General features: G+C 44.3%; 62 protein-coding genes and 2 pseudogenes (1 of these 64 only partly in view). 48 read left to right on the forward strand and 16 right to left on the reverse strand.

The features are described from left to right. A partial coding sequence (locus FFM78_RS09125) for a helix-turn-helix domain-containing protein (protein WP_171001868.1) occupies positions 1 to 153 on the reverse strand: 153 nt, incomplete at its 3' end. A gap of 199 nt (positions 154 to 352) precedes the next feature. Next, positions 353 to 775, reverse strand: coding sequence for a MerR family transcriptional regulator (locus FFM78_RS09130; RefSeq protein WP_137638134.1), 423 nt, complete (start codon positions 773 to 775; stop codon positions 353 to 355). Between the two features lie 167 nt (positions 776 to 942). Between FFM78_RS09130 and FFM78_RS09135 the strand changes: the two genes are divergently transcribed. The 14 genes from FFM78_RS09135 to FFM78_RS09200 all read left to right on the forward strand — a co-directional run bounded on the left by FFM78_RS09135 (position 943) and on the right by FFM78_RS09200 (position 12112). Then, positions 943 to 1311, forward strand: a complete 369-nt coding sequence (locus FFM78_RS09135; RefSeq protein ID WP_137638135.1) for a nuclear transport factor 2 family protein — start codon at positions 943 to 945, stop codon at positions 1309 to 1311. Positions 1312 to 1330: 19 nt separating this feature from the next. Further along, positions 1331 to 1888: a DapH/DapD/GlmU-related protein gene (locus tag FFM78_RS09140; protein ID WP_223877049.1), complete on the forward strand. Its 558-nt coding sequence runs from the start codon at positions 1331 to 1333 to the stop codon at positions 1886 to 1888. Positions 1889 to 1980: 92 nt separating this feature from the next. Further along, positions 1981 to 2247: a cyclophilin-like fold protein gene (locus FFM78_RS09145; protein ID WP_137638137.1), complete on the forward strand. Its 267-nt coding sequence runs from the start codon at positions 1981 to 1983 to the stop codon at positions 2245 to 2247. 63 nt (positions 2248 to 2310) lie between these two features. Beyond that, on the forward strand, positions 2311 to 2916 hold the full coding sequence (locus FFM78_RS09150; RefSeq protein ID WP_137638138.1) for an NAD(P)H-binding protein: 606 nt from the start codon (positions 2311 to 2313) through the stop codon (positions 2914 to 2916). Between the two features lie 156 nt (positions 2917 to 3072). Then, positions 3073 to 4119 (forward strand): zinc-binding dehydrogenase, encoded by a 1047-nt coding sequence (locus tag FFM78_RS09155; protein ID WP_137638139.1) that lies wholly within the window; start codon positions 3073 to 3075, stop codon positions 4117 to 4119. A gap of 252 nt (positions 4120 to 4371) precedes the next feature. Beyond that, positions 4372 to 5385, forward strand: a complete 1014-nt coding sequence (locus FFM78_RS09160) for an alpha/beta hydrolase (RefSeq protein ID WP_137638140.1) — start codon at positions 4372 to 4374, stop codon at positions 5383 to 5385. A 213-nt stretch (positions 5386 to 5598) separates the two neighbouring features. Beyond that, the gene (locus FFM78_RS09165) at positions 5599 to 6237 is read left to right on the forward strand and encodes an NAD(P)H-binding protein (protein ID WP_137638141.1); all 639 of its coding nucleotides are present in this window, start codon (positions 5599 to 5601) and stop codon (positions 6235 to 6237) included. A gap of 12 nt (positions 6238 to 6249) precedes the next feature. After that, positions 6250 to 6681, forward strand: a complete 432-nt coding sequence (locus FFM78_RS09170) for a MerR family transcriptional regulator (protein WP_137638142.1) — start codon at positions 6250 to 6252, stop codon at positions 6679 to 6681. An 88-nt stretch (positions 6682 to 6769) separates the two neighbouring features. Next, the gene (locus FFM78_RS09175; protein ID WP_137638143.1) at positions 6770 to 7621 is read left to right on the forward strand and encodes an aldo/keto reductase; all 852 of its coding nucleotides are present in this window, start codon (positions 6770 to 6772) and stop codon (positions 7619 to 7621) included. Between the two features lie 134 nt (positions 7622 to 7755). Further along, entirely contained in the window at positions 7756 to 9339 is a 1584-nt protein-coding gene (locus FFM78_RS09180; protein ID WP_137638144.1) for a cation:proton antiporter, read from the forward strand. Positions 9340 to 9529: 190 nt separating this feature from the next. Continuing rightward, on the forward strand, positions 9530 to 10222 hold the full coding sequence (locus FFM78_RS09185) for a flavodoxin family protein (protein WP_223877050.1): 693 nt from the start codon (positions 9530 to 9532) through the stop codon (positions 10220 to 10222). Positions 10223 to 10376: 154 nt separating this feature from the next. Continuing rightward, complete coding sequence (locus FFM78_RS09190) at positions 10377 to 10793, forward strand: flavodoxin (RefSeq protein ID WP_137638145.1); 417 nt, start codon at positions 10377 to 10379, stop codon at positions 10791 to 10793. Between the two features lie 249 nt (positions 10794 to 11042). Continuing rightward, positions 11043 to 11696: an NAD(P)H-binding protein gene (locus FFM78_RS09195; RefSeq protein WP_137638146.1), complete on the forward strand. Its 654-nt coding sequence runs from the start codon at positions 11043 to 11045 to the stop codon at positions 11694 to 11696. A 20-nt stretch (positions 11697 to 11716) separates the two neighbouring features. Further along, positions 11717 to 12112, forward strand: coding sequence for a MerR family transcriptional regulator (locus FFM78_RS09200; protein ID WP_137638147.1), 396 nt, complete (start codon positions 11717 to 11719; stop codon positions 12110 to 12112). 246 nt (positions 12113 to 12358) lie between these two features. On the opposite strand, the gene FFM78_RS09205 is transcribed toward FFM78_RS09200, so the two are convergent. Further along, positions 12359 to 13234 carry a LysR family transcriptional regulator gene (locus tag FFM78_RS09205; RefSeq protein ID WP_137638148.1) on the reverse strand — a complete coding sequence of 292 codons (876 nt, stop codon included), beginning with the start codon at positions 13232 to 13234 and terminating at the stop codon, positions 12359 to 12361. A gap of 123 nt (positions 13235 to 13357) precedes the next feature. Here FFM78_RS09205 and FFM78_RS09210 point away from each other — a divergent pair. The 4 genes and pseudogenes from FFM78_RS09210 to FFM78_RS09225 form a co-directional block, all read left to right on the forward strand. Then, positions 13358 to 14224, forward strand: a pseudogene (locus FFM78_RS09210) (aldo/keto reductase). 149 nt (positions 14225 to 14373) lie between these two features. Further along, positions 14374 to 15108, forward strand: coding sequence for an SDR family oxidoreductase (locus FFM78_RS09215; RefSeq protein ID WP_137638149.1), 735 nt, complete (start codon positions 14374 to 14376; stop codon positions 15106 to 15108). Between the two features lie 86 nt (positions 15109 to 15194). Next, the gene (locus FFM78_RS09220; RefSeq protein WP_137638150.1) at positions 15195 to 15767 is read left to right on the forward strand and encodes a TMEM175 family protein; all 573 of its coding nucleotides are present in this window, start codon (positions 15195 to 15197) and stop codon (positions 15765 to 15767) included. A 79-nt stretch (positions 15768 to 15846) separates the two neighbouring features. Next, positions 15847 to 16140 (forward strand): annotated as a pseudogene (locus FFM78_RS09225) (Gfo/Idh/MocA family protein); the annotation flags it as partial. A 36-nt stretch (positions 16141 to 16176) separates the two neighbouring features. On the opposite strand, the gene FFM78_RS09230 reads toward FFM78_RS09225, so the two are convergent. Both FFM78_RS09230 and FFM78_RS09235 read right to left on the reverse strand, forming a co-directional pair. Further along, positions 16177 to 16950 carry an ElyC/SanA/YdcF family protein gene (locus FFM78_RS09230; RefSeq protein WP_137638151.1) on the reverse strand — a complete coding sequence of 258 codons (774 nt, stop codon included), beginning with the start codon at positions 16948 to 16950 and terminating at the stop codon, positions 16177 to 16179. Between the two features lie 16 nt (positions 16951 to 16966). Then, positions 16967 to 17662: an HAD family hydrolase gene (locus tag FFM78_RS09235; RefSeq protein WP_137638152.1), complete on the reverse strand. Its 696-nt coding sequence runs from the start codon at positions 17660 to 17662 to the stop codon at positions 16967 to 16969. Between the two features lie 164 nt (positions 17663 to 17826). On the opposite strand from FFM78_RS09235, the gene FFM78_RS09240 reads away from it, so the two are divergent. Then, a complete protein-coding gene (locus FFM78_RS09240; protein ID WP_137638153.1) occupies positions 17827 to 18306 on the forward strand; it encodes a PTS sugar transporter subunit IIA in 480 nt (159 codons plus the stop codon). A 127-nt stretch (positions 18307 to 18433) separates the two neighbouring features. Here the strand turns inward: FFM78_RS09240 and FFM78_RS09245 are convergent, their stop codons facing one another. The 3 genes from FFM78_RS09245 to FFM78_RS09255 form a co-directional block, all read right to left on the reverse strand. Then, positions 18434 to 19414 carry a LacI family DNA-binding transcriptional regulator gene (locus FFM78_RS09245; RefSeq protein WP_137638154.1) on the reverse strand — a complete coding sequence of 327 codons (981 nt, stop codon included), beginning with the start codon at positions 19412 to 19414 and terminating at the stop codon, positions 18434 to 18436. Between the two features lie 145 nt (positions 19415 to 19559). After that, on the reverse strand, positions 19560 to 19709 hold the full coding sequence (locus FFM78_RS14095) for an HAD hydrolase family protein (RefSeq protein ID WP_137638155.1): 150 nt from the start codon (positions 19707 to 19709) through the stop codon (positions 19560 to 19562). Then, a complete protein-coding gene (locus tag FFM78_RS09255) occupies positions 19703 to 20356 on the reverse strand; it encodes an HAD-IIB family hydrolase (RefSeq protein WP_171001869.1) in 654 nt (217 codons plus the stop codon). Before FFM78_RS09255 ends, FFM78_RS14095 begins: the two co-directional genes overlap by 7 nt. A gap of 525 nt (positions 20357 to 20881) precedes the next feature. Between FFM78_RS09255 and spx the strand changes: the two genes are divergently transcribed. The 5 genes from spx (at position 20882) to FFM78_RS09280 (ending at position 24450) form a co-directional block, all read left to right on the forward strand. Further along, positions 20882 to 21283, forward strand: coding sequence for a transcriptional regulator Spx (gene spx, locus FFM78_RS09260; RefSeq protein ID WP_137638157.1), 402 nt, complete (start codon positions 20882 to 20884; stop codon positions 21281 to 21283). Positions 21284 to 21439: 156 nt separating this feature from the next. Continuing rightward, positions 21440 to 22327 (forward strand): helix-turn-helix domain-containing protein, encoded by an 888-nt coding sequence (locus tag FFM78_RS09265; RefSeq protein ID WP_137638158.1) that lies wholly within the window; start codon positions 21440 to 21442, stop codon positions 22325 to 22327. Between the two features lie 87 nt (positions 22328 to 22414). Continuing rightward, a complete protein-coding gene (locus tag FFM78_RS09270) occupies positions 22415 to 23203 on the forward strand; it encodes a Cof-type HAD-IIB family hydrolase (protein WP_137638159.1) in 789 nt (262 codons plus the stop codon). Positions 23204 to 23328: 125 nt separating this feature from the next. Further along, positions 23329 to 23616: a hypothetical protein gene (locus tag FFM78_RS09275; RefSeq protein ID WP_137638160.1), complete on the forward strand. Its 288-nt coding sequence runs from the start codon at positions 23329 to 23331 to the stop codon at positions 23614 to 23616. A gap of 252 nt (positions 23617 to 23868) precedes the next feature. Then, on the forward strand, positions 23869 to 24450 hold the full coding sequence (locus FFM78_RS09280) for a homing endonuclease associated repeat-containing protein (RefSeq protein ID WP_137638161.1): 582 nt from the start codon (positions 23869 to 23871) through the stop codon (positions 24448 to 24450). Between the two features lie 81 nt (positions 24451 to 24531). On the opposite strand, the gene FFM78_RS09285 is transcribed toward FFM78_RS09280, so the two are convergent. Genes FFM78_RS09285 through FFM78_RS09295 form a run of 3 tightly spaced genes read right to left on the reverse strand, consistent with a single transcriptional unit; the run spans position 24532 to position 26357 of the window. Further along, positions 24532 to 25284, reverse strand: a complete 753-nt coding sequence (locus FFM78_RS09285; protein WP_137638162.1) for an ABC transporter permease — start codon at positions 25282 to 25284, stop codon at positions 24532 to 24534. Continuing rightward, complete coding sequence (locus FFM78_RS09290) at positions 25277 to 25987, reverse strand: ATP-binding cassette domain-containing protein (RefSeq protein ID WP_137638163.1); 711 nt, start codon at positions 25985 to 25987, stop codon at positions 25277 to 25279. The genes FFM78_RS09285 and FFM78_RS09290 overlap by 8 nt, the downstream gene beginning before the upstream one ends. A gap of 1 nt (position 25988) precedes the next feature. Continuing rightward, on the reverse strand, positions 25989 to 26357 hold the full coding sequence (locus FFM78_RS09295; RefSeq protein WP_137638164.1) for a GntR family transcriptional regulator: 369 nt from the start codon (positions 26355 to 26357) through the stop codon (positions 25989 to 25991). Between the two features lie 187 nt (positions 26358 to 26544). Here FFM78_RS09295 and FFM78_RS09300 point away from each other — a divergent pair, with 187 nt between their 5' ends. The 4 genes from FFM78_RS09300 (at position 26545) to FFM78_RS09315 (ending at position 29516) form a co-directional block, all read left to right on the forward strand. Then, on the forward strand, positions 26545 to 26850 hold the full coding sequence (locus FFM78_RS09300) for a bacteriocin immunity protein (protein ID WP_137638165.1): 306 nt from the start codon (positions 26545 to 26547) through the stop codon (positions 26848 to 26850). 201 nt (positions 26851 to 27051) lie between these two features. Beyond that, entirely contained in the window at positions 27052 to 28416 is a 1365-nt protein-coding gene (gene leuC / locus FFM78_RS09305) for a 3-isopropylmalate dehydratase large subunit (protein WP_373280665.1), read from the forward strand. 32 nt (positions 28417 to 28448) lie between these two features. Beyond that, complete coding sequence (gene leuD / locus FFM78_RS09310) at positions 28449 to 29027, forward strand: 3-isopropylmalate dehydratase small subunit (protein WP_137638167.1); 579 nt, start codon at positions 28449 to 28451, stop codon at positions 29025 to 29027. Positions 29028 to 29216: 189 nt separating this feature from the next. Next, positions 29217 to 29516, forward strand: a complete 300-nt coding sequence (locus FFM78_RS09315; protein WP_137638168.1) for an adhesin — start codon at positions 29217 to 29219, stop codon at positions 29514 to 29516. Positions 29517 to 29647: 131 nt separating this feature from the next. Here FFM78_RS09315 and FFM78_RS09320 read toward each other — a convergent pair whose 3' ends face one another. After that, the gene (locus tag FFM78_RS09320) at positions 29648 to 30190 is read right to left on the reverse strand and encodes a hypothetical protein (protein WP_137638169.1); all 543 of its coding nucleotides are present in this window, start codon (positions 30188 to 30190) and stop codon (positions 29648 to 29650) included. Between the two features lie 357 nt (positions 30191 to 30547). On the opposite strand from FFM78_RS09320, the gene FFM78_RS09325 reads away from it, so the two are divergent. Together FFM78_RS09325 and FFM78_RS09330 are read left to right on the forward strand one after the other, a co-directional pair. Beyond that, entirely contained in the window at positions 30548 to 31369 is an 822-nt protein-coding gene (locus FFM78_RS09325; protein WP_137638170.1) for a hypothetical protein, read from the forward strand. After that, positions 31366 to 32373: a diguanylate cyclase gene (locus FFM78_RS09330; RefSeq protein ID WP_263390751.1), complete on the forward strand. Its 1008-nt coding sequence runs from the start codon at positions 31366 to 31368 to the stop codon at positions 32371 to 32373. Before FFM78_RS09325 ends, FFM78_RS09330 begins: the two co-directional genes overlap by 4 nt. A 271-nt stretch (positions 32374 to 32644) precedes the next feature. On the opposite strand, the gene FFM78_RS09335 is transcribed toward FFM78_RS09330, so the two are convergent. Beyond that, positions 32645 to 33256, reverse strand: coding sequence for a hypothetical protein (locus FFM78_RS09335; RefSeq protein WP_137638172.1), 612 nt, complete (start codon positions 33254 to 33256; stop codon positions 32645 to 32647). Positions 33257 to 33986: 730 nt separating this feature from the next. Between FFM78_RS09335 and FFM78_RS09340 the strand changes: the two genes are divergently transcribed. The 5 genes from FFM78_RS09340 (at position 33987) to FFM78_RS09360 (ending at position 39272) form a co-directional block, all read left to right on the forward strand. Further along, positions 33987 to 34484 (forward strand): thioredoxin domain-containing protein, encoded by a 498-nt coding sequence (locus tag FFM78_RS09340; protein WP_137638173.1) that lies wholly within the window; start codon positions 33987 to 33989, stop codon positions 34482 to 34484. A gap of 146 nt (positions 34485 to 34630) precedes the next feature. Continuing rightward, positions 34631 to 35869, forward strand: coding sequence for a dicarboxylate/amino acid:cation symporter (locus tag FFM78_RS09345; protein ID WP_137638174.1), 1239 nt, complete (start codon positions 34631 to 34633; stop codon positions 35867 to 35869). A gap of 21 nt (positions 35870 to 35890) precedes the next feature. Then, a complete protein-coding gene (locus tag FFM78_RS09350; RefSeq protein ID WP_137638175.1) occupies positions 35891 to 36829 on the forward strand; it encodes an ATP-grasp domain-containing protein in 939 nt (312 codons plus the stop codon). 83 nt (positions 36830 to 36912) lie between these two features. Further along, on the forward strand, positions 36913 to 38346 hold the full coding sequence (locus tag FFM78_RS09355; RefSeq protein WP_137638176.1) for an APC family permease: 1434 nt from the start codon (positions 36913 to 36915) through the stop codon (positions 38344 to 38346). 521 nt (positions 38347 to 38867) lie between these two features. After that, positions 38868 to 39272, forward strand: coding sequence for an iron-sulfur cluster biosynthesis family protein (locus tag FFM78_RS09360; protein WP_137638177.1), 405 nt, complete (start codon positions 38868 to 38870; stop codon positions 39270 to 39272). Between the two features lie 45 nt (positions 39273 to 39317). Here FFM78_RS09360 and FFM78_RS09365 read toward each other — a convergent pair whose 3' ends face one another. Next, positions 39318 to 39935, reverse strand: a complete 618-nt coding sequence (locus tag FFM78_RS09365) for a sugar O-acetyltransferase (RefSeq protein WP_137638178.1) — start codon at positions 39933 to 39935, stop codon at positions 39318 to 39320. 263 nt (positions 39936 to 40198) lie between these two features. Between FFM78_RS09365 and FFM78_RS09370 the strand changes: the two genes are divergently transcribed. The 6 genes from FFM78_RS09370 (at position 40199) to FFM78_RS09395 (ending at position 47434) form a co-directional block, all read left to right on the forward strand. Further along, positions 40199 to 41389: an MFS transporter gene (locus FFM78_RS09370; RefSeq protein ID WP_137638179.1), complete on the forward strand. Its 1191-nt coding sequence runs from the start codon at positions 40199 to 40201 to the stop codon at positions 41387 to 41389. A gap of 96 nt (positions 41390 to 41485) precedes the next feature. Next, positions 41486 to 41911 (forward strand): methylglyoxal synthase, encoded by a 426-nt coding sequence (locus tag FFM78_RS09375; RefSeq protein WP_137638180.1) that lies wholly within the window; start codon positions 41486 to 41488, stop codon positions 41909 to 41911. A 123-nt stretch (positions 41912 to 42034) separates the two neighbouring features. Beyond that, on the forward strand, positions 42035 to 42949 hold the full coding sequence (locus FFM78_RS09380; protein ID WP_137638181.1) for an HNH endonuclease: 915 nt from the start codon (positions 42035 to 42037) through the stop codon (positions 42947 to 42949). A 188-nt stretch (positions 42950 to 43137) separates the two neighbouring features. Further along, positions 43138 to 44634, forward strand: a complete 1497-nt coding sequence (yjeM, locus tag FFM78_RS09385) for a glutamate/gamma-aminobutyrate family transporter YjeM (RefSeq protein ID WP_137638182.1) — start codon at positions 43138 to 43140, stop codon at positions 44632 to 44634. Between the two features lie 235 nt (positions 44635 to 44869). After that, entirely contained in the window at positions 44870 to 46855 is a 1986-nt protein-coding gene (gene pbp4, locus FFM78_RS09390; RefSeq protein ID WP_137638183.1) for a penicillin-binding protein PBP4(5), read from the forward strand. 15 nt (positions 46856 to 46870) lie between these two features. Beyond that, positions 46871 to 47434: a sugar O-acetyltransferase gene (locus FFM78_RS09395; protein ID WP_137638184.1), complete on the forward strand. Its 564-nt coding sequence runs from the start codon at positions 46871 to 46873 to the stop codon at positions 47432 to 47434. A gap of 126 nt (positions 47435 to 47560) precedes the next feature. Here the strand turns inward: FFM78_RS09395 and yjeM (FFM78_RS09400) are convergent, their stop codons facing one another. Together yjeM (FFM78_RS09400) and FFM78_RS09405 are read right to left on the reverse strand one after the other, a co-directional pair. After that, the gene (gene yjeM, locus FFM78_RS09400) at positions 47561 to 49060 is read right to left on the reverse strand and encodes a glutamate/gamma-aminobutyrate family transporter YjeM (RefSeq protein WP_137638185.1); all 1500 of its coding nucleotides are present in this window, start codon (positions 49058 to 49060) and stop codon (positions 47561 to 47563) included. Positions 49061 to 49212: 152 nt separating this feature from the next. Beyond that, positions 49213 to 50646: a C69 family dipeptidase gene (locus FFM78_RS09405; RefSeq protein WP_137638186.1), complete on the reverse strand. Its 1434-nt coding sequence runs from the start codon at positions 50644 to 50646 to the stop codon at positions 49213 to 49215. Between the two features lie 210 nt (positions 50647 to 50856). On the opposite strand from FFM78_RS09405, the gene FFM78_RS09410 reads away from it, so the two are divergent. The 7 genes from FFM78_RS09410 to FFM78_RS09440 all read left to right on the forward strand — a co-directional run. After that, on the forward strand, positions 50857 to 51744 hold the full coding sequence (locus FFM78_RS09410; RefSeq protein WP_137638187.1) for a YitT family protein: 888 nt from the start codon (positions 50857 to 50859) through the stop codon (positions 51742 to 51744). Between the two features lie 39 nt (positions 51745 to 51783). Further along, positions 51784 to 51969: a 2-hydroxymuconate tautomerase gene (thmT, locus tag FFM78_RS09415; protein WP_137638188.1), complete on the forward strand. Its 186-nt coding sequence runs from the start codon at positions 51784 to 51786 to the stop codon at positions 51967 to 51969. Positions 51970 to 52110: 141 nt separating this feature from the next. Beyond that, positions 52111 to 53448, forward strand: coding sequence for a diaminopimelate decarboxylase (lysA, locus tag FFM78_RS09420; protein ID WP_137638189.1), 1338 nt, complete (start codon positions 52111 to 52113; stop codon positions 53446 to 53448). Positions 53449 to 53502: 54 nt separating this feature from the next. After that, positions 53503 to 53856, forward strand: a complete 354-nt coding sequence (locus FFM78_RS09425; protein ID WP_137638190.1) for a metal-sulfur cluster assembly factor — start codon at positions 53503 to 53505, stop codon at positions 53854 to 53856. Between the two features lie 65 nt (positions 53857 to 53921). Continuing rightward, complete coding sequence (locus tag FFM78_RS09430) at positions 53922 to 54695, forward strand: SAM-dependent methyltransferase (protein ID WP_137638191.1); 774 nt, start codon at positions 53922 to 53924, stop codon at positions 54693 to 54695. A gap of 63 nt (positions 54696 to 54758) precedes the next feature. Further along, on the forward strand, positions 54759 to 55733 hold the full coding sequence (locus FFM78_RS09435) for an ABC transporter permease (protein ID WP_137638192.1): 975 nt from the start codon (positions 54759 to 54761) through the stop codon (positions 55731 to 55733). 23 nt (positions 55734 to 55756) lie between these two features. Then, a protein-coding gene (locus FFM78_RS09440; RefSeq protein WP_137638193.1) for an RsmF rRNA methyltransferase first C-terminal domain-containing protein crosses the window boundary here: on the forward strand, positions 55757 to 56352 show its start. The gene runs 778 nt beyond the window's last position; only the first 596 of its 1374 coding nucleotides appear in the window; it begins with the start codon at positions 55757 to 55759; the stop codon falls past the right edge of the window.

A 56352-nucleotide genomic window follows, 5' to 3' on the forward strand; every position in this document is an offset into this window, starting at 1 on the left:
GGGACTGCTATGCTCAATTGTGTGTAAGTCGTACATGTCGTTCCAAGTTGCTAGACCTTGATTCCAACAATAACGGCGATAATCGCAAAGACTATCGAGGACTTTCGCCATCTGCCGGTTAGGATAAAGTCTAACCTTTTGTGCCCGCAGCATTCGTTGCACCACCAATCAAATCAGCGTTGTTTTTTGTTTCTTCCTTATACACAGCATATCATCAGATTAAATAATAGTCATGCCGTTCAGCTTCATATTTACTTTTTATGAATAGCGGCTTACTTTTCTATTTATTTCTGCTTTATTACATATTTTTTCTAATGATTGTTTCCTCCTGAGCAATTGCTCAGGGGCCTTTTTAAAATTTGTCTTCCGCTGCGTTTTGTGCAGCATGTTGCTTTTCCAGTTCGCGTAATTCGTTTTCGGAAGCGACTACGTGATCGTAATAATGATCAAGTTTGTAATGCAAATGGTCAATGGCCGACTGGATGTCATCGCGGCGCTCTTCCATTTCCGTTAATTGTTCTTTTAATAAGGCAATTTGTTCTTGATCGTTATCGGCCTGCGAATCGAACAATTCGATGTAGCGGCGGAGATTTTCAATCGTCATGCCGGCCGCGCGCATTTGTTTGACAAAGTTGATGCGGCGAATAATGCGGGCGTCGATCTCCCGATTACCGGATTCACTGCGATCGATGGCGGGGATCAATAATTCTTTTTCATAATAACGAATCGCAGCGGATGAAACGCCGGTTTGTCTGCTAGCTTCTTTAATGTTCATCTAAACACTTCATTTAAAGTATAACGCGTTTAGCCGTAATTGGCTGTTTTCAGAATACCACTATGCAGTAACTGTAAGGTAAGTTTTAAAAAATATTAACTAGAGCTTGCCTTGCACTTACTGCAAGGGTCTATGCTAACACTATTCAATTGAAAGGTGGTCAGAAAATGACTGAAAAACAAGCGCTGTTGACAATGTATCGCAAGCATAATGAATATATGGTCGCCGGTGATATTGATCAATTAGGCGCCTTACTGGCGGATGACTTTCATTTAGTTCATATGACCGGGATGGTGCAAAGTAAGCAAAAATGGCTCAGTGAGATCAAAAGCGGGCAAATGCATTATTTTTCGTCAACCGAAGAACAGGTGACCGTCACTGAATTAACTGCGACTCACGCCATTTTAGTTGGCCAAAGTCAAGTTGATGCTCGTATCCACGGTTCACGCAATACGTGGCCGCTCCAGTTAACGCTACAGCTCAGTATGCTTGATGGTCACTGGCTGATTAGGCATATTGATGCCAGTATGTATTGATAAAAAAGGAGACTTGAATTTGAGTGTTTTTGCAGATTTACAAAATGGTAAAACTTATGATATTCGTGATGAAAATTATCAAAAAGAAGTTCACGGCGAAATTGATCGTTGTGATCATATCTGCTTTGAGATCAATAATACCGATCCGGCCAATAAAGCACAGTTGGTCGATCTAGAAAATGAATTATTAGCCGGGCAAATGCAAGCCGGCACCTATTTTACGCCACCCATGCAGATCGATTGTGCTAATAGTGTTCATTTAGGCAAAAATGTTTACGCCAATCACAGTCTGACCATGATGTCATTAGGTGGAATCACCATTGATGACGGAGTTATGCTCGGCCCCGGGGTAGGCTTATTTACCGTCAATCACGAGCCCAAAAATATTCGCGTCGTTAAAACTAGCGCGATCCATATTAAAAAGAATGCTTGGCTCGGCGCGCGGGTCAGTGTACTACCTGGTGTGACCATTGGTGAGAATGCCATCATTGGGACCGGTGCTGTTGTGACCAAAGATATTCCGGCCAACAGTCTTGCGGTGGGCACGCCGGCTAAGGTGATCAAGCAGCTTGATTGAAAGGGTGTTTTTAAATGAAACTTACATTTAATGAACAAGAATATCCGCTGCGGTTGACAGATAATCGGACTAGTACGGCGCTATAAACCCCGTTGCCCCAAACCTTAACGTTGCAACGCCGCGGTGACATTGAATATTACGCAAAATTATCACAGCAATCGGAAACTGCCGGTATCGCGACAACCGCGCAGATCCATGCCGGTGGTTTATATTATTATCAAGCTTGGAATGTGTTGTCTTTTCAGTTACAGGACGCGGACATTACACCGTTTAAAATGATTTATCTAGGCGAATTGAATGCAGCGTTAATCAAAGCGTTACAGGTCACAAAACCAGAATTCACGGCTAAATTAATTTAAAGCTTGCCTTGCAGTTACTGCAAGGGTCTATAGTGAAGTTAAATATTTTTAGGGGGTTACAACATGACAAATGTATTGATCATCGGTGCCACTGGTACAGTAGGTAGCACGACGCGGCGTTATTTCTTAGATCACACCACCGACCAATTAACTTTAATGGCGCGCAATACACGCCGTTTAGGCAGTTTAGATGCTGAGCGTGAACGGGCGATCACTGGCAGTGTCACGGATCAAGCCGCATTACGGACAGCGCTAAAGGGCCAGGATGTTGTTTTCGCTGCTTTGAGCGGCAACTTGAAGGCCATGGCCCAATCATTGGTTGCCGCAATGACTGCAGCCGAAGTTAAACGGCTCTTATTTATCACGTCGATGGGGATCTATAATGAAATTCCCGCAACAATTGGGGCCGCCGGTAATTTGGCTTCTAATCCCGTTTTGCAAACTTATCGTGATGCCGCCGACGTGATCGAAGCTTCGGATTTAAATTACACGATCATTCGGCCGGGTTGGTTCGATCAGGGCAACGATACGGACTATCAAGTGACCCATAAAGGTGAACCCTTCGGCGGCCATGATGTTTCTGTGATCAGTATTGCTGATCTCGTCACCCGGTTGGCGCACGATCCGCAGTTAGCTGCACGTGATAGTTTAGGCATCAATCGTAAATAAGGTCAATAACAAACAACTTTAGTTATTTTTGTGCTAAATTAAAAGTGTGGTAACTTGTTTTTGCGTGGCTTTTGGTCCGCTGCGCCAAATTATTAGTAAATTGGAAAGGAATTGAACGCCGCGTATGGCTATGCGGTCGTTCTAGGTATATTATTTATGAAATCTGCAATTTTTGAAAAAGCCGGTTTGGTCACCGTCCAAGAGGCGGCTAAACCAAGTTTACAAGCGGCTGATGATGTGATCATAAAAGTCGTGCGTGCCTGTGTCTGTGGGTCTGATCTGTGGGCGTATGCGCACGGTGACAATAAGAAACCACATTCAATTAATGACGGTCATGAGGCCATCGGGATCGTTGAAGAAATCGGTTCCGCCATTACCACGGTGAAACCAGGCGACTTTGTGATCGCGCCATTTACTCACGGTTGTGGCGAATGTGCTGCCTGTCTGGCCGGCTTTGATGGCACTTGTGATCGTCATCAAGGCGCGACTAACTGGTCGAATGGTTTCCAATCAGAATATATTCGCTTCCAGTATGCCAACTGGGCGCTGGTCAAAGTGCCTGGTCAACCCGGTGATTACACCGAAGGCATGATCAAATCATTGACCACTTTAGCTGACGTGATGCCAACTGGTTACCATGCGGCGCGGTGTGCTGATGTGCAAAAAGGCGATAAAGTCGTGGTCATCGGTGACGGTGCCGTTGGTCAGTGTGCGGTGATCGCGGCGAAAATGCGTGGTGCCGCGCAAATCGTTTTGATGAGTCGGCATGAAGATCGCCAACAAATGGCGTTACAGTCCGGCGCGACCGCGGTCGTCGCTGAACGTGGGGCCGAAGGAATCGCTAAAGTACGAGAAATTCTTGGTGGCGGCGCCGATGCTGCGCTGGAATGTGTCGGCACGGAGGCTGCGATTGACCAAGCGCTGGGCGTACTGCACAATGGCGGTCGCATCGGTTATGTCGGTGTGCCCCATTATAATAATCATGCCCTAGGTTCAACCTTTGCCCAGAATATTTCCGTCGCCGGCGGTTCCGCTTCGGTGACAACTTACGACAAACAATTTTTGCTTAAAGCGGTTCTGGAGGGCAACATTAACCCGGGTCGTGTCTTTACCGCAACCTATAACTTGAGTGATATCAACCAAGCTTACCAAGACATGCAAGCGCGGAAAACGATTAAATCGATGGTGGTTGTCGCTGACTAGGTTTATGTTATGGCTTAACTAAAGCAGCGCAACAATTAAAGTTAAAAATAGGCATTGAAATAACCCCCTGGTGTTGGACTGAAATCTAACGCCGGGGGTTTTACTATGACCAAATATACGAAGCAATTTAAATTTTAGGTTATTCAAGATTGTCTACCTCTGCTTGCCAAGGCGAATTTAAAAAAGACTTGCCTTGGTCTGAACTTCATAGTTTATGCTGAGCAAGAATTAAAAATTCTGGAGGTGGATCAGATGAGCAAAAAACTTGGGCTACTGGTGCTCAGCCTTATTGTTGGCATTGGGTTAACCAGTAGTGGGTTACTTTTTGCAATGCAACCCACACAGCCTGTCACTGCTGCCAGTACCAAACTTGATCGGAGACTTAAAATGAAAAAAATGCCTAAACATTATCGGCAATTAGCGGCTGATTCGCAACGTGGCCGAGTTGAACAAATCACTTACCAGACGACTTACCGTAATAAAACTTATCAAAAAAAGGCCTTAGTCTATTTGCCAGCGGGTTATGCAACTAATGCAACCAAGCGTTACGATATTTTGTATTTGTTACACGGGGCGACGATGAGTGAAACTAGTTTTCTCGGTCATACTGGAACTGATTCAACCAGTCGCTTTAAAACATTATTGGACCATGAAATTGCGGCGTGCAAAATGAAGCCAACCATCGTGGTGACGCCAACTTATTATCCTGACGATCGTTTTGTTACCAGTGACTATGAACGCGATGATCCGTTGAACTTGGCGTTTGCCCGCAATGAGTTGCCTAATGATCTACTGCCAGTCGTTGAAAAGCAATATCGAACTTATGCCCGCGCAACTGATAAAAAAGGGTTAGCAGCAGCCCGGCGCCATCGTGCTTTTGGTGGTTTTTCCATGGGCGCGATCACGACTTGGTACGTTTTTGAACATGATTTGAACTTGTTTAAATATTATGTACCGATGGCTGGTGACAGTTGGACGGTGGCAGCCAATGGTGGGGGAATTGCGCCTAGCAAAACGGCGACTAAATTGGCGCGTCAAATGCAACGTCGTGATTATCAGACCACTGATTTTCGCATCTTAGCCTCTGTTGGCGGCGCTGATGGCACCAGTGGCTCAATGGCACCGCAGATCAGGCAAATGCGCCAGCACCCACAACAATTTACTGATCAGAATTTACTTTATAGTATCGATGCCGGTGGTGGTCATGATCTGACCTCGGCGGCTAACCAAGCGTATAACGCCTTTACCCAGCTTTTCAGAAAATAATTAAAAAAGTGCTGGAACCGGGTACCCTATTTTATAATAAGGCGCGTCAAGCGGGGATGCTTACTTATGAAAACAAGAAATATCGTCCTTATCGTTGCCTTTATCGCCGGCTACGGAAAAATTTACTAAATCTAAGCCAAAATACTTGCCCTGGTGTGCACTTCATGGTTTATGCTAAGAATGATCAATTAGTTAATACAGGGAGGCAATAAAATGCGGGTAATGATTTTAGGTGCTGCCGGACAGATCGGCCGCATGGTGACCGCTGATTTACTGGCGCAGACTGATTTTGATTTAACTTTGTATGGCCGAAATGTGCGTTCGCGGTTGGCGGATACGGCTAGTTCACGGGTAAAATTGGTTGATGGCACTTTTGAAGATGTGGCGACGATCAAAGCCAATTTAGCTGACGTTGATGCGGTTTATCTCAGCTTTGTTGCCGGTGACGATATTATTGTGCCATTATTAAAAGTGCTGAAAGAAGCAGGGATCAAGCGGTTTATTGCTGCTAATATTCCTGATCTATACCAAGAAGTGACCGGTAAATTTCAGAAATGGTATCGGGCTAATACTGGTTTGATCTGGCAGACTAATTTACGGACGGCTGCCGATCTGATCGAGGCCAGTGATCTGGACTACATTATTTTGCGGATCACTTGGTTATATAATCAAGCGAATAATACCGCCGTGCATGTCACCCGCAAAGGTGAACCATTTACTGAAGCACAAGTGACTCGGCAAGCGGTGGCGCAATTTGTGACCGACCTATTGACTGGTAAAGCCGATTATCATCGTGAAAATCTTGGCTTAGGTGAACCGGGCACCGCTTATACGAAACCAAGTTTCTATTAAGGAGTAAATTCAATGAACAGTAAAAAAGTCGCTGAAATTTTAGATGTTTCCGTGGATACGTTGCGTTATTACGAACGAGTAGGGGTGATCCCGCCAGTCACGCGTGATAAAAATGGTTACCGCAATTATCAGAATAATGATCTCAATTGGATCTTCTTGGCTAAAAGTTTGCGCAATGCTGGGATGTCAGTTGAATCGATGATCGAATTTGCTACGCTGGCCCAATCTAGTGGTGATGTGTCCGCTGCGCAAAAAGAAGTTTTGCACGAACAACTGGCTCAGTTGGATCAGAAATTTGCCGAATTAGAGAAAACCCGTAATTTATTGGAATACAAAATTGAAACTTATGATGATCATTTAGCAAAGTTTAAGGCTGGTGAAATGACCGCGGACAACGCAGATAAATTATGGCAAATGCCGAAATTTAATCCCAGTGCAAAATAAATTAAAAAAAGCCTTGCTCTGGAGCCCACTCCATGGTTTAGACTGTGTCTGGTAATCAAATCAATCAATGAAATGGAGATCTTAAAATATGACAGTCCCAACATTTAAATTAAGTAATGGCGTTGCAATACCGGCCGTTGGCTTCGGGGTTTTCCAAATTGAAAATGGGGGCACTAAACAGGCCGTCCTCGATGCCATCGATGCTGGTTATCGCTTGATCGATACCGCCCAGGCTTACGGCAATGAAGCCGAAGTCGGTGCGGCCATCAAGGAATCTAGTGTTGACCGCAAAGAATTATTTGTGACGACTAAAGTTTGGATCAGCTCCACGGGTTATGAGGCGACTAAACAAGCCTTCCAAGACTCATTAGCTAAATTACAATTGGATTATCTTGATCTATATTTGATCCATCAGCCTTATGGGGATGTTTATGGATCATGGCGGGCCATGGAAGAATTACAGAAGGCCGGTAAGGTCCGCGCCATTGGTATCTCCAACTTTAACGCTGATCGCTTTGTTGACTTAGCCCAACATAACGACGTGATCCCAGCATTGAATCAAGTCGAGCTCAACCCGTGGAACCAGCAAGAAGACGAAATTGCCTGGATGAAGAAATTAAACATCCAACCAGAAGCGTGGGCCCCATTCGCGGAAGGCCGCCATGATTTGTTCACTAATGAAGTGTTAAGTAAAATTGCCGCCGCACATGATAAAGGCGTCGGTCAAGTTGTTTTGCGCTGGTTATATCAACGGGGTGTCGTTAGTTTGGCCAAATCAGTGCATAAAAAACGAATGGCAGAGAATATCAATATCTTTGATTTCGAATTAAGTGCTGCAGAAATGCAACAGATCATGGTTTTAGATAAAAAGGAATCTGCCTTCTTTGATCATCGTGATCCAGTTATGGTCGAACGCCTAGGTGGATCGTGGGAAAAATAAGTTTTACCATCTGACTGCACTGTGTATAAAATCATGGTGCAGTTTTTTGTGGTCAAAGTTCACTGTGCTGTTTTTCTGCCGGCCCGCCGTATATACTAGAGTTACTGAAAATCATGTTATAGGAGTTGGCCATCATGGGACTTATGATCTCATCATTTATTATTTTGGTTGCCGTTGCTTTGAGCAATATTGTGGCGCGCTACGTGCCCGGAATCTCTAGCACGTATATTAATTTAGCGGTCGGTATTTTAGTCGGCTTAGTCCCACTGACCAATCACTTAGTGTTGGCCTTTAACAACGATATTTTCATGATCTTTGTGTTAGCGCCGTTGTTGTTCTTTGAAGGCCAAGCGACACCGTTATTGATCGTCCGTAAAAAGGTTAAAAATATTGTTGGGACTGCGGTTTTGTTGGCGGTGGCTTCAGCGGCACTGGTGGCACTGGCAATCAATCAGTTGGTTAGCTTGCTGATTCCAGTGGATTTGATCATTGTTGCCATTAGCACGCCCACCGATGCCACCGCATTTGATTCGGTGATTGAAGGCCGCAAGATCTCGCGGCCGCTGCAAAAAACACTTAAGATGGAGTCGTTGTTTAACGATGCCACCGGGATCATTTTATTGCAGGCCGGAATCTTATGGTTGAGTACTGGTCATTTATCATTTTGGACCAACGCGCGGGAATTTCTGCTTGCCGCGGTGGGTGGCTTAGTTATCGGGGCTGGTTTAGCGATTTTATTAGTCGCTTTTCGCCAGTATTTTGTCCGCTCTAGCAATAACGTGATCTCTTCGCAAACTTTGCTTTATATTTTGACCCCGTTTTGTATTTATTTTGTGGCCGAAGAACTCGGTGTTTCGGGAATTATCGCTGTAGTTGCGGCTGGGTTAGTCCATAATAGTGAGGCCAATCGTAGTCGGTTTTCCTCGCCGCGGCAAATGCATCTGGGCATTCAGATCAATAATTTTGCCGGCGAAGTGCTCAATAGTTTTGTCTTTGTAGTGTTGGGGATCAGCTTGGAGCGGATCTTCTTTGCTCGTTATAGTGCAATGATGACTTCATTGCAGTGGCTGGCGGTTGGTGTGCTGGTTTATTTATTATTATTACTTTGTCGTTATGTCTATGCCCGTTTCTTTGTGACCGATAAACAACGGCGCACCGCTAGTTTATTTGCCCTTGGTGGTGTTCACGGTACAGTGACCTTAGCCATGACCTTTTCGATCGGTAGTCAGATCGCTAGTGCCACGTTTAATTTTATTTTGATCGTGGAAACAGTGGTGATCATTTTAAGTATGTTGGTGCCAACGATCGTGTTCAAAATTATTTTGCCCCGTGATCTAGATGCCGAAAATCGCCTAGCTGAGTTAGCTCGTTTACGCCATGAAATGGTTAAGGTGGGGATCCAGCGGGTCAAACAGATGAAATTAAGTCCAGCGGTGCAGGCCAGCGTGATCTATGACCTGCGCGACCAAGTGCAAAAAAATAGTTTGCCGGCCTTTTTCCGCCAGTGGCAAGCGGTGACTGCGAATAAAACGGTGTTGACCGGGCTACAAAGTGTCGCTCAGCGGCGAGCGCTGATGCACGCCTTCAACGCTGAACGGCAATATTTATATGAGCTGGCCAAGCAACACGTCGTCAGTTCGGATTACGTTTACGAAATTTATAGTGAAATTTTGTTGTCGGAATCCTTAGTTTTGGATCCGCGCAATCAATTGATTTAGAAACTGCAACCAGCGTAGATTATACGCTGGTTTTTATATTGCTTAAAAAGCAAAGGTTGTTGGCTTTTTTGTTCAAAAAATTTGCACAAAAGGCTTGCGCTGGAGTGCAGACCAGGGTTTAACCTATAGATATTGAGCAAGTAACAGTAACATCAAAGGCCGTACGTTCAAAATTGGAGGCAAGATTATTATGAAATTTACAACACAGAAAACGTATTTTCCAGTCAGTGACCAAATTGCTGGTCAACCAATTCAGGCACCACAACTTGGTAAAAGTGAGCCGCAATGGCGTAATGGTTACGGCACGGTTTCGGATGGGCAAGATACCAATAGCCAGAATCAACCGACCCGTAAGTTGACTAAAACGGCCACAAGTATCATCATTTATTTTTCGCGCTCCGGTAGTACTGAGCTGCTAGCTAGTAAAATTGCGCAACAGACTGGCGCTGATATATTGGAGCTTGTGGTTCAAGCCCCTTATGCAGGCAATTATCAACGGACCTTGGCGCGGGCGAATTCCGAGCGGGAAAATCAAGTTTATCCCGAACTGAAGCTGCAGGTGCCTGATTTGAGTCAGTACAAAATGGTTTATCTTGGCTATCCAATTTGGGCAATGACTTTGGCGCACCCAATGACGGCATTTTTAGACACTTATGGTAGCCGCTTAACCAATAAGCAGATCGCACCATTTATGACTGAAGGCGGTTATGGGCCAGGTGATAGTGTGCAGCGCATCCAACAACTTTTACGCGGACAAGGTGCTACCAACAATCCGTTCACCCAGGCGTTAGTTGTTGATGGTAATAAAGTTAGCGGGCTAATGAGCGCGTTGGCCAGTGGCTTAAGCAGGTCAATCAATGAAGGATATATATACAATAGGTAGAAAAAACTAGAATACTGATTTGAGCGGCCTAACGATAGTAGCAAATGCAGAATAGATTTGCTGGATTTTTTTCAGAACAAAGTGATTCTGACTATATTGAACAAGAATTAAATAAATTACGCGAATTTTTAATAAGCGGAAAAAGGGGAATGACATGAATAACGAAAAAATATTGATTATTTACTTCTCTTTATCGGGCAACACTGCGCGCGTAGCCAAAAAATTACAAAAACAATTGCACGCCGATATTTATCGTCTCCAACCAACAACGCCATATCCTGATGATTATGAAGGGCTTGTTGCGGTTGGTGAACGCGAAAAAGATCAGGCGATTCACCCGCAAATTGCTGGTCAATTACCAGATTTAGCGCAGTATACTGAAGTTTATATTGGCTACCCGATTTGGTGGTCACGGCCACCAATGATCATTCATAGTTTGTTTGATCAATATGATCTGACCGGTAAAAAGATTATTCCGTTCGCAACTAGTGCATCGACGCCATTAGCCGATACATTAGCGGAGATGAGTGCTCTGGCAAAATCGGCCAGGGCAACGTTGATCACAAAATAATGGCTTAACGTTGAATTCCATTTTCGAAATTCAACGTTATTTTTTGTAAAAAAATTGATCAAATAGCTTGCTATGGAGTTCAGACCAGGGTTTACACTAGGTTTTGTTGAGATCAGTCTGTTTATGCGGGGGTAGGAATTAAAAGACGATCGGATAGCAATCTAATATTAAGCGCAAACTTGGACCAACAAAGTGGCGTTGGACCAAACAAGTTAATACAGATGAATAATGATAATGGAGGCACTAAAAATGACCAAAAATGTTCTAATTATGGCCGCTAATGGTCGGATTTCCCGATTAGTTGAAGAGCGCGTGTTAAATGAAGCGCAATTCGCAGATGTTCATTTAACTTTATTTTTACGTAATAAAACGCGCCTAGCCAATTTAGCCAATAATTCACGAGTGACTTTGATTGAAGGGAGTTTAGACAGCGTTGCGGATATCAAAGCAGCCGTTGCCGATCAAGCTATTGTTTTCGTTGGCGTTGTTGATCATACTGCCGATAACCATCAAACGCAAAGTATTGTGGACGCGATGAAAACGGCTGGTGTGCAACGTTTAATTTATACTAATGTATTAGGCATTTACGACGAAGTTCCTGGGGCTTACGGTGAATGGAATAAACAGATGATCGGCAGTGGCCTGCCATCGGCTTTACGCTCGGACCAAATTATGGCCGAATCCGGTTTGGACTACACTACCTTGCGTTTGCCATGGTTAAACGACCGTGAAGTTAAATATCAAATCACCCACAAAAATGACCCCTATTTAGGCGTTTCCGGTTCACGTAAAAGCATCGCTGATGTGGTTTTGCGGATCATTGCCGAACCGAGCTTTTTGAAGAATGACAGTGTTGGTATTGCTGATCCAGATACGCAAGGGGAAACGCGGCCAGTTTATTAGGCGAAAAAGGATGTGACAACTTGAATATTGATGCAGTGAGTAAAAAATTTGAGTTAACTAAGGATACGTTGCGTTACTGGGAGCGCATCGGTTTATTACCAGCAATCGAACGCAATCAAAGTGGTTATCGTGAATATAGCGAACGTGATATGAACTGGGTGTTCTACATTAAAGTTTTGCGCAATGCCGGCATGACCATCGAAGCGTTGATCGAATTTGTTAAATTATACCGTGAAGGCGATCAAACCACGACCGCCCGCAAATCGCTTTTGCGCGATCAACGGCAAGAACTATTAGATAAAATTGCGGCGATTCAAAAAACCGTTAAGTATTTAAACTTTAAAATCGACCATTTTGAAGATCATACTTTGAATTATGAAAAAGAAAAGCTAGCCTACGAGGCTGTGAAAAAGTAATCGTTAACGTTCCAATTTGAATAGGAGACGATTATTTGAATTAGGTGGTTTGCCTGTGATACACCCTGACCAATACAAATGGCCAAATTGGTGCTGGCCATGATTGAAAGTGGCGTCATTTTTTTGCTACTGCTAAAGTTTGGCACGCGCTAAGATTATGCTTGCGCCTAAAAAACTCAGCGAAGTTAAGCCCCACAATAATGGTGTTAACGCCATTATTGTGGGGCTATTTTTGTAATTCAAAGGTTAGTCTTGCGGCCAATTTTGAACGATTTCTGTGAGAATAACTTTTAGGGCCGGCTTTTGTGATTTCAAATAGCTGCCGTAAATTGGCATGTGGGCGGCATCGTCGGTGATCGGCAGCTCAATGCGACTATCTTCGCTGTTATTGCGCTGGTCAAATTGGGGATCAAATTTAGACAGATTGGTACTGAAAAATGGAAAATCAGAGTATTTAGTGATTTCAGAAAAGGTGGCGCTTTGTTGCTGATACAGGAATTTTGTTTCTGGAATATTCTGATTGATCACGTTATTCCACGCGCCAATATCGGCCAGAACAAGAAAACTAAGGCCTTTTAGCTCCTTAAAGGTAATTGCGGATTGGTTAGCCTGGTACATAAATTGATTTAAGTTAACCGCTAGCCGTTCAGTGCCGAGAAAGCGTGATTCGATCTGATCAGTAAAAATTTCTTGATCGGATAATAGTAACGTAAATTTGCGCCGATTGAGTAAGTCAGGAATATTTGTCTGTTGCAGTTGAGCCGTGAGCTGAACTTGTTTAGGGAGTTGTGCTTGCAGCGATTTGAGTAAAATTAACGGGCCGGGAATCGTTGCCCCGATCGTGATCACTTGCTGACTTTGCGCAAAGTTCTGAATTTTTTCAACCGCTTGCTCATTAGCCGCAACAATTGCTTGGGCTTCTTGGACGGCCAATTCACCAGTTTTAGTGAGGCTGATCCGATTAGGTTGGCGCTTAAATAATTGCACGCCTAAGTCGTCTTCCAACTTTTTCATCCCGCGCGTAATAGTTGGTTGGGTGACATGGAGCTTTGCTGCCGTCTGCGCCAGCGTTTTGTATTGGGCAAAAGCCACCAGCTCTGTCCATAAATAGTTATCGATCATATTTTGACCTCCTAGCATACGCTAACTGTATACTAGCATGCTTAGGTAGTAATTTTCAAACCTAAACTTTCGTTGCATAATGAAGCCATCAACAAATGAACTAAATCAAAGGAGCGATTTTTTATGGTAAATATGCCAACGATCAAATTAAACAATGGGGTCACAATGCCGCAATTAGGGTTTGGTGTTTTTCAAGTTCCGGACTTAACTGAATGTGAACAGGCTGTTTCAGATGCATTAGCAACAGGTTACCGCCTGATCGATACGGCCGCCGCCTATTAAAATGAAGCCGCTGTTGGTCGCGCGATTAACAAAAGCAACGTCAAGCGGGAAGATATTTTTGTGACTTCAAAGTTGTGGGTTTCCGATTTTTCTTATGCTCGGGCTAAAGCCGGCATTGATGCTTCTCTGCAACGGTTGGGCCTAGATTACATTGATCTTTATTTGTTACACCAGCCATTCGGCGACGTGATCGGTGCCTGGCGTGCTTTGACCGAAGCTTATCAAGCCGGCAAAATTCGTGCCATCGGCGTTTCCAACTTTTATCCCGATCAATTAAAAAATTTAGAATTAACCACCGGCATCAAGCCCGCCGTTAACCAAATTGAGGTCAACCCGTGGAACCAGCAGCTTAATGACGTTGCCTTTACGCAAAGTGAGGACATTCGCGTTGAAGCCTGGGCGCCCTTTGCGGAAGGCAAGCGCCAAATTTTTAAAAATGCTGTTTTGGCTGCGATCGGTGAAAAGTATGGTAAATCAACTGGTCAAGTTATTTTACGCTGGTTATTACAGCGGGGGATCACGGTGATTCCCAAGTCGGTTCATCGTGAACGCATGGCCGAAAATCTGGCTGTTTTTGACTTTACATTAACTGCTGAAGACATGCAAGCCATTGCCAAACTAGATAAACGCGAAAGCCAATTCTTTGATCATCGTGATCCGGTGGCGATCGAGCAAATCTTCGGTTCTAGTTTGAAACAATTGCAATAAATCTGGTAAAGGAGCACCGATGATGGTTACAGTTAGTAATGAATTTAGGTTAACCACCTACAGGACGCGTTATGCCGGGCAAATACCATGATTAGAGTGACTTGCGAAACTTAGATAATGAATTTAGCAAATAAATGGAGGCAATCTAAATGAGTAAAGTAATTGTAATTACCGGCGCTTCAAGCGGTATTGGTGAAGCAACCGCCAAGCTGTTGGCAAAACGTGGTGATAAATTAGTTCTGGGTGCACGCCGTGAAACCAAGTTGCAACAAATTGTCAGTGACATTGAAGCAGCAGGCGGCACTGCCGCTTATGCGCTTACTGATGTGACTGATTTAGCCAGCGTTAAGGCATTAGCACAAACTGCGTTAGATCGATTTGGCCGCATTGATGTCTGGATGAACAATGCTGGTTTTATGCCAGCCTCTGAATTTATCAAGGGTAAGGTTACTGATTGGAACCGGATGATCGATGTCAATCTACGTGGCGTTTTGTATGGTATTGATGCCGCATTAGCAACAATGCGTCAACAAAAAAGTGGTCACTTTATTAATATCGCTTCAGTTGCCGCCCATACCGTTTCGCCTGGTGGCGGTGTTTATAGTGCCACTAAAGCTGGTGTTTGGATGATCAGCGAAGCATTACGTCAAGAAGAAGCCGCCGCAAAAAGTAATGTGCGGGTGACCGTGGTTTCTCCTGGCGCGGTGGCAACTGAGTTTGTTGATCATGTCACTGATGAAGGGGCCAAACAAGCGTTGGCGAATTATTATGCACAAACAGCAATTTCACCAAAGCGCATTGCGACTTCGATCGCGGCCACGATTGACTTACCAGCAGATGCGGCAATTAATGAAATTGTGATCCGCCCAACGAGTCAAGATTAAGCATTTTATAACTAAGTCAGTCACAAAACAATCTCATTATCGTATGATTGTTTTGTGCTATACTGAGAAAAAAGGAGGGATGTACCGTGAACAAGGAACGTTTGGCCGCCTTTACTGATGCGGTTTTGGCCATCATTATGACGATCTTAGTTTTGGAATTAGAAAAGCCGGCGCAGGTCACCTTGGCCGGCTTGTGGGCGTTGCGGGCGAACTTTTTTGCCTACACGCTGTCATTTTTCTGGTTAGGTTTGATGTGGACGACCCACCACAGCAATTGGCACTTGGTCAAGAAAGTTACTAATCATACTGTGATGTACTCGCTGTTGATGCTGTTTATTGCATCATTATTCCCGTATACCACCAGTTTAGTCGCGACTAATTTCTATAATCCAACCGCCCAGGTCTTCTACGGCATCGTGGTACTAGGGGTGTCGTTTAGCAATATGGCGATCTCGCATTCGCTAAAGGCCGTCAACCCGACGGTGCATTTTGGTTGGTTATACGGTTTACCGAATCGCTCGGTACTACTTGATATTGTGGTGAAATTAATCGGCCTGCTGTTGGCGTTGACCGTTTATCCGCCGGCGATGGTCTACGCGATTTTAGTGGCAACCTTTATCGTAGGCTTTGCATCGTGGCAAAATAAAAGTAAGGCCTAGATTTAGTGTTGGCTGGTTACTGGTCTAAAAAGGCGTGCTCGTTTTTTAAGGTGACTAAGTTTTGGTGATAGCCGTTGCTTCATCCCGCTATGACACCTTTAAAAAAGGGGCGATTTTACCGGCGTTTGATCCCCGTAAAGGTGGTGGCGCATTGCTGGACCTGAATATTTATAATAGTCATTTTGTGGTCGGTCTGTTAGGTCGGCCAATGCAAGTTCATTATTATGCTAATATTGTGCACGCTATCGATACTTCTGGTATTTTAGTGCTGGAATATCCGCAGACAAAAGTGGTCTGCATTGGCGCCAAGGACACCACGGCCACGATTCGTTCGACCATTGAAGGCACAGCGGGGGCGATCATTGTTAATGGCTCCGCTGCGGACGCTGGGTTGCAGCTAGGCTAAACGCTATTTACCGGCAAAGCGCGGATCGGCCTGACGGGTGGCAAAGTGTTGCCGTAACTCAGCGGCGGCGGTTTGTAGCGCTGCTGGGACCGCAATGTGAACGATGAAGTTCTTGCCGGCAGGGCCGTAGCCAGTTTGGTCGTCGGTCAAGCGGCCGAGCTCGCCTAATAGCAGGGAAACGTATTTGTCCAGTGTCCACATCCCTGGTAGTGGCTGGGTAAAGGCTAATTGATCGTCAACGGTAACTGCGTAAGCGGCGTAGTTGATCACAGGCACGCTGGGAGCCACGTATTTGCGTAACGCGGCGGCCATCCGCAGCTGCATCGTGGCGTCCTGGCACAAAATTAGCGAATTGAAGTCGATCTGGTTGGCCGCTAATAACGCCAATAAATTAGTAATATTGTTACCGCAGTTGGTCGATTTCGTTTCTAGTAAATCGACTTGCAGGCCGTATTGCGCCTGTAAAATTTGGGCGAAGATCTGGGCTTCACTACTGGTGTCAAAATCAAGGGTCGGATAAAGGGTCCGCGCACTTTTGATCAAGGCGGCGGTGGTGTGACCGTAACCACCGACAATGACGTAGTGGCGGGCGACTTGGGCGCGGATCGCTTGGGCCAAGGTTGCCACGCCACCGACGATACTGCCGCCAAAAAAGGCGAAAACGTCGGCTTGCTCGATCTGGTAGGCTTGGCGTAATGCGGTTTGGCTTAATTCAGGTAAGTCGCGGCGGCCGCAAAATTGGCCGAGAGCGTTGATTTGATTTGCAAGTTGGGACATTGTTACTAACCTCCGATTAAAGGGTTTTGATCACCGCAGTCAGGGTGTGCGCGGCGGGCACGATATAGTCGGCCACCTTACTGGCGTCAGAAATCTGGTGCTGGCGGCGGTTGAGCCAGATCGTGTGCCAACCGGCTTGCTTGGCGCCGACAATGTCATTGGCAAAGGAGTCACCGACAAAATAAGTCGTTGCCGGCGTTAAATGTAGGCGCGCCGCCGTCAGTTGGAAAATTTGGGGCGCCGGTTTGGCCACCCTGACAGCGCCTGAGATTATGATCTGGCTTGGCTTGATCCAGCGCTGTAAGCCCAGTTGCGCGATTTTAGCTTCCTGATGGGCGGTGGGGCCGTTGGTGATGATGCCCAGACCGAATTGGTGCGCCTGACAATAGTTCAACGTTGCGATCACATCCGGTAATAGCTGGATCTGCTGCTGGTAATGTTGATAATTTTGTTGAAAAGTTTGCGCTTGTTGGGCGGAAATTGGGTGATCAAAGTGGGCCAAAGCCTTTTGAATGCGGTAGATGTACATGGCCGTCATACTCATGGCACCAGTTGTGCTGGCGGTAAAAACTTGGTCACTTAATTGGCGGCTAAGCCGATATAATTTTTCCAGCGGGACGTTTTTAAAGGCAAACGTCGCAGTAAACGCTTGGCGAAAGGGTTGTAATTGATCATATAATGTATCGTCTAGGTCAAAGAGAATGGCTTTCATCGAGAACACCGGCTTTCATTTTTAGTTTAAGCTTATCAGTGCGATCAAGCCAGCACGTGCGCTAATTTTTTATAAAAAAGTTGGGGTAACCCCTTGACCTGAAACGCGTTCCATCCGTTATGGTGAACTTGTGGTAAAAAATAACGGATAGGAAGGCGAATATAATGAGTTTATTTTTATTGACTAAGAAAACCAAGTTTTTTGCACCAGTTAGTGGCGAATTGGAAGCGCTAAGTGAAGTGGCTGATCCGACGATCGCCAGTGGCAACATGGGCGTCGGTTATGCGGTTGAACCAACTGCTGGTGCCGTTTATAGTCCAGTGGCTGGCACGGTGACCTCGCTGTTTCCCACTCACCATGCGATCGGCCTGAAAGTTGGCGCGTTAGAGATCCTGCTGTACTTAGGCATCGATACGGCTGAATTGAACGGCTTACCGTTTACAATACAGGTCGCAGTTGGTGATCAGGTCACACCGGAAACCCAATTGGCGACGATGGACTTGCAACAGATCAAAGCCGCTGGCAAGGCTACTACAGTCACGGTTTTAATTTTTAATGCTACTGATAAGTTGGACAGTTTTAAGTGCAGCGCCGCTAAACCGGTGACTGCTGGAACGTTGGTTGGCAAAGGCGCGGAACGGTAGCGCGTAGCTGAAAAAGTTTAGCATAACTGTTTTTCCAACGTGCTCTAATTTTTGCAGGGTTGATCTTAGCGGATCAACTCTTTTTTTTACTGCAACAAAAAGCCTGATCCGCATTGCCAGATCAAGCTTATTTAATGAACGTGTTCGGCGTAAGGTCGATTTTGTTGTTGATAATGAAATCAGAGTGGACCTTTATTTTACGGACGCCATCGGTTGGTTCGAGCACTAACTGTAGCGCTTGACCGCCGATCGTATAGAAATGCGGATCGATGGTGGGGATGCCAATGGCAACGCCGGAAATTTGGTGGCCTTGGCCGATCAGTCCCGGCAGTGGTAATTGGTGGTCAACATAATATTGGCGGACGCCACTGATGATGTCATCACCGTTGCCGAAAATATACTGTAGGTCGGTGGCCTGCTTGTTTAATGTTTTGGCGGCGAAATAACCTTCGGCCGGGGTGCTAACGCCGGTGATCACCAAGTTATCCGGTGGCAGATCACCGTAAACCTGGGCGAAAGTTTTCAACGTGATGCTGCTGGTGGCACTAACACCAGCACGGCGGCTGAATAAAAAAGCGATCCGCTTGATCTGTTTTTGTTTAAGCCAATTGAATGCGGTTGTGTAGGCGGATTCACGATCAGAAAATACGGCGTTTAACTGTTTAGCACCGGTATCCTCGCAACAGACGATCGGGCCGTATTGATTATACTTTTCTAAGCGTTCTAGCGGAATGCCGTGGGAAGTGACGATCAGGCCATCGTATTCCTTGCGTTTTAACTGCTCTAAGTAGTGCATTTCTTGGGCCTCGTCGTATTCTGATGGCAAAAGGATCACACTATAGTTGTTGGCAAAAGCGGCGTCCATAATGCCATTAAGGATCTTCGAAAAATAAGGGTCACGAATATGCGGCAAAATAGCGCCGATCTTGTGCGTTTTACCAGTGCTAAGATCGCGAGCAATTGCGTTGGGCACGTAATCCAGCTGATGGATCACGCGATTTATTTGTAATTGTGCGGTTTTAGAAACATAACCGCTTTGATTGATCGTTCGGGAGACCGTGGAAATTGAATAACCACTGATCCGCGCGACGTCACGAATAGTTGCCATTTAATTACCTCATTTTAAAACTTGTAAAAGAAAATATTCAGATTTTGAGCCCAAAAGCAACTACTTGATGAAAGTGATAACGTAGTAAAAGTTGCTTTTGGCTGCACTTACAAAAGAATTCACATTGTATTCACGCACACGGTTTTTAAACTGCAACTAAATTATGTTTGACCAAATGATCCAGCGCGTAACTGACGCCGTTTTCATCGTTGGTTTTGGTGACAAAAACCTGCGGCGTTTTGAGCTCAGCAAAGGCGTTGCCCATCACGATCGGATAACCGACCATTGCTAACATCGGTAGGTCATTATAGCCGTCAGATGTTCTTGCTGTAGAACGTACTTGAGGCCACGAGATTTTTTGGCCTGCGCACTGGTGATCTCCAAGCAATAGCTAGCTGACTGCTGAACGCTGATGCCGGCGATAGCTAATTTAGCCAGAAAATCGTTGACGGCCGCCATTTGATTTAAGTCAAAGGTCAACAACATGATCTTGAAAACTTCGTGGTGGCGCTGACTGAAAAACGTCGCCGGCTGCAGTTGTGTGATCGGTTGCTGATTTAATTTTTGCGCATAGCGAATTTCTTTGTCGATACGTTCAGTATACCAGTTATGCAGATCGTAGAAACTGAGGCTGATCTGCGGGAAATAAAGTTTCAGCACCGTTAGCAGGCGTCCAGCTAAAGTGAAGTCGATGGTGCTTTTGCTAAGCACCGCCGGTTTGTCGGCTTGCGGTTGGAAAACTAAGCCGCCATTAAAAGCAATTTGCGGCGTGGTTAAATTTAATTTAGTGATCACACTTTGCATTTCTTGTGGTGCCCGCGCGGAAACCAGCGTTAACGGTAGTTTGCAGGCGGCGAGCGCTTTTTGGTTAGCCACAGAAACTTGGCCGGCACTGTTTAAAAGGGTGCCGTCCAAGTCAGAAAAAATATAGTGAATCGTCATATTGATCACTCCCTTAGGTTGCATTCAGTATAAATTGTGGAACGCGTTCCATGTCAAAATAAATTTCAAAAAAGGCTTGCTATGGAGTGCGGACGAGGGTTTAAGCTTAGTGTAGCTAAAAAGCTGGTTGCAGTGCATTTCTAAACCTAACGTTAAAATTCAGTAGCGATTCTGCCTAAAAAGCATAGATAATGTAAAAATAAGCATTATGCGCATGCCTAAATAACGGTTAAGCTTGGCTTATAGTTAAACCCGTATTTTATAAAGCAGGTTTACTTAGTGAATAGCAAGTTTTGTGCGCCGATTATTCTTGGGCGGTCAGCACTGCCCGATTGACACGGTTATTACCGCAGATAACTGCGGTGATTATGCGGCTGAATTTACGCAAGTAGCGGTCTAAAAAGAAACGATTCATTAGCGCAGGCACAAGCTTGGTAGCCGGTTAATTTCAACTACTAAAGGGGCCTGGTCGACTTTTTAGGCATAATAATTGTTTCAGAACATAAGTTAATGAGGAGGGTCACAATGACCGTAAAATTATATGTTGCTTCAAGTAATGGTTCTAGTCGCAATGCGCGGGCGTGGTTTCAGCGGCACCATATTCCGTTTACAGAACGCAATATGATGGCACAACCATTACAGCCCAACGAAATCAAACGCTTATTGCGGATGACGGAAAACGGCACCGAAGATTTGATCTCGACGCGAGCTAAAATTTTTAGTCAGCTTAAACTTGATTTGGAGACAATTTCGACTGGTGAATTGATCAAGTTGATCGCACAGCATCCCGATCTATTAAAGCGCCCGATCATGTTTGATGAAAAACGGCTACAAATCGGTTACAACGAAGAGGATATTCGCCGCTTTTTACCACGAAAAACGCGCCAATTAGAACTGGCCCGGATCCGGGCAAAATTAGTTGTATAATTAAATGATCAAGGCTGGCTGATACTTGCTTAAAACAGGAACGGTTAATTTTTAACGCAGCTATTGGTTTGTTTGTAGCCGGCCTTAGTGGCAGTTTAAGCTTGGTAGCGGCTGATTTTTAGCAGCGGTAGCGATTATTTTTTGAGGTGAAGCATAATGCAAATTCAACATGAAAATGTTCAATTAATGCCTGGATTACCATTTAAATATTTTCAACACGATCGCTTAACAACGGTTAATGTGGCACCGCATTGGCATCAAGGCATCGAGCTTAATTGTTTGACCGCTGGTGCGATGTTAAAATTCGTTACCGCTGGGCAAACAACAGAATATTGGCCAGGCGCGATCTGGGCCGTTGATCGGCGTTGCGTTCACAGTGCGGTGGGCAACACTACTGCAGATTGGGCCGAATTTGGTCTGATCATTGATGATGACTTTTTGCTAGCACAGCTGCCAGAAAGTATTAACTGGCGGTTGACTTTAACTGGCACCGAGGCGGCCAAACAGCACCCAGTTGCTTATGCCGCAGTACGCACTCATTTGTTGGCGATCCGTGATCTATTGGCTCAGGGCAACACTGATTTGGTGCGTTTAGCGGTGCTAAGCCATTTTTACGCATTGTTGGTCCAACTGGGGCAGTCGTTTACTGTGCCGGTAGCACCGCAGAAGGTTAACGCTAATCCAACGCTGGTGGACACCGTTATGACCTATATTGACCAGGCCTATGCGGAACCGTTAAGCGGGGCTGCCTTGGCCCAACAGTTTCACGTGTCATTGACCACATTGAACCAGCAATTTAATGTTAGTCTCCAGATGTCAGTTAACCGTTATCTGCGTTTAGTTCGGCTCCTTCATGCGCGCTTATTGTTGCTGGAAACTGATAAAACAGTTGATTATATTGCCGCCGCCTGTGGTTTTGATAATTGTAAAACGTTAAATCGTAATTTCAAGGCCTGGAAGAAGCGAACGCCAACAGCTTACCGCCAGGCCTATACTCAGTTCAACAAAATTGATACCAGTTGCTTTCAAGATTGTCCTTTGTAAGCCAATTTTCACTGTTAAACTACCTTCTGTACTTGATTATTGACGTTGCGCAACGTTGATTTAATTAAACTTGAAGGAGCAGATAACATGATCAAATTAATTGCTACTGATATGGATGGAACTTTTTTACGTGACGATCTAACCTACGATGAGGCTCGTTTTGCTAAATTACAGCCACAATTGCGGCGGCACGGGATGCGCTTTGTGGTAGCCAGCGGAAATCAATATTTTCAATTGCGGTCCTTTTTCAAGGCTTATCCGGACACGATTTATTTAGCGGAAAACGGCGCCTATATTCGTGATCAAAAGCAGATCTACGCGTTACATTCTTTTACATCAATTGCCGTTCACCAAATTCTGGCTAAATTAGTGACGCTTCCTGACTTAAATATTATTGTTTGTGGCCAGCGCAGTGCTTATATTTTGGCTAGCGTTGCACCAACTTATATCACCAAAATGCGCCAATATTATTATGAACTAGCAGTGGTCCCTAATTTTGATCAGTTAAATGATCATATTGTGAAATTTGCTTTAGGCTGTCCGCCAGCTAAGACGGCAGCTTTAGTCGCTGAGCTGCAGCAACTTTTAGCCGGTTTAGCCGAACCAACAAGTAGTGGTCATGGGGATATTGATTTGATTCAACCCGGAATGAATAAAGCTGCTGGGTTGCGAGAATTAGGCCAAATCCTAGGTATCGAGCTAGCGGAAATGGTTGCCTTTGGTGATGGTGGGAATGATCTGGAAATGTTGCGTGAAGTTGGTTTAGGGGTCGCGATGCAAAATGCCCAGCCGGAAGTAGCAGCAGTGGCAGCAGCGCGGACAACGACTAATCAAACCCAAGGCGTGTTAGCCTATCTGGAAACATTATTGGCTTAGCTTGATAAAAGTTCACTTTAGGGAATAATTTCGCTTTATTTTTATTAAAAAACTTAAGCTGGATCAAGTTTTTTAACAACGTTTCCCGTTACACTAGGGTCATTAAAGGAAAGAAGGAATCGACAATGACCACAAAACAAGAATTTATTGCGACTGAATTCCCTAAACTAAACTTCTACACCAGCCAAATTCTCAAGGTCCATGGCGCACATCATCCTGAATTGGCCAACGTGCGCGAATTGTTCGTGGATATGGCCACGAAAATTGACGCGGATCCAGCAGCAGATGTAAATCCCGACTTGGATAAATTAGCTAGTGTAACGAATAATTATTTGATTCCAGAAGATGGTTGTGAAGCTTACCAGGCCACTTATGTGCTCCTACATGAATTTCAACAGTTGGCGCGCGCCTAATGCCTAAAAATGTTGGTCACAGCTAAAGCGGTTGGCATTCTTTAAAGCCAGGCTAGGGTGATCAGAGATGGTAAGTACTTGGGCTGAAGTTAGCATTACCTTAATTGGTAATGTTATTTTTTTGGACTAAATAACTGCTTCGATCAAGTTTAAATCAATTTTTTCGTTTTTTATGCGCAGTTACATGGCATTAAGCATGACATTATGCCATAATAGTGGTACGCGAAATCAACATTAGATGGAGATATGCTTGTGAGTGATCGAATGATAAATATTACTAAAATGACCCAGCTATTATTTGATGGGTCAATTCAGATACAGGCTGTGGCTAGCCTGGCCGGCGTGCGCGCCGGAACTTTGGCTAGCTACCGCCGCAAAAGTAAGGCTTTAGGCGATATGCCGCTAGCCATGGCTATAGCGGTCAGTAAAGTGGCCAGCGATGACGACGTTTTGGCGGAAGCCCGGGCGCTATCCAAATTAGCGCCGAAGCGGATCGAAACACAGGTTAAACAAGCCGTATTGGTCAAAGAGTTACAGCAGCAGATCGCAACGGAACAACAGGTACCCAATTCAACTGAATTTGTTCACTATCACCAAGTTGTACAGTATTTTGGTTCTTGGCATAATTTTTTGGCTGCTCAGGGAATTGCTGATACGGTGATCAAACAGCCGCGGCAATCCAAATTAGATAAACAGCAGTTAATTGCGGATTTTATCCAGCAAGCAGCCGATCTCGGACATTTACCGAAATCTTACGAATACCGGCACTATGCGGCGGCTAAGCGCTTATTTGGTTCGTGGGCGGATTTTATGACGGCGATCAAAATTGAATAGGTCATAAATAAAAAGCAATCTGTTCTCATGACAGATTGCTTTTTAGCTAGAGTTGCGCTAACGACCAATACAATAGGGTGATTATGCCGTTTGCTTCGTTTCTACGCGGTGTTTAAGTAAATAAATATTGATGGCGGAAAAAATGATGATCAACAGGACCATTACGCCACTAAAGCTTAGTAAGCCAGGTAAAACATTGGCATCAAGCTGACCACCGATCAAGATCACAGATAGTTTATTGAACAAGTTACTGGCCAGTGATAATAGTTTGACTAAAATGAAAACCACGATCACATATAATAGAAAGTAAATAAATTTAGAGCGCATTTCTGGCAGCCAAGTACTGATCGTGCGACCGATTAAGTGGACTAAACTGATGAATACCCAACCGTACAAAGCTAAGGCCACGATGACCAACAAACCAGTGGCTGTGTAACGGTAACTTCCTGCAGGAATACTGATATTATTCAGTGGTAAGAATAAGCTACATAACCCTAGTACAACTAATTCCAGAACAATAAAGTAAATAAAATTCAGCAGGGTGGATAGCAGATTAGCCACGTATAGGCGGGTATCGGTTGTAGGCAATAACCGATAGAGATTGCTGGTCCAAACTCGTTCAGTACGACGTGCTAATAAAATAAATAAGATGAAGGCGGCGACAAAACCATAAGTCAAGGCACTACCAACCGGTGCAGTGCGCTCAAAACTTTGTTTGACTACCAAGGTGAGCATGCTGATAATGACCGCGATCAATTGCAAACCGACCACCAGATGTACGCTGGCGCTTTTCTTTTTAAATAGATTCAGGCAGAGATTCCAGTTTTTAGTCATTTTTTGTGCCTCCGGTGTAAATATTTTCGTAATAGTCCTCAATGCTTTGGCCTTGCGCACGAATTGTGTCGGCTTGTTCAGTGGCCGCAACCTGTTTGTCTTTAAGTACGATCACTGAATCTAGTAGGTTAGCAATGTCATCCACATGATGGTCACTGATCAGGATCGTGGCTGTATCTGGCTTCCACTGCAAGATACTAGCAATGATCGTTTTACGGCTCATCCCATCGATGCCATCAAAGGGTTCATCAAGTAAATACAACGGCACCTGCCGCGCCAAAGTCATCGCGATAATAAATTTTTTACGATTGCCTTTGGATAATTGCCCTAATCGTTTTTGCTGATCCAATTTGAGAAATTCAGCTAATTGTTGAAATTGATCGTTATCAAAGTCGGGATATAGCGCCTGATAGTCTTGAACGATTTGACTTAAACGGGCGCGATCATTATTACCATCTAATTGATGACTAAAACTAACTTGTTGTTTGCGTTGCGCGGCATTGGCTTGACCTGCAATGGTGATCTGACCGCCATAGCCTTTAGCCACACCACTGATCAAACGCATTAAAGTTGTTTTGCCGGCGCCATTAATACCTAGCAAACCGACGATCTTACCGGCAGCTACAGTGCAGGTCACACCATCCAGAATACTATTCAGGTTAAGTTTATAGGTTAAATCTTGAATGTTTAATAATTCAGTCATGTTACGCTTCCTTTCGTTGGTCAAGATAGCTTTGAAAGGCGGTGACCATTTCCGCCGGGGCAATGTTCATGGCCGCTAAGTGATCGTATAGCTCACTAAATTCAGCGGTGAGAACCTGCTGTTTTAAATGCCCTAAGATAACATCATCAGTTGTGACAAAATTGCCTTTACCGCGTTGGGATACCAATACCTTGGCGGTGATCAATTCACTTAGTGCGCGCTGGATCGTGTTGACGTTGACGGTTAAAGTCACCGCTAATTGACGCAACGGGGGGATCTTTTGACCGGCCTTAAAATGACCGCTAATAATTTCGTGATAAATGTACTGCTTGATCTGATAATAAATTGGCACTTTAGCATCGAATTGCATCTCGTTCCTCCTTGCCTAATTGAGTAGTGTATTAGATCTCTATTACACTATAAAGCAAAACGTAGCGGATCGCAAGTCAAAATAACGGCTAGCTGACAAAAATAAAAAGGAACAACCTGAATTTGCTTTAAATCCTTGGCCAACTAGCCCTAATATTGTACAGTTAAGCTAAAAGGGGGATTTGAACATGACAAAGAATCTGCAAAAAATTACCCAAATGATGGATCAGATCAGTGCAGCATATGGCGACCCAGCCGTTAAAATGCAACCTGAGCTGCAGGCGCTATTACTGCAAGCGGCAAAACAATTGGATAAGGAAGGCACTTATCAGTTAGTAGCTACTAAACTGTGTAAGGCCTTGGCGCTTTATTACTGGGGCCATCAACACAATTTTCCAGCAGCGGCGGTCAAACTGCATCAGCAGCTTAAAGGTGAAGCAATGAAATATGATACTACTGCGGCCGCAGCCATATTATTGCCTCTATGGCTTTAGATAAACACTGGCGGTATGTTGGTCAAGTTAATTTCTGTTGATTAATTATAGGAAAATTAGAATATTTTACCGACTATTACTTGATTTATAGAAGGCGAGTTGCCATAATTGGCTTCAAGAGGAAATATGTAAGTGGTTGCATCATTGCTAATTAGCAGCATCATTATTTTTGCAGGGAGGTTATTCAGATTGGGACAAACAATGTTTGATAAATTATGGCAGCGCCACGTGGTTGCGGGCAAGGCTGGCGAACCGCAGTTGATCTACGTAGACCTGCAGTTGATCCATGAAGTAACGTCACCCCAGGCATTTGAAGGTTTACGGGAAAGTCACCGCAAAGTACGCCGGCCAGATAAAACATTTGCGACTTTGGATCATAATGTGCCTACTGAGGATATTTTCAATATTCAGGATGTGATCTCGCGTAAGCAGATCGAAACTTTGGAACAAAATACCCGCGAATTTGGCATTCGGCTGGCGGACTTGGGCAGCCAGGATCAAGGAATCGTTCACGTGATCGGACCGGAATTGGGTTTGACTCATCCAGGCATGGTGATCGTCTGTGGTGATTCGCATACTGCTACTCACGGTGCCTTTGGTTCAATCGGTTTTGGCATTGGTACCAGCGAAGTTGAGCACGTGTTGGCTACACAAACCATTTGGCAAACGAAGCCGAAAAATCTTGGTGTTCATGTTCACGGCGAGTTGCCTAAAGGCGTTTACGCTAAGGACATTATTCTGGGGTTGATCGCCCGCGAAGGGGTGGCTTTTGGTACGGGTTACGCCATCGAATACTATGGGGATACAATTGATGGTTTAAGTATGGAAGAGCGGATGAGTATCTGTAATATGACCATTGAGGGTGGTGCCAAATATGGCTGTATCAAACCAGATCAGACCACTTTTGATTATGTTAAAGGCCGTAAATATACCCCTAAGAACCTTGCTGCCGCAGTCAAAGATTGGCAAACGCTATATACTGACAGTACAGATGACTACGATCGTATTATCGATCTAGATGCTAGTCAGTTGGCACCAATGGTTTCTTGGGGGACTAATCCCGGGATGACTGTGGCCGTTGATGAGCCATTTCCTGCGAGCACAGATGATAATACCCGTGAGGCCTACGATTACATTGGCTTGCAGCCTGGGATGCTGGCTACGGAAATTCCAATTGAGTATGCTTTCTTCGGTTCCTGTACCAATGGTCGTTTATCTGATCTACAGGTAGAGGCGGCAATTCTAAATGGCAAACATATCGCTGAAAACGTAACTGCGCTGGTGGTGCCAGGGTCACGGCGGGTAAAACTTGCCGCTGAGAAATTAGGCCTGGATCGTATTTTTAAGGCTGCTGGTTGTGAATGGCGTGAGCCTGGCTGTTCTGCTTGCTTAGCAATGAATCCAGATAAAGTACCAGCAGGTGTGCACTGCGCGTCGACCACTAACCGCAATTTTGAAGGTCGGCAAGGCGCCGGCGCCCGCACGCATCTGGCCAGTCCCGCAATGGTCGCTTATGCCGCGCTGAATGGTCATTTTGTAGATATTCGCCAGCCGCAATTTGTTTAGTCAGCTACATCATAATGAAAGGTGGCAATTTAATGCAGCCCATTAAAATAATTACCAGTCATATTGTCCCCGTTATGACCGATAATATTGATACTGATCAGTTAGTTTCTCGGGATTCCCTAAAAAAGGTTAATAAAGTTAGTTTGGCGGCTATGCTGTTTTATGGTCAACGCTATCTGGCTTCTGGTGCCAAAAATCCCACATTTCCGCTGAATGATCCACGGCGCGCTGGTGCGCAGATCTTAGTCACCGGCCGTAATTTTGGCTGTGGCTCATCGTGGGAACATGCTGCGTGGGCATTACGTGATTATGGTTTCCGCGCCGTTATTGCTAAAAATTTCAATGATATTTTCTATATGAATGCCATTAAAAATGGTATTTTGCCCCTTGAACTGACCGCTGCACAATGTGATGAATTGGCGGCCTTACCGGCAGACACTGAGGTTACAATCGATTTACCGCAACAAACTGTGCAAGTCGGTACACGCCAATTTACCTTTACCATTGATCCATTGTGGAAGGATAAATTACAGCGCGGTACCAGTGACATCGCCATGACCGCGAAGCACGCCGAGCAAATTGCCCAATTTGAACATAATCTTGGCGAATAATTTAGCTAACAAGGTAGCGCCATAACAGATGCTTTTGTGAGGCGCTATTTTTTATCGCTTTTTTCACCCCAATAAAGCGGCTTCATGCTATAATTTGAGAAGCAACTTGGCCATTAAAACTTCTGTTTGTATGCGCTAAGTCAAGCAACAACTTGCTTACCAGATTTGCAGTAAAGGAGAGTTTAATTTATGAAATTTTCAGTCGATCCCGCGGCCGGTCAGTGGTTCCGCAGCGAGTTTAACTTGCAGCCTGGTGCACATATCCGTATTTTTACCAAAATATATGGTGGTATTCCTACGGTTTATCCAAAATATTATTTAGGTGTGACTGTTAGTGACGCTGATCCAACGGCACCATTTCAGGTGAAGGTGGCTGATATAACTTTTTATATTGCGGCCAATGATGCGTGGATTCTGGACACGTACGACCTGAATTTGAAGCTAGTCAATGATGATGTCGCCTATAATTTTGAACCGGCAACTGAATAATGGTAACCAAAGAAACGCGGAGGGGTTTTGACCACTTTACGTTTTTTTGGTTACCATTAATTAATTTTATCCTTTATACCTTCAAAAAATAAAAGGAGCACCGATTCAAATAATGATGAGCTAATTTGTTACTATTCTACATTAGGTCTTAATGATCGTTCCCCAAAGAAACGCTGCCAGTACTTGATGGCAAGTTCGAAATCGCCTTTATTTTCAAATTCAATGGCCTTGGCGACTATATTGCTGTATAGCTCGATGGTGGTGTTATACTCAACTTGTTGTACACTAGTTAAATAATTGATGGTTTCACCAGATTTTAGATCTTTGATTGGAGCCCCTAAGTTTAGCTGTAAGTAAGTTAGAAAGTCATAAAGCGCTACTTGTTCATCGGCAATATCGGGCATAACTTGATCTAAATAGCGCCACATCAGCGCCTCTAGCATGTGTACATCTAACTTAGGTAACTCGCGGGTAGCCCAATCGTCCACTAAACACAGCACAACACCTGCATCAAAGGCCACTTTAACTGTGCGTTCAAAAAATAGCAAATTGTAAACCCGTGGTGTCAGCGGCACTTCTGTATTATTGCTGGTAGCCCAGCGTTGTTCTTCGGCTAAGCGAAAAGCGACCACATGTTTCTGGACATAAGTGTTAAACCAAGTTTCTGTATTCATGAAAGGCCCTCCATTTTTTGATAGCGCTTACCTAATTGTACCATTGATAATATAGTAATAAAATAATATGGGCCCAGGACTAATGTCATCGTAATTCTAGTATTAAAGGCCACTACATTAGCCAATTAAATCTATTTCAATTTAAGTAAACGCTTTCTTAATGGCTTTGGTCTAGTTAGAAAAAGCTTATGTATTGAGGCTGTTTAACGTTATTGTTGATTATGGTATTCTTATTATTAGATGTCTAGTCAGTCTGTTAGGTTGAGCGGTGGCCATAGAATAATTACCCCCGTATTAGGCACACTTTTCCTGCTACTTTGTGGCGTTAACATTAATTATTATTGGGGGAAACTTGTTTTGCAATTGAAAAGTATAATAGCGGCCCTACCTTTATGGGGAACACAGTTAATGGTGGCAATTTTCTTTATTGCCGGGTTCGTTAATACTTATATGGAAATGTGGGCACGTGCATTTCGTGAGCCGCAGCGTTCGGCCCATAACCGTTTGTTGCACCGAGTGCTACTATTGGTTACCAGTATCGGCATTGGCGGATTGCTAAATGGCATGGGCTATTTTAGTAACCAAAGCGCCATGTTGTATCATAATATGGGGATTTTTATTTTAGTGTTGGCGTTACTAGATGAAGATACTAATTTGTTGGAGTATTTGCTGCGTTGTGTAGCGCTGGTCGTCGTTTGGTTGCTGTACTTTATCAATGATTTTACTAACTTAAGTTTTGTGATCTCACTGACGGTTTTAGTGGTTACTTTGATCAATATTCGAATTTTTCGTACTCAGATCGGGCCCCATTTTCCACAGCGCTTAATTGTTGCGGTGATCATTGCTGCCGATTTTTGGCTTAATTTACCTACGCATACTGGTGGTATGAAAACTTCACCAGAAGTAGCATTAGGGGCGATCATCATGTTTTTTGTGATGAAGTTGTCCACTGGTCGCCAACAACGGCGTTTCTTTGCCAATTTGGCCACAGCCCATCAAGCCAATTTTGATGAACTGACTAATACTAAGAATTTTACGGCTTATCAAAAAGATATTTTTACTTTTTTCGGTAGCACACGTATTCGGCAGCAACCACTTAGCATGGCAGTAGTCGCCCTATTGATCATTTTAAAATCGTTAACGACAAATTTGGTCATTTGGCCGGCAATCAGATCTTGACTGGTGTAGCCCAGGTGTTGCAGCAGATCGTACGTCAATATGGTGAAAGTTACCAGGTTTATCGAACTGGTGGTGAAGAGTTCACCATGGTTTTCCCTAATAGTACGGTGCAAGACGCTTTCCAAGTTATGAGCCATTGTTGGCAGGCGATTCGCAGTGCTAATTTTACTTACGAAATGAAAAAAATTCCAATTACTATTTCTAGCGGAATCAGTGGCTTGCATGATGATGATGCGGTGCCAGAAGCAATTTACAAGCGAGCCGATGATTCGCTATACGGTAGCAAGGCCCACGGGCGCGATACAATTACATTGGATGGTATCACCCAACAGCTGCAGGATGATTCCAACGAGGCAACGTATGCTTACTTTGTCACCGGCGTTTACGCGGTTGCTGGCGATCGACGGCGCGTGGCTAATGAATTACGGTTGCGGCGTTACGATCATAAAAAACAGATTTGGACATTACCGTCACAACGCCATTTGAATATTGATCGGCGGATCGAGCTGATGCGCGCTGCTTTGATCAATAGTCGGTGTCGGGTGCAGATCAAAACTTTGTCGATCGTCGATTTTCTTTCTCAAGATGTGGCTAACAAACTAGTTGCGTATTTTAAAAGTCCTGATGGTCCTGACGAATTATTTATTGAATTACACCGTTTACCGACCTTGGATCTGTTAATATCAATGGTAGCTTTTTATCATCAGGCCGGTGTTAAAATTATTCTTGGTCAGATCAATAGTAACCATCATTTTGAACAGATCACCAATAGCTTAGAATATCTAGATGGTCTTAAAATTGTGATCGCAGCACAAAGTAAGCGCAATACGATCGCCAAAGATATTCAATTTTGGGGCGAGTTAGCGCAAACTTGGCAAATCGGGTTTTCCATTGACGGTGTGGGCAATCAAGAACTATGTGACTGGCTGCTGCAGCAACCGTACCCGAATTTTTTAGAAGGGGACTTCTTTGGGGTACCAACTTTACCATTATTGACGACTTAATAAAAGAGTGTGATATAAGGCGCCCAGCTTTTGAGCATTAGCCTAGAGCGGCGAATAATTCACGTAGTGGATTATTTGACGATCGTAGCTAAGCGGAAAAAGTTGCCTTATGGCACACGTTTTAGCCATATTGTTCGGAAACACAAAAAGGGAGTTGGACATAAATGACTTATGTCACAGCTCCTTTGCTATAAGGTCGCTTTTTTCGTCAAACTAGGCAAGTACGCCCGGGCTAAACGCTTTGGGTATTCTCATTTTTAGGCGAGCTATTTTATTTCAGTGCCTGTAAAATATCCGCATAGGTTTGGGCCAATACAGTTTCGTTATTCAATGTGAATTCATGTTGCAGACCGGCTTCTTTTTTGGCACGCTTTTCTGCAGTTGTTAAACATTCTTCGGCACTTAGGGCCTGCTGTTCGTCGGCGGACAATGCTGAATGCAGGCTTAATTGGTAGCCATATTCGAAGCCATCAAAATAAGTTTCCACAAAATCGCTTGGCGCCAGCTCTGCCTTGTGGTACATTCGTGCTTCATCCCATGAGCCCGCCTTATTCGCGTTAACGATTTGAATACGGACTTTAATGTCCATTGCCTTAAAGTCAGGTGTTGCTTCATCATCTAAGCGTTTGCTCAAAACGGCAGCAATTTGCTGGGTCCGGGCTAAATTTTCCTGCTCGAATTCTGGGGCCTGGGTCGCGATATCCGCGATCGACACTTTATTGACTTCACTGACGTACTGTAGATAGGCCGTGCCAATACCCGTTTCCATCCCCATTTTAAAAATAGCGATAAAAGGATCTAGCCATTGTGCAATTGGCTGTGGTGCTAGTTCTTTAATTTTGTCATTTAAACTTGTGGTAACGGTCGAAGTATCTTGATTCATATCTATCACTCCAATTTACTAGTTATGTAATCGGTAACAAATTCAGTATAGCACAGCACTTTAGCGGCGACAAATAGAGCTGAATCAGTTATTGCCACCTTAACAAGGATGAATGGGTTAGCCAACTGAGCGGTAATTTTTTTATTAATTATTTAGGTCTATTTACTGCTAAATAAAATTAGTTAATGGAGTTGACATTCGTTCAGCAACGCCTTATACTAACTTTTAATTAGAAAACAATTAGAAAAGATATTGAGGGAAAGAGTAAGCATTGCAAGTAGATTTTCAGCGACTGTCGTTGGTGTAAGGGCAGATCAAAAGCAATTCTGAACATGAATCCTGAGTCTTGTTGGTGGTGCAAGCCGTCAGCACGGGTGAGTACGTTATAACTCCGAGCATGTTTGTGCTTTTGAGGTCGCTAGGTGTGAAATTAGCGATAAACCTGGGTGGTACCACGATATTGAATCGTCCCTACATTAATTTGTAGGGGCGTTTTTTGTTCTTTCTAATTAGTTTTTCTAACGGTTTTAGTGGCAATCGGTTTAATCAGGTAGTCTTTAATCCTATTGGGTACTAAAATCGTGTTTTTGATCATTTTGTTAGTAAGCAGCAGGTGCTTGGTTGATGGACGTACTTTCCGCCGCCGTTTGATGGCGACAAGCAGGTTTGGCAGAATTCGGCCAACTGCACCCCAGCGCGTTTTAAATAATAGTGAAAGAGGTCGATAGAAATGAGTTCTACAAATTTTAATAACGCTGACGACACCACTTTAAATTTTGGCGCACCAACAGCAGCACATCAGTTGACTGCCATTTTAAACTTAGGTTGTCCCGATAGTCGCCAGTGGTATCAAGCAAATCGTGCCGGTATCTTTCAGGCGGTACAAACCGGACAGCTTCAGCTTCATCTCAAGTTCTGGAATAAGCCAGTGGCTGATTTGGCCAAAGGTAATATTGCAAATAATTTGATCGACTACGCACAGCCTGCGCAAGCTTTAACGTTTATTGATGCAGTGTTCGCACAGCAGGAAGCGTTGAACGCAGCGCCAGATGTTAAACACTACATTGAGACTAAGTTCCAGCTTAGTGCTAGCTTGGATACCTCCACGGCCGCGGTACAAGTGGCACGCGAGGTGGCCGCAAATGCGATCACTAGCCTACCCACGATTATTTTTGACGGTACCTGCTATTTTGGGGCTACTATAGTGCCAGTGACACAATTATTGTAAATTTAGGAGGCTGCCTATGAGTCGAATTCGGTGTAAACGGGTCAACAAATGGTTGGTCCTTTGGCGCGGCAGTTCCCGCAGTGATACTGTCATGTGTTTGCTACTAACATAAATCTTCAGCAAATACATGAAAGTAGGGATGTTGTATGCAAGCTATCAAAAAAGTCACTTTACCATATCAATTACTGATCGCCTTGGTTTTAGGTATTATTTTAGGGCAATTTTTACCAGGGGCCGATCCTTTTTACAATTTATTAGGAACTGTTTTTATTAATGCCATTACCATGGTGATCTTACCGTTGATCTTCCCAACAGTTGTGGTAGCCGTGGTTCAAATCTTTAACCAAAAGGCCTTTGGCAAAATCTTACTTAAAACGTTTGTTTATTTCTTTGTTGTGACGACCGCGCTTATTTTGCTCTATTTAGCGGCCGGTTATTATTTCAAATTTGGAACGGGTGTACAAAGTCATACTGACACCCAAGCTTTAAAGGGGATCGCGACGCGAGTTAATTTATGGCATTTTATTGCGGCGATCGTGCCAGCCAACGTTTTTAGCGCTTTTGCAGAAAATAATTTATTGGCGGTGATCTTTTTTGCGATTGTGCTGGGCTTAGGTTTAGGTGCGTACGGGCCTAAAAATGCTGCCCCATTGTTGAAATTATTCGATATTTGGATCAAGGCAATTTATAAAATCACGGATTTTGTGATCAAATTATCGCCGCTGGGTATTTTAGGAATCATTGCCCACGATGTCAATACTGTTGGTGGTGGTAAACTATTCTCTTTAGTTAATTTTATTGGTGGCCTTTACATCGGTTATTTGGTTTTGGCCTTGCTTATTTTTCCCTTGATCGCCTTAATTTTCAAGGTGCCTTATTTTAAAACATTTCGTAGCATTCAAGATTTGTTCTCACTAGCCTTTTTCTCAGGTAGTTCCAGCGTTGTTTTGCCGAAATTATTGGAACGTTTGAAGAAAACTGGCACTTCAGCAACGGTCACCGATTTCGTTGTGCCGTTAGGTTATACCTTCAATTTAGAAGGGGCAGTTGTTTATTTGGCGATCGCAGTTGCTTTTATTGCCAATAGCTACGGGGTGCAATTAAGTTTAACGTCGGTACTGACCGTCACGTTGTTGTTGACCTTGATCAGTAAAACGATTGCGACCGTTCCTTCAGGCGCAGTGGTCGTGCTTTTGGCGACTGCTTCCCAATTAGGGTTGCCTAAGGAAGGTGTGGCGCTGATCTTTGCCGTTGATTTCTTTGCTAATGCCGGTCGAACCGCGCTAAATGTATTAGGGAATGCGCTGGCCGCCAAGGTATTGGATAGTCGTCCGGCAACCGTTAAGGCACCGCAACCGTTAGCAGCTAAAGTAGTTAAAAATTAAAGTTCAACTGGAGGAATTATCATGGCCCAAACACAACCTAAAATTTACGTTTTACATGAAAATATTGAATGGACACAACATTTAGTCACCTGGCTCGAACAAAAAAGTATTCCGTACGAGTTGTGGGATTTATCTAAAGGTATTTTAGACTTAACCAGTACGCCGCCAGAGGGTATTTTTTATAATCGGATCTCGGCGTCGGCACACACGCGGCACCACCGCTTTGCACCAGAATTTGCCCAGCAAGTGATCAAATGGTTGGAGGCTAATCACCGTATTATTCTAAATGGATCCAACGCCATTGACCTTGAGATCAGTAAAGTGAAACAGTATCTGGCGTTGCAGCAAAGTGGCATTCAAACGCCGAAAACGATCGCTGTTCTAGGCAAAGAAAAACTTGTTGCTGCCGCCCAGCAATTGGCTATTTTTCCTTTGATCACCAAGCATAATCGTGCGGGTAAAGGTGCCGGTGTGCATCGTTTTGACAGTTTACCTGAATTGGAACGGTACGTTAATAGTGCTGATTTTGAAGAGCCGGTGGATGGAATAACCTTGTTGCAACAATATATTAAGCCGATTGATGGTCGGATCCGCCGTTCTGAGTTTATTGGGCGTAAGTTTCTCTATACGGTTTCCATTGATTCAAGCCAAGGTTTCGAGTTGTGTCCAGCCGATGAATGCCAGCTTCCTAATGTGAGCAAGTCAAAATTTGAGATCATTGCGCCCTTAGCGACAGAACAACGTCAGGCGTACGAGGCCTTTCTGGAGCGGAATCAGTTAGACGTTGCGGCCGTTGAGTGGGTGGAAGATGCCCAGCATCGTAAGTACGTTTATGATATTAATACCAACACCAACTACAATGAACAAGCGGAAGATAAGGCTCAAGTTTTTGCGCATGAACACTTGGCACTTTATTTAAAGCACTTGTTGGAAGGCCAGTATGCGGCAACTGTGAAATAAATCGTTGGGAAGACACTTGTGCCTTTTAAAAAAAGGGCAGGTGTCTTTATTTTTGAAAAAATAACTTTACGGAAGTGAATTTTATGAAGAAAAAGCAATTATTTTGGTATAATATCGCCTTTATCGCCTTTGCCTCAGTTTGGGGCCTCGGTAATGTGGTCAATAATTTCACCTTAGAAGGGATGTCGGTCGTGACCTCATGGCTTCTGATCGCTATTTTATATTTTATTCCTTATACCTTGATCGTGGGTCAGTTAGGCGCAACCTTTAAAAATGATGAAAGTGGGGTTGCAGCTTGGATCCGTGAGTTAACCACTCCGAAAATTGCGTATTTAGCGGCTTGGACTTTTTGGGTGGTCAACATCACGTATTTGGCCCAGAAACCACAAACTATTTTAATTGCCTTCAGCTGGTTATTACGTGGTAACGGTGATTTTGTTAATCAGGTGGCTTCGATCTGGGTCCAGTTGATTTGCTTAGGCATTTTTTTGTTCTTTTTATGGTTGGCCAGCCGGGGGATCGTGACGTTGAAACGAATTGGCAGTATTGCAGGCATCGGCCTGATCATTATGTCCTTATTATTTATTATTTTAGCCTTTGCAGCATTTAAATTTAGTCACGTAACCGTAGCTACACAACACATGGCTGCCATTAAAACGTATCTGCCTAAATGGGACCTAAACTATTTGACAACAATTTCTATGCTGGTTTTTGCTGTTGGTGGCGCCGAAAAAATTGCACCTTACGTCAATAAAACGCAAAATGCCGGCCGTGAATTTCCATTAGGAATGATTGCTTTAGCCGTTTTAGTGATTTTCAGCGCCTTATCCGGCTCGATCGCAATGGGCCTACTTTTTAACGCAAAGCATATTCCTAAGGATCTGTTGGCCAATGGTGCTTATTATGCCTTTGCTAAACTAGATAATTATTACCACGTCGGTCATTTATTTCAAATTTTATATGCGATTGCTAACGCCTTGGAACAAATTGCGGCGTTATTATTTTCAATTGACGCACCGCTAAAAATGTTGCTCGGCGATCACGCTGATTTTCACTATATTCCGCGGAAATTAGTGAAACGAAATAAGCATGATGCGTTGATCAACGGCTATCTTTTAACTGGCGTTTTAGTCAGTATTTTGATTATTTTACCGGCACTTTATATTGGTAACATGAATGAGCTATTTGATTGGTTATTAAATTTGAATTCCGTGGTATTGCCAATGCGCTTCTTGTGGGTATTTGCGGCCTTTATTTTGTTGAACCGGCAGTTTAAGCACTATCAAAGCGACTTTTACTTTATTAAGCGGCCGTTGCTCGGTAAATTGATCGGTGGTTGGTGTTTCTTGTTTACGGCCTTTGCTTGCTTGCTGGGAATGATTCCTAAGACTAGTGGGGCAACTTGGTGGACGCAATTGGAATTAAATATTGCGACGCCGATTATTTTTGTCCTTTTAGGCGTGATCTTACCGGTGATTGCCCGCTGGCAAAATCGGCAGAGAGTCATGACTAAGTAGCAGGAAAATGCCGCCCGCTAGCTTTAATTTTTCGCACTGCCGCTCACAGGTCTTTTATTGTATTTATTTAATTGCGCCAACTTAAAGCTTGCTTTAAGTTAAGCCAGTTATACTGGTAGCAGCATTAAAAATAGGTATCCAAACTGCCTAAACCGTGATTAATATGTCGTGTTGTGACCTGTTATTATACATTGGCAAATTAACACTAGTAGCGGTCAAATTGGTTTTTGGCAGTTGCTTTAGTCGCGGTGTCTTTGAAGCGGCAATTTAGTCAGGAGATGAGCAGATGACGCTTTTAAAAGCTAGTGTTGTCTTGGCTGCTGCACTCAGTTTAACGCTGTGGACGGCCAACACAGTTCATAAACAACGCAGTAGATTTATTTTAATGCCTGGTAAACACTAATTTTTTGTAAGCAAATAAGTTGTGCAAAATTTGAATTGCGCGTAAACTAAATTTTGTTAGCAGCGGTAAGCCACACCACTGATCACCATTAAATTTTGATAAAGGATGGGATACGCTCATGAATATTAACATTAAACCAGCAGCTGCAGCTTATTTGGCCACAAAGATTCCGGCTGGCAAGCACGTTTTCTTGGCTTTAGACGATGGTTCTAGTAAGTTTTCTAAGTTAGGTGGTTCTTGCACCATCGGTAATAAATTTCAATTGGTCGTTGCGGCGGCTGCCGATGCGGAATATAATGTCGCTATCGCTAACAATGCTAACTTGACACTGACTACTGCTACACCAGAAACAACGTTTTTAGGCAGCGGCTTAGCGTTGGACTATCATAATGCGATGTTGAAATTAACCGATGATTCCGGTATTTTAGACGGTGCCGTTACTGTCGATGATTATGTAATGCCCACCCAAGATCAGCAGGCTTTAAAAGCTGAAATGACTGCCTTAGGTGGCAAAATTTGCTAAAATAAATTTAAGTTAGCTCTGGTCAACTTTTGACTAGAGCTTTTTTTAGTGGCTGAGTTGTGTTAAATAGGTTTGGCGTTGGGCCTGCCAATACGCTTCGTCAGCGGCGGTGATCGGCCGCAGGACTTGTGCAGGATTACCAACCACAACTACCGCTGGTGGAACGTCTTTAGTAACCACGGCTCCGGCGCCGATCACTGCATTGGCACCGATCGTCACGCCAGGGCAGACAACAACATTGCCGCCGATCCAAACGTTATCGCCAATGGTGATCGGCTGGCCAAATTCCAAATTTTCATTGCGCACGCTAGCGACGATGGGGTGACCAGCAGTGTATAGCGCTACATGCGGACCTAGCATCACATTGTTGCCGATAGTGATCGCCGCAACATCTAGGAAAAGACAATCGGCATTGGCGTAAAAATGATGGCCGATGTGCAAGTTTTGTCCGTAATCAACTTGTAACGGCGGCTTGATGTAAGCATCAGCGCTAGGGCAATCCAATAATTGCTTTAATAATTGCGCGCGTAAGGTAGCTTCCGCCGGCGTACTTTGATTGTAACGATAAACTTTTCGTTTAGCACAGGCACGTAGTTGAACTAGTTCGGCGGCTGTAGAATCGTAGAGTTGGTTAGTTAACATTAAATCGTGATCAGTAGCCATAATTAACCTCCTGGAAAATCAGTTTATTCTTTTAGTATACTGGACCCAGTCTGTCTGTGCATTTTTAAACCTTGATTAGGGTTAGGTACTAGACGGTAACTGAATAATAGTAGTAAGCTATAAAGTAATACGATTAATTTAGTAAGGGACTGATCATTTATTGCTGCACAGCTTATTTCACTGGCTGATCATGCGGACGGAAAACCCCTTTGCGCCTGAAACCGTCATTAAGATTAATTTGTAATGAAAAGGGGAATAAATTTATGTCGGCAACACCAGCTGAATTATCTAAAAAAACTGTACTTTTATTAGCCATTGCCACTGGGGTGATCGTCGCCAATTTGAACTATATTCAGCCAATTGAGGGGCTGATCGCCACCAGTTTTGCTATTTCTAAGGCCACGGTTGGGTTGATCGCCACTTTAACACAATTAGGCTATGCGCTAGGGCTACTGTTGATCGTACCATTAGGCGATATTTTTGATCGGTACCATTTGATTCAATTGATGATGGTTCTGTCAATCGGCGCACTGTTAGTTGCGTTTTGGTCGCCGACCGTGGTGATCTTTGGTATTGCTTCAACGTTGATCGGGGTTACTTCGGTAGCGGCACAAGTGATCGTACCCTACGCAGCCTATCTGGCACCTGGCGTTCATCAAGGGCGAATTTTAGGCAACGTACTTAGCGGCTTGCTGACCGGGATCTTATTATCACGTTCTTTTAGCGGTTTACTAGGCAGCATTTTAGCTTGGCAGGATGTTTACGTGATCGCTGCCGGTCTCAACTTGATTTTATTGGTGATTTTGCACCGTTATCTGCCGCGTGATCCGCGGGGCTACCAACGGCGTAATTATCTAAAAGTGCTTGCGTCATTACCGCATTTATTACGAAGTCAACGTCATCTTCAAGGCTCAGCGCTTAACGGCTTTTGTCTGTTTGGTGTGTCCAATATTTTGTGGTCAACGTTGGCCTTTTATTTGGCCAGTCAGTATCATTGGGGCAGTAGTATCGCCGGATTACTTGGTCTACTCGGTATTACCGGGGTTTTGTTTGCGCCGATCATTGGTCAATTAGTGGATAAATACTCGCCCCGTTTGACCATCGGGTTGTCCTGGTTATTTTCTGCGTTGGCCTTTGGTATCTTCTGGTTGACAGGTCATCTTTTTAGCGGGTTGATCGTTGGGATTGTTTTACTGGACCTTGGGACCCAATTTAGTCAGGTTTCTAACCAAGCGATTGTTCAATCGCTGAATCGTGAAGCAAGTAGCCGCAACAATTCCGTTTTCATGTTTAGCTACTTTTTAGGAGGTTCGTTAGGTACCTTCTTTAGTACTTGGGCCTGGAGCCATTACGGGTGGAATGGTGTCTGCAGTGTCGCCGTTGTCTTTTTGGCTATCGCCTTGATCGGCCAACTGGCATTACGGGCACCACAAAAATTGCACCGCTTAAATTAAAAGTAAAGCCGTTAACCTAGGTAAAGTTAGCGGCTTTTTGCTTGCCTTGATCAGCATGGTCCAGTAAGCTAAAAGAAAACTGCAAGGAGTTTCGCCATGAAAATAGCTTTGATTGCCCATGACAAAGAAAAGCCGCAGATGGCCCGTTTTGCCGCGGCCTATCGCGAAGTTTTACGGGGGCACGAATTATTTGCCACTGGCCACACAGGTCAAGTGGTTGCTACAGCAACGCAGTTACCTGTAACATGCTTCAACTCAGGTCCGCTTGGCGGCGACCAAGAAATTGGGGCCTTGATCGCGCAAAATCAAATGGATCTGGTGCTTTTTTTCCGCGATCCATTGACCGCTCAACCCCATGAACCCGACGTTAATGCCTTGATTCGTTTGGCTGACGTGTATAAAGTTCCGTTGGCCACTAATCTTGGGACTGCCGAAGTGCTGCTACGTGGATTAGCCACCGGCTTGCTTGCTTTTCGCGAATTAGTTACTGGCGATGAAAAGCGTCACGAACAATATGAATAAGTAGATCTTTCGTTGCAATTGTTTGCGGTGATCATTAAAATAAAGAGGACAACTGCTTTTGTGTTGCAATGAAATTTAGGTTAGATAATACAAAGGAAGACTGAAACTTTGGGAGGTGATCACATGCAAGCTTTTATCGTGATGCAGGGGCGAACTTATCAACAGGAAAAAACGGCTGGTTTGATCTGGACACAACAACGTGCCAGCGGACAGCCGGTGCCACCAACTTGGGCGCGGATCAATGAAATTCAGCCGCAAGACATCTTATTTCATTATGTGGCTGGTCAGATTGTTGCCGTCAGTCAAGCGCAAACCGCAGTCCAAAATATGCCGCGGCCGGCATCGTTAGCTGATGTGGCTACACCGCAGATCAATGTTGTTCATTTGCAGTACTACACGTTGCCAAGGCCATTGATGATCAGTGCTTATTTACCACAATTAGGACCATTGTTGCCACACGTTCACGCTGCTTTTCAAGCTGATGGCAGTGGTAACCAAGGTTATATCTATCCTTGCTATTCTTTATTATTGGCACAATTGATCGATTTGTTGGCGGCACAGTATTTTGTGGCCAAGCAAATGGAACAATTGACGTTGGCCATGTCTGCGGTCACTGCTAATGATGCGGACCCTTTATTGCGTTTATTAGTTAATGCTGATTTGATCAACCGCCGGCAAATGAATCAAGCTGATGCAATATTTACGCAGCATCTGTTGCACCAGGTTCCGCAATGTGCAGTATGTGGCTTGGAAAATACTAATTTGTTGCAGGCTACCCGGTTGAAGCCACTGGTAGATAGTGCGCCGTCTGAGCGTGTGGCTGCGGCCAACGGTATCTTGTTGTGTTCTAACCATGCTGAACTGGTTGCCCAAGGCCTGCTTAGCTTCAGTCGCGGGGGTCACTTACTGATCAGTCCGCGCTTAGGCTTACTGGATCGCCAGCGCCTCGCGTTACACCATCAGCAAAAAATTTCTTTCACCACAGCTGCGGCGCCGTATCTTAATTGGCACCGGCGCTACATTTTTCAAGCGCAATAAAAGGGAAACCCAGCACTGATGGCTATTTTAGTCGCCATGGTGCTGGGTTTCTGTGATTTCACTGAATAATAACTGTGACCTGACTGGCAATGTGGTAAAACTTGATGAGAGTTTTCTTTGGTGTCGGTATACATCACGATTTCTTGCTATGATGGAAACTGGACTTATTTCATCGAAAGGGGCACATCATGGCAGAAAATAAAAAAACAAAACTTTCTTTGGCTGCGTTGATTCTGATGATCTTCACCTCAGTTTTTGGTTTTACCAATATTCCGCGGGCCTTTTATTTAATGGGTTACGCGTCCATTTTTTGGTACATTATTGCGGCACTACTATTTTTCATTCCGTTTGCCTTCATGCTGGCAGAATACGGTGCTGCATTTAAAGACTACAAAGGCGGAATTTATTCGTGGATGGCCAACTCGCTGAACCCAAAGTTTGCCTTCATTGGAACCTTCATGTGGTACGCTTCTTATATTGTTTGGATGGTTAATGTAGGTTCTGGGATCTGGATCCCGTTATCTAACGCTATTTTTGGTGTGGATAAAACGCAGCAGTGGTCATTGTTTGGTCTCACCGGAGTTCAAACCCTAGGTGTTTTGGCCATTTTATGGATCATTTTGATCACTTTTGTTTCTACAAAGGGCTTAGATTCGATCAAACGGATCACTTCTATTGGTGGAACGGCAGTCGCATTGATCAATATTATTTTGTTGCTCGGCGGTTTATTTATTTTATTTCTCAATGGCCATATGGCGGAACCGTTATCCGTCAAAGCGTTGTTTGTATCGCCTAATCAGGATTTCGCCACAATGATCGCGGTATTCAGTTTTTTAGTCTACGCGATCTTCGCCTATGGTGGTTTAGAAGTAGTCGGTGGTTTAGTCGATGAAACGGAAAATGCGGCGGTGACCTTTCCGCGTGGGATTACGATTTCGGCAGTGATTATTGCGTTAGGTTACGCACTGGGCATCTTTGTTATGGGTGCCTTCACTAATTGGCACTTTGCGTTTACTCAATTTGGTACGGCACAGGTTACACTGGGTAATGTGGCTTATATTGCCATGAATAATATGGGTTATCAGCTGGGCCATGCGTTGTATTTATCGGAGGCGGCTTCGATCCAGGTTGGTCAGTGGATCAGTCGGTATATGGGGCTATCCATGTTTTTAGCACTGACCGGGGCCTTTTTCACCTTGATTTTTTCACCATTAAAACAATTGATTGAAGGAACCCCTAAAGCCATTTGGCCAAAAAAATTAACGGTGGTCGAAAATGGTGTGCCGATCAATGCGATGCGCATACAGGCCGCCATTGTGATCGTGATCATTTTTGCAGTTTCTTTTGGGGGTAGTGGTGCGAAGGCTTTCTTTGATATTCTAGTTTCAATGACCAATGTGTCCATGACGTTACCTTATATGTTTATTGCGTTTGCCTTTTTAGGCTTCAAGCGACAAACTGCGATCAAAAAACCGTTTACCATGTATAAAAGTAAGTTGGCCACGTATTTCGGTGTTGGCGCGGTTCTGCTTTCGGTGGGTTTTGCTAACGTGTTTACAATCATTGAACCTGCGTTCAACGGTGATTGGGCTAAAACGATTTATTCGATTGCTGGGCCTACACTTTTTGGCTTAGTGGCGTGGTGGCTATTTCGCCGTTATCAGCGCCAGACAGGAATTAAATGAAGTTGTGGGGGCGACGCCATAAAAGTGATTTTGCTTTTATGGCGTCGCTGTTTTATTTCTGCAAGTGTACTGCCTGGTAGGCTAACTTTATCAAAATGGTGAGTTCATTTTTAGTTTTTTCTGAAATTTGCTTGAAATAAAAAGACGGCTAACAAGCTTTTTCAACTCAGCTTAACTTGCAAACGGTTTAGCTGCGGTTTAAAATTGAACAATCAATAGAGATGGGGTTAAAATTATGCGCAAAAAATATTGGCTACTTAGCCTGTTGGCAGTATTCTTAATAACTGGCGGCGGGTTTTATTATTATCAGTGGCATCAGCGTCAAGTGACTACTACAGCAGTTTATCGGGTGGCCAGAACTTATACGCAGGCCTTTAGCCAACAGGATTTCACTAAAATGTTGACCCAGGTGGACACTGAGCAGTTATCTGGTGGTGATTATCAATATACGGCTAAACAAGTAGTGGCCCGCAATGTGGCAGTGTTTGGCCAGATCGGTGCCAGCAAGTTGCAAGTTAAGCAACTTAAAGTCACCCGTAAAAGTGCTAAACAATACCAAATGACTTTTAACTTACATATGCAGACGATGATCGGGGCATTATCGGTTCAGCATTACCAAGCGACCGTTCAATTAGTCAAAGGGCACTGGCGCGTGTTGTGGACGCCGGCCATGTTGTTTCCGCACATGAATGGGACTGATACGGTGCAATTACAGTGGCAACAAGGCAAGCGTGGCGCAATTGTTGATCGGCATGGTCAGGCATTAGCGGAAGATGGCCAAGCGACGCAAGCGGGCATGGTGCCTAGCCGGCTTGGTAGCGGCAGTACACGCAGTAATAATTTGACGAAGATCAGTCAACAATTCAGTGTCAGTGTGGCTAGCTTAAAGCAATCTTTGCAGCAGCAGTGGGTAACCAAGGATAGTTTTGTGCCGATCAAAACGGTGACCACTAAGCCAACCTTAACCGGCGTTACCTATCGTTCAGTTTCTGCTCGCACTTATCCTAGTGGGGCCGCCAGTGCTCAGCTGATCGGCTACGTAGGAGAAGTTACCGCTGCGGATCTCAAAAAACACTCCGAACTTCAAACCGGCGACAATATCGGTAAAACCGGCTTGGAGCGTTATTATGATAAGCAACTTCAAGGGCGCGACGGTGGTGCGATCACCATCAACAATGGCGATACAGTTAGCCGTACCTTGTTAAAAACCAAAAAACGTGATGGTCAAACAATTAAATTGACCATTGACCGTACCAAACAAGAAAAGGCTTATCAACAATTAGGCAATAAAAAAGGGGCTGTGGTGACCATGGATCCGCGCAACGGGCAATTATTAACGTTGGTCAGCTCACCTAGTTATGATCCTAATAAATTTGCTACCGGTATTAGCCCAGCTGATTATCAAAAATATGCTAAAGATGCCGCCCAGCCGTTTCTCAGCCGCTTCACGCAACGCTATGCTCCTGGGTCCACCTTTAAAATGTTGACTGCTGGGATCGCACTGGATAATGGGACGATCACAACTAAGACCACCAAGCAGATCAGCGGGTTAAAGTGGCAAAAAAACAGTAGTTGGGGGAGTTATAAGGTTACGCGGGTAACGGATGCTGCCAGTGAGAATATGACGCAGGCACTGGTCAATTCCGATAATATTTGGTTTGCCCAAGCCGGCTTACAAATGGGCAGTAGCGCGTATCTAAAAGGTCTACAACCCTTTTTCAAAACTAAAGAAAAGCTACCGCTAGCGATGAATTACGCCCAGCTTTCCAACAGTGGCAAGCTAAGTAGTCAGATCCTGTTGGCCGACACGGCGTATGGTCAAGGGCAACTATTACTATCACCGATTCAACAAGCGATGATGTACAGCGCCATTGGTAATGGTGGTAAAATGCAGTTACCGACCTTAATTCTGAATAAAACGGCCAAGCAAACGACCGTGTTAAAAGCGACTAGTGCTAACGCGGTCAAACAGGCATTGATTCAAGTAGTCGCTGATACTCAAGGTACGGCGCACAGTCTGCAGATCAGTGGACACAACATTGCGGCTAAAACTGGAACTGCTGAATTGAAGCAACAACAAGATACCACCGGCAAACAAAACGGCTTTTTAATGGCCAACGATGCGGATAATAATTCGTATTTAATGGTGGCGTTGTTAGAGGATAGCGGTAGTGAAGACGTGGTCACCGCAATGAAGCCATACATTGAATCATTGTATTAGAAAGGAAATAGGTTCATGAAAACTGAAAAGGAAAAATTCTTAGCAGGCGAACCGTATTATATTTTTGACGCCGAATTGGCTACTGATGAAGCGCATGCGCGGCATTTGTGTAAATTGCTTAATCAATTAGAAGATGATGCTATGCCCCAAAAGCAAGCACTGGTGCGGCAGTTATTTGGGAGCGTTGGTGCGAATCCCTACATCCAACCTAATTTTCGTTGTGATTTTGGCTATAATATTCATGTCGGTGCTAATTTCATTTGCAATTATGATAGCGTAATTTTAGATATTGCGCCGGTGCACATTGGCGATAATTGTTTATTTGGCCCCCACGTACAACTGTACTCAGCCAGTCATCCCCTTGATCCGCGAAAACGCCGTGGTGGAATTGGTGAAGGTGCGCCGATCACGATTGGTGATGACGTTTGGCTTGGTGGTGGTGCTACAATTTTACCTGGAGTTGTGCTAGGTGATAACGTGGTTGTTGGCGCCAATGCCACTGTGACCAAAAGCTTTGGCGCTAACTTAGTTATTGCCGGAAATCCAGCACACGTGATCAAAACGAATGTGCCGGCATAGCCAGGTTAATGGCAGCAAAAAAACAGAGTAGCGACATAAATCATTTATGTCGCTACTCCGTTTTTTTACTGCCGATATAGTCAAAAGCTGTCTTTTGGCATATGCGCGCCTTTGCATTGATCTAACCTACTTTACGCTTAGTCTGGCTTGACCATGGGCGTAATGGCTGTACATCAGCCAAGCAATTAAGCCGAAAACGATCGGTCCGATCACCATTTCAAAGGCGTCTAGGTAGGCGCCTTCCAAAATTGGTTCAACGATGGTGAAAATAATGCCGAAAACCAGTACCAAATCAACTAAAATCGTGATGATCCAAGTCCAAGTTTGGTTGGTGTAAATTTCAAACGGTCGTTGCAGATCTTGCCGGCGTTTGAAAAAGGGGAAGGCAGTGACTAAAAATAAATAAGGTAATGTGGTGGAAACGTTGGCCATTTGGGTCAACACGTTGTAGAAAACCTGTGCGTCTTGGCCACCAAAAGCAACGATGAAGATCAACAGCGAAACAAAAATAGCCTGCGCCCACATTGCTTTGACCGGCATGCCCGCGTCGTTAGTATCAGCGAAGCCTTTAGGCCATAGTGCCTTAGGTGTACCAAGGACAAAAGACTTCAATGGTGAATAAATCAAGACGAAAAAGGCCCCGAGATAACTGAAAAACATGGCGAAACCGGTGACCCGAGCAAACCATAAACCGATCAAATGTGCTGTAGCTGTGCTGAAGCCAAAGCTTTGGCCAAAATAATAACCTAAATTATCCATTAGCACATACGTGATATTACCTAAGTTGGTGGTTTTATTGTTAAGCACCTGCTGCCAGTTAGTTGAGATTCCCCAGATAAAAATCGACAGCGCATAGCTGATGGCAATGACGATAGTGGCAATGATCATGCCTTTAGGAAAGGTTTTTTCTGGTTTTTCCATACTGTCGGTAACACCGCCCATAGTCTCCATACCGCCATAAGCGAATACTGCGAAAACCACAAACGAAAGCATGCCAATTAGACTATGATAGTCCGCATTCGGTGAAGAAATAAAACTATGCAAACCATGTACGGGTTGGGCCAAATGCAGGCCGTTTTTAAACAAGATCAATAAGCTGACTAAAATAAAAGCAACGTTTAAAGCAGCAATCAAGAAACCGCCAAAAGATGCAAAGCGTGAGATCCGCTGTACGCCGTGACTAGCCAAAAATGTGATCAATAAGAAAAATAAAATACCTAACAGGCCAACTGTGGCAGTAGGCGTTAGGCCCAAAAAGTGCCAAGTCTGCGTCTGGTCATGGCCGAAAACAAAGGTGGAGAAAGGAATCCATACTTTAGAAGCAGTGGAGACCATCCAGACGATCCATGATGCCAACCAAATGAAAGTGCCAATAAAAGCGGGTTGCTCGCCAATTGATTCAGCCAGCCAAGAATAAATACCACCATGTACGGCCTTAAAGGTCGAACCATATTCGGCGAACATTAACGATGATGGTAAAAAGAATAAAATTGCGGCAAATAAATACCAAATAATGCCACCGTAGCCCATTAAATAGTAGGCTACCGTGGTGTTTGCAAAGCCGAAGATCGAGCCAAAAATCATTAGGATCAAGCCGATAACGGTAATTTTTTTTTGTTTTTCCATTTATATTTCCTCTACTCCACAATTAAGGTTAATTTTGGTTTTCCAAGTTTTTAATGTTCTAGATAGCGATCAAGCGGCAACGAACACCACCGCTTTAAAATCGCGTTAACTTTTTAAAATCAATCCGTTACACCCTAACGGATCGATTAACATTATAGATTTTCATCCGTCTTAAAATTCAGCGGTGATAGATCGGTTGCCTGTGTGATCATATCGGCGATCAAAGCGCTGAAGTTTTTCCGGGCCAAGGCCGCCTGTTTTTGGTTAGCCTGATTTAAGTAAGTCGTTAAAGCGGCCTCAGTTTGTTTTTGAGCACCGGTATCATGTTCCAATAGTAGTTGTAACAGTTGGGTATGCGTAGCCACTTGCACGCCGTTGAGTAACTGATTGAATTCATGATAATGACTGTCGACGAGCACTCCTGCAAGTTTATACAACCAATAACTGGATTTAGAGTCGTAAGTTTTAGCACCAATTTGATAATTGGCTGGGGTCTGATCCGCGCCGGCATAAAAGGGTACATAGATACTTTCGGCAGTGACGCCCATAGCCAGCCAATGAATATCTGCTAAAGCCGCCGGTAAGTTAGGCCGAATTTGCAGAATATGTGATTCCTGGGTTTTAGCCAGACTGATCGGCCGGAATTTGTGTTTAAATTTGGCCTTGCCACTGCCTACTGGATCGTACTTAGTGCCTTGATAATGGGAACCTAAAATTTGGGCCACTTGTTCGAAGGTGATCGGTTTGTCCGCATGTTGAATAAAAGGTAGCTCGTCACTTTGCGGTTTTTGCTTACAACTAGGGGTCAGCTGCTTTTGTCCGTACCAAACACGCGGGGTGTTATAAACAAAATCGCTGGCTGTGTGGGTTCCAAAAATTTCACGGAAATTAAAATCAGTCGCTGGCTGCCACAGATGGTGCGTAACCGTAAAATCGCGAATACCAGTAGAACTTAAAAAGTTGTGGGGATCTGTAAAGTCAATAACTTGGATCGAAAGTTGGTTAGCAACTACGGCATAAGCATCGGCAGGAATACGCTGGGCCACCCAATGATGACCAGTGGCCGTTTCCATGTACCAAGCTTCCGTGGCATCAGCAAATAAAATACCGTTGCTTTCAGCAGTACCATATTGCTCAACTAGCGTGCCTAAGCGTAATACGCCAGCGCGTGCAGTTTTTACATAAGGTAGCACTACAGTGACCATGGCCTCTTCAGCAATGCCGGTTGGTACCAACGGGTCATACGCCAGGACCCGCTCATTAGCATAAGCACTTTCGGTGGCACTCATTGCGACACCATATTCGTTGAAACCATCTTCTTCGAACACACCGAATTCATCAGTCCACTCTGGCGTTGCGTTGTATTTAGCTTGTTCCAAAGGTAGTTTCAGGGTGAAGCCAGTGTCTTTAGAAGTGAACACAGGAGCAGCAGTATGTGTCTGCCGGGGATGGCTAACAAAATGCTTCGGCCAGGCGGCTTTACTATCTTCGTTACGACCAATGAAGAGGGAACCATCAGCACTGGCCTTGGGTCCGACTAAAATACTGGTGCAGGCTGATAAATTGGTCAACAGTTGTTTCTGCATATTAATCTCCTTTTATACAAAATTTTGTAAATATCAGCATAATTATACCATTGTTAACGCATAAGTCTTGTTTTCTAAGGAATACATGAGTAAATAGTTGGTAACCTTTAAGGCGAATGAGAATTTACAAAGAAAATCATCATAAAAACGGCATTGCTGGCCGCGATTAAGTACAATTAAGGCTAAGTTCGTTTTGAAAGGAAGGCGTACATGACGAAAAAAGAATTAGGCCAGAAAATCGGCTTTACAGTGATCGCAAGTATTTTAGTGGCGGTGGCCTTAAACAATTTTTTGATTCCAGCGGCGGTATTTAGCTCCGGGGTCAATGGTCTGGCCCAGTTGGTCTCCTCACTGTTGGCACGTTTCACCCAGTTACATATTCAAACGGGGTGGTGGATCTTACTATTTAATTTACCGATCGGCTTATTAGGTTGGTTTAAAATTGGGCGGGGTTTTACCTTATTCAGTATTTTGACTGCAGCCTTGACCTCATTGTTATCGGTGGCGTTACCGATTCAAGCGTTGGCCGCCAATCCGTTGATGAATGCCATTATCGGGGGCGTATTGACCGGTATTGGTGTTGGGTACGCGCTAAAATATGGTTTTTCTACGGGAGGAATGGATATTGTTGCCTTTGCTTTAGCGAAAACAACAGGCCGCAGTATTGGGACTTTAATGCTGGCCATTAACGGGTTGATCATTGCCATTGCCGGCTTTACGATCAGTTGGTCCAGTGCCTTATATACGATCATCTCAATTTACTGCATGTCACGCGTGATCGACAGCATTAATACTAGCCAACAGAAGGTCACGGTAATGATCGTTACCCAACGTTCTGCTGCCTTGATCAAAGCAATTCATGAACGTCTGATCCGTGGCATCACGATTTTACCTGCGCGCGGGGCCTATAGCCAAAAAGATAGTCATGTATTGATGATCGTGATCACAAGATACGAACTATATGATATTGAACAAGCGGTTAAAAAGGTTGATCCCGCAGCTTTTGTTAATATTATGAGTACAACACAAGTTTTAGGTGAATTTTTAGATGATGAGGGTCAAAGTCAACTTGCAGAAACGACTAAAAGTTCGGTATAATTCAGAGTAGTATTAAGTTAAGCTGAAGGAGGGATTAATTTGCCATTAGTTCACATTGATCTATTAGCTGGCCGGACACCGGAACAGCTTAAACAAATGGCGGCCGACGTTACCGCGGCGATCGCCAAAAACGCCAATGTACCTGCTGACGATATTCATATCGTACTCAACGAGATGCCGCATGATCATTATTTCGTTGCTGGGAAAGAAAAAGGGGCTAAATAACTGGCAGCCAATGACGGTGACACTTACGGGGTCACCGTTTTTAAACGCATAAATTAACAAGACTTGGGCTTTAGCCTAATAACCGCAGCCCTTTTTAGGTTACGGTTAGGCTCAAGGCACAAGTAAAGACGCGCTTGACAAATGAAGGGAGTGGATGTTTTGAGTTACTATCATTATGGTACCCAAACGACGAATCAAGCCGGGCACTTGAGTATCGGCGGAGTGGATACACTAGCATTAGTTCAGAAATATGGTACACCGGTAATGGTTTACGATGTCGCTTTGATCAAACAACGAATCGCTGAATTTAAACAAGTATTTGAACAGGCTGGTGTCGCCTATAAAGTCACTTATGCCAGTAAAGCCTTTGCAGCAATCGCCATGTATCAATTATTGGCCGAACAAGGAGTTGGCTGTGATGTGGTTTCCGGTGGTGAAATCTATACTGCGCAGCAAGCTGGCTTTCCAATGGCAACAGCCTCTTTTCACGGCAATAATAAGTCACGGGCTGAGTTGGAATATGCAGTGACTGCTGGGGTTGGCACGATTGTTTTAGATAATTTTCATGAAATTGACCTACTTAATCAGGTATTGACCGAAAAAGACCAAACCATTGCCGTATTATTACGGATCTCGCCAGGAATTTCGGCCCACACACATGAATATATTATGACGGGGCAAGAAGATTCTAAATTTGGTTTTGACCTTAAAAGTGGTCAGGCAACACAGGCCTTTGAAAAGGTTCAGGCGCTACCACGATTGAATTTATTAGGGGTCCATTGCCATATTGGTTCACAAATCTTTGAAACTAAAGGTTTTGAAATGGCGGCTAAAGCGATGATCGAACTGCTAGCCCAGTGGGCAACTAGTGGCTTTACCGCCCAAGTGCTCAATCTAGGTGGCGGCTTTGGGGTACGTTATACCGAGGAAGATCAACCGCTAGCGCCGCAGGAATATGTTCGTGATATTGTGAAGGTGGTTAAGGCAGCAGCAACGGCGGCGCAGTTACCGTTGCCCGAAATTTGGATCGAGCCAGGTCGTTCAATGGTGGCCGAGGCGGGAACAACTTTATACACCATTGGTTCCCGCAAAGATCTACCTAATATTCGACATTACGTGGCCGTAGACGGTGGAATGGGTGATAATATTCGGCCGGCTTTGTATGAAGCCAAATATAGTGCCGTACTAGCTAATGCACCAGAGGCCGCGCCAGTTGAAACCGTTGCTATTGCTGGTAAATATTGTGAGTCTGGTGATATGTTGCTGTGGGATCTACCGTTGCCACAAACTAAACCGGGTGATGTGCTGGCAATGTTTGTCACTGGGGCTTATGGTTACTCGATGGCCAGCAACTATAATCGTAATCCCCGCCCAGCCGTTGTTTTTGTAGAAAATGGGCGGGCCCGGTTAGTGATCAAGCGGGAAAGTTACGCCGATATGGCCCAACTTGACGTAAATGAAAGCCCTTCTCATTTATGATTGCTCAATTGCCACTTTTTAAGTATAATAGGGACAAGTAAAGAGGTGAGTCCTATGAGTGAAACTGAAAAAGATGTTGCACCAACTGAGGAAACCACGGAAATTGATGCTGTTCGCGACAATATTTTAACAGCATTAGAATCCGTCATTGATCCTGAATTAGGTATTGATATCGTTAACCTTGGTTTGATTTATGGTATTGATTTAAATGATGAAGGCTTATGTCATATTAAGATGACGTTAACGACAATGGGATGCCCATTATCTGATTTATTAAATGAACAAATTAATCAGTCATTGAGCGAAGTTCCTGAAGTTAAGGACGTTGACGTTGAACTTGTGTGGTATCCAGCTTGGTCAGTCGATAAAATGAGTCGTTACGCACGCATCGCGTTGGGGATTCGTTAGGTACGTTCAATAAGAGTGGGACAAGCAATTGTCTGACTCTTTTTTGATGACAAAAGAGGTAAATGATGACAACTGCAGTCCTGACAACAAAATATGTTCAAGAAGTACAGCGCCTACGGCAAAAATATGCGGCCTTACCGGCGGCAACCCAACGCTTAGACGGTATTTTACGTAATATTATGCGCCTGGCCCACGGTAAGTTACCGCAGCAGTTGCCTAACTTGATCTTACCAGAAACAGTATTAGTGGAATGGGCGTTAACACAACCACAAAGTACGTTCACTCAGACCGCAACTGAATTTCAACAACTAGATCGTTGTTTGGAAAATTACCGTGGCTTCTTGCAGGATCAATTTGGGTTTTGGGGTCAGATCACCCAGGCAGCAGCAGCGGCTATTGCACGTTTACCAGGCAAACGTTATTTAGAAGTGATGGCCGGTAATGGCTATTTGAGTGCCGGGTTACGGCAGTTCAATCAGCAAGTTTATGCAACCGACGATTTAGGCTGGGTAGCAGAAAACGAAACTGGTAACCAGCAGTTGACTGCCATTGAGAAGTTAGACGCGTTGGCTGCTTATCGCAAATACCGCCACCAAATTGATTATGTTGTAATGGTGTGGAGCCCTGACGGTGTGCCAGTTGATTGGCAGCTGCTCCAATTGATGCGACAAGATACACCACGGATTCCGTTACTGTGTGTTGGTGAACGTAACGGCTGTACCAATAGCGCGATATTTTGGCAACACGCTCATTTGCAACAAAATCCACAGATAACCAGATTACAGCACTATTTTCCGCCGTTAGATTTAGTCGCCGAGCAAATATTTTGGATCGACTAGACATTTAGGCTTACGCCAGCTATGCTTGTAAGCAAGAATCTATAATGAAATAGGTGAAAATTGGTGTTAAAACGTAAATCGCTTTTAGTGCTTTTACTGGCGTTAATCGCCTTTTTAGGTGTCTTCTTTTTCAGCCAGATGAACCGAGTAGTCTATCAGGATCTATTGGACCATGCCGGGCTTTCTACTAACGCGGAAGTGATCAGTACTAAAAGTCAGGAAAGTATCGTCACCGCTAATCAAAAATTAGCTGCTAAAAAGCAACTCACCGATTATCAGGTACAGTACCATAAGCCACATTCACGAACAATTTTTATCTATGGTGCTGGTAGTTTTAAAACTTTACCATTGATCTCTGGACGTTTTTTCAGTGATAGTGATTTTATTTCGCCAGTACCAATGGTAGTAGTTGGCCGCAATGTGGCCAAAAAATTATATACGCCGACTGACCAAAGTTATCTGAAATATAAAGGACATTATTTGTCAGTGATCGGAGTGGTGGGGACAAAAAAAGAAAGTCGATTGGATAATATGATCTTCATCTCGACTTCAACGCAGCAAAGTCTCTCAAATCAGTCGCTGGCACATTATGATATTCATTTAGATGGTAAACCAAAATTGCAGCATCTGGGGACATTTCAGCGTTTGTTCCAGGCCCAGACAACTAAGAAAATGCGACCCCAAAGTACGCCGTTTGTGGGCTTGGCTTGGTTGAAAGAGTATTGGTGGTTTGGTGCCGCACTTATGTTGATTGGTGGGCTCTTTTTGGCGGTGACTGAAATGTGGTTATTGCTAGCGCGGCGCATGTTAAAGGCAGCCACCTTTTATACTGACGACACCAATGATTTTTATTGGCGGGAATTCCGCCACTTTGCATTGTGGACCTTTTTCGGGATCGCTGTAGGCGGTTTACTCGGTGCTTGGCGGCTTTATGTGCTGCAATATGATGTTTTGACCGCTATTTTGTTAATTATTTACGGGCTCTGCCTGCTTTATTACAGTTTACGCCTGCGTCATACCTTAAGGTTGATGCATTAAGTGATAAGAAATGAGGAAGAATCGTGTTACCAGAAGGATTTGCAGCAAAATATCAGCAGTTACTTGGGGCGGAAGCGGCCCCTTTTTTAGCGAGTTTTCAGAAGGTTGGCTACAAAGGTTTTCGGCTCAATCCGTTGAAGCCGAATTATCAGGCCGTTCATCTGGATCTACACCAGCCGGTACCGCAGACAAAGTGGGGCTACTATGGGGCGGTTAAAGGGCGTCAAGTTGATCATCAGGCTGGCTATGTTTATAGTCAAGAACCTAGTGCGATGTTAGTTGGGGCAGTGGCGGCACCACAACCTGGTGAGCGTGTGCTGGATCTTTGTGCGGCGCCAGGTGGTAAAACAACTCATTTAGCAGGTTTCATGCGGCAGCAAGGTTTATTAGTGGCTAATGAGATCATGCCAAAGCGGGCAAAGATCTTGGCGGAGAATGTGGAACGTTTCGGGATCACTAACGCAGTGATCACTAACGAAACACCGGCGCGCTTAGCCCAGCATTTTCCCAGCTTTTTTGACCGGATATTGGTTGACGCGCCATGTTCTGGTGAAGGGATGTTTCGCAAGGATCCAGGTGCTAAGAAATATTGGACACCGGAATATCCGTTGGACTGTGC

Origin of the sequence: Loigolactobacillus binensis (assembly GCF_005405165.1) — a bacterium.
GTDB classification, from domain to species: Bacteria; Bacillota; Bacilli; order Lactobacillales; family Lactobacillaceae; genus Loigolactobacillus; species Loigolactobacillus binensis.

What these genes read in the sequence shown, in the direction of transcription:
- FFM78_RS09365 (WP_137638178.1), bottom strand. Translation starts at nt 39,935, where the DNA reads ATGGCTACTGATCACGATTTAATGTTAACTAACCAACTCTACGATTCT.
- FFM78_RS09335 (WP_137638172.1), bottom strand. Translation starts at nt 33,256, where the DNA reads ATGAATCAAGATACTTCGACCGTTACCACAAGTTTAAATGACAAAATT.
- FFM78_RS09350 (WP_137638175.1), top strand. Translation starts at nt 35,891, where the DNA reads ATGGCCCAAACACAACCTAAAATTTACGTTTTACATGAAAATATTGAA.
- FFM78_RS09375 (WP_137638180.1), top strand. Translation starts at nt 41,486, where the DNA reads ATGAAAATAGCTTTGATTGCCCATGACAAAGAAAAGCCGCAGATGGCC.
- FFM78_RS09405 (WP_137638186.1), bottom strand. Translation starts at nt 50,646, where the DNA reads ATGCAGAAACAACTGTTGACCAATTTATCAGCCTGCACCAGTATTTTA.
- spx (WP_137638157.1), top strand. Translation starts at nt 20,882, where the DNA reads ATGACCGTAAAATTATATGTTGCTTCAAGTAATGGTTCTAGTCGCAAT.
- FFM78_RS09290 (WP_137638163.1), bottom strand. Translation starts at nt 25,987, where the DNA reads ATGACTGAATTATTAAACATTCAAGATTTAACCTATAAACTTAACCTG.
- FFM78_RS09130 (WP_137638134.1), bottom strand. Translation starts at nt 775, where the DNA reads ATGAACATTAAAGAAGCTAGCAGACAAACCGGCGTTTCATCCGCTGCG.
- FFM78_RS09165 (WP_137638141.1), top strand. Translation starts at nt 5,599, where the DNA reads ATGCGGGTAATGATTTTAGGTGCTGCCGGACAGATCGGCCGCATGGTG.
- lysA (WP_137638189.1), top strand. Translation starts at nt 52,111, where the DNA reads ATGAAGGGAGTGGATGTTTTGAGTTACTATCATTATGGTACCCAAACG.
- yjeM (WP_137638182.1), top strand. Translation starts at nt 43,138, where the DNA reads ATGGCAGAAAATAAAAAAACAAAACTTTCTTTGGCTGCGTTGATTCTG.
- FFM78_RS09155 (WP_137638139.1), top strand. Translation starts at nt 3,073, where the DNA reads ATGAAATCTGCAATTTTTGAAAAAGCCGGTTTGGTCACCGTCCAAGAG.
- FFM78_RS14095 (WP_137638155.1), bottom strand. Translation starts at nt 19,709, where the DNA reads ATGTTAGCAATGGTCGGTTATCCGATCGTGATGGGCAACGCCTTTGCT.
- FFM78_RS09430 (WP_137638191.1), top strand. Translation starts at nt 53,922, where the DNA reads ATGACAACTGCAGTCCTGACAACAAAATATGTTCAAGAAGTACAGCGC.
- FFM78_RS09425 (WP_137638190.1), top strand. Translation starts at nt 53,503, where the DNA reads ATGAGTGAAACTGAAAAAGATGTTGCACCAACTGAGGAAACCACGGAA.
- FFM78_RS09255 (WP_171001869.1), bottom strand. Translation starts at nt 20,356, where the DNA reads ATGACGATTCACTATATTTTTTCTGACTTGGACGGCACCCTTTTAAAC.
- leuD (WP_137638167.1), top strand. Translation starts at nt 28,449, where the DNA reads ATGCAGCCCATTAAAATAATTACCAGTCATATTGTCCCCGTTATGACC.
- FFM78_RS09190 (WP_137638145.1), top strand. Translation starts at nt 10,377, where the DNA reads ATGAATAACGAAAAAATATTGATTATTTACTTCTCTTTATCGGGCAAC.
- leuC (WP_373280665.1), top strand. Translation starts at nt 27,052, where the DNA reads ATGTTTGATAAATTATGGCAGCGCCACGTGGTTGCGGGCAAGGCTGGC.
- FFM78_RS09205 (WP_137638148.1), bottom strand. Translation starts at nt 13,234, where the DNA reads ATGATCGATAACTATTTATGGACAGAGCTGGTGGCTTTTGCCCAATAC.
- FFM78_RS09380 (WP_137638181.1), top strand. Translation starts at nt 42,035, where the DNA reads ATGCAAGCTTTTATCGTGATGCAGGGGCGAACTTATCAACAGGAAAAA.
- FFM78_RS09315 (WP_137638168.1), top strand. Translation starts at nt 29,217, where the DNA reads ATGAAATTTTCAGTCGATCCCGCGGCCGGTCAGTGGTTCCGCAGCGAG.
- FFM78_RS09170 (WP_137638142.1), top strand. Translation starts at nt 6,250, where the DNA reads ATGAACAGTAAAAAAGTCGCTGAAATTTTAGATGTTTCCGTGGATACG.
- FFM78_RS09300 (WP_137638165.1), top strand. Translation starts at nt 26,545, where the DNA reads ATGACAAAGAATCTGCAAAAAATTACCCAAATGATGGATCAGATCAGT.
- FFM78_RS09185 (WP_223877050.1), top strand. Translation starts at nt 9,530, where the DNA reads ATGAAATTTACAACACAGAAAACGTATTTTCCAGTCAGTGACCAAATT.
- FFM78_RS09395 (WP_137638184.1), top strand. Translation starts at nt 46,871, where the DNA reads ATGAAAACTGAAAAGGAAAAATTCTTAGCAGGCGAACCGTATTATATT.
- FFM78_RS09285 (WP_137638162.1), bottom strand. Translation starts at nt 25,284, where the DNA reads ATGACTAAAAACTGGAATCTCTGCCTGAATCTATTTAAAAAGAAAAGC.
- FFM78_RS09265 (WP_137638158.1), top strand. Translation starts at nt 21,440, where the DNA reads ATGCAAATTCAACATGAAAATGTTCAATTAATGCCTGGATTACCATTT.
- FFM78_RS09175 (WP_137638143.1), top strand. Translation starts at nt 6,770, where the DNA reads ATGACAGTCCCAACATTTAAATTAAGTAATGGCGTTGCAATACCGGCC.
- FFM78_RS09340 (WP_137638173.1), top strand. Translation starts at nt 33,987, where the DNA reads ATGAGTTCTACAAATTTTAATAACGCTGACGACACCACTTTAAATTTT.
- FFM78_RS09240 (WP_137638153.1), top strand. Translation starts at nt 17,827, where the DNA reads ATGAGTTTATTTTTATTGACTAAGAAAACCAAGTTTTTTGCACCAGTT.
- FFM78_RS09160 (WP_137638140.1), top strand. Translation starts at nt 4,372, where the DNA reads ATGAGCAAAAAACTTGGGCTACTGGTGCTCAGCCTTATTGTTGGCATT.
- yjeM (WP_137638185.1), bottom strand. Translation starts at nt 49,060, where the DNA reads ATGGAAAAACAAAAAAAAATTACCGTTATCGGCTTGATCCTAATGATT.
- FFM78_RS09295 (WP_137638164.1), bottom strand. Translation starts at nt 26,357, where the DNA reads ATGCAATTCGATGCTAAAGTGCCAATTTATTATCAGATCAAGCAGTAC.
- FFM78_RS09195 (WP_137638146.1), top strand. Translation starts at nt 11,043, where the DNA reads ATGACCAAAAATGTTCTAATTATGGCCGCTAATGGTCGGATTTCCCGA.
- FFM78_RS09180 (WP_137638144.1), top strand. Translation starts at nt 7,756, where the DNA reads ATGGGACTTATGATCTCATCATTTATTATTTTGGTTGCCGTTGCTTTG.
- FFM78_RS09270 (WP_137638159.1), top strand. Translation starts at nt 22,415, where the DNA reads ATGATCAAATTAATTGCTACTGATATGGATGGAACTTTTTTACGTGAC.
- FFM78_RS09150 (WP_137638138.1), top strand. Translation starts at nt 2,311, where the DNA reads ATGACAAATGTATTGATCATCGGTGCCACTGGTACAGTAGGTAGCACG.
- FFM78_RS09370 (WP_137638179.1), top strand. Translation starts at nt 40,199, where the DNA reads ATGTCGGCAACACCAGCTGAATTATCTAAAAAAACTGTACTTTTATTA.
- FFM78_RS09360 (WP_137638177.1), top strand. Translation starts at nt 38,868, where the DNA reads ATGAATATTAACATTAAACCAGCAGCTGCAGCTTATTTGGCCACAAAG.
- FFM78_RS09245 (WP_137638154.1), bottom strand. Translation starts at nt 19,414, where the DNA reads ATGGCAACTATTCGTGACGTCGCGCGGATCAGTGGTTATTCAATTTCC.
- FFM78_RS09345 (WP_137638174.1), top strand. Translation starts at nt 34,631, where the DNA reads ATGCAAGCTATCAAAAAAGTCACTTTACCATATCAATTACTGATCGCC.
- FFM78_RS09235 (WP_137638152.1), bottom strand. Translation starts at nt 17,662, where the DNA reads ATGAAAGCCATTCTCTTTGACCTAGACGATACATTATATGATCAATTA.
- FFM78_RS09355 (WP_137638176.1), top strand. Translation starts at nt 36,913, where the DNA reads ATGAAGAAAAAGCAATTATTTTGGTATAATATCGCCTTTATCGCCTTT.
- FFM78_RS09215 (WP_137638149.1), top strand. Translation starts at nt 14,374, where the DNA reads ATGAGTAAAGTAATTGTAATTACCGGCGCTTCAAGCGGTATTGGTGAA.
- FFM78_RS09320 (WP_137638169.1), bottom strand. Translation starts at nt 30,190, where the DNA reads ATGAATACAGAAACTTGGTTTAACACTTATGTCCAGAAACATGTGGTC.
- FFM78_RS09230 (WP_137638151.1), bottom strand. Translation starts at nt 16,950, where the DNA reads ATGTCCCAACTTGCAAATCAAATCAACGCTCTCGGCCAATTTTGCGGC.
- FFM78_RS09135 (WP_137638135.1), top strand. Translation starts at nt 943, where the DNA reads ATGACTGAAAAACAAGCGCTGTTGACAATGTATCGCAAGCATAATGAA.
- pbp4 (WP_137638183.1), top strand. Translation starts at nt 44,870, where the DNA reads ATGCGCAAAAAATATTGGCTACTTAGCCTGTTGGCAGTATTCTTAATA.
- FFM78_RS09275 (WP_137638160.1), top strand. Translation starts at nt 23,329, where the DNA reads ATGACCACAAAACAAGAATTTATTGCGACTGAATTCCCTAAACTAAAC.
- FFM78_RS09410 (WP_137638187.1), top strand. Translation starts at nt 50,857, where the DNA reads ATGACGAAAAAAGAATTAGGCCAGAAAATCGGCTTTACAGTGATCGCA.